A 56497-nucleotide genomic window follows, 5' to 3' on the forward strand; every position below is an offset into this window, starting at 1 on the left:
CCGCGCCGCGGCGACCCTGGGCGTGATGTGGGCCTCCGGACCCGGGAAGATCAACGTCGTGCGGTCGCTGTCGAGCCACCGCACCTCGTACGGCGGGCTGCCGTCCGGGTGGCCGACGGCGAGGATCTCGCCGATGCGGCGGCTGTCCCCCAGGTGGGTTCCCTCCAGGACGATCCGGTCGCCGACCTGCGCATTCATCTCTACCTCCCGCGGGCTGTCCGGGCCGGTGGACGTCACGGCCAGCATGGCGCGGGCCCGGCCGGGCGGGCAGGGCCATTGGTCCCGGTTCCCCGTGCCCCGCCCCGGGTTACGGTGGGCGGCGTGCGGGCGTGGCAGGTGTGCAACCCCGGGCCGGATGTCCGCGGCGCCCTGCGCCGTGTCGACTCTCCCGTGCCCCGCCCAGGTCCGGGCGACCTGCTGGTGGACGTGAGCGCGTGCGGGGTGTGCCGTACCGACCTGCACGTCGCCGCCGGTGACCTGCCGGTGCACCGGCCCTCGGTGGTGCCCGGGCACGAGGTGGTCGGGCACGTTACCGAGGTGGGTGAGGGGGTGACCCGGTTCGCGCCCGGGGACCGGGTGGGCATCGCCTGGCTGCGCGAGACCTGCGGGCGGTGCCGGTACTGCCGCGGCGGCCGGGAGAATCTGTGCCCGCACTCGCGCTACACCGGCTGGGACGCCGACGGCGGGTACGCCGACTACGCGACGGTCCGGGCGGACTTCGCGTACGAGCTGCCCGCGGGGTACTCGGACGCCGAGCTGGCTCCGCTGCTGTGTGCGGGGATCATCGGCTACCGGGCGCTGCGCCGCGCCGACCTGCCCCCCGGCGGGCGGCTGGGCATCTACGGCTTCGGCGCGTCCGCCCACCTGACCGCGCAGGTGGCGCTGGCCGAGGGGGCCCGGGTGCACGTGCTGACCCGCAGCGCGCGGGCGCGGGAACTGGCGCTCGCGCTGGGTGCCGCGTCCGCGGGTGACGGGTACGCCGAACCGCCGGAGCCGCTGGACGCGGCGGTGCTGTTCGCCCCGGCCGGCGACCTCGTGCCGGTGGCGCTGGCGGCGCTGGACCGGGGCGGGACCCTGGCGGTGGCGGGCATCCACCTCTCGGACGTGCCGGTGCTGGACTACCAGCGGCATCTGTTCCAGGAGCGCACGCTGCGCAGCGTCACGTCGAACACCCGCGCGGACGGGCGGGCTTTGCTCGAGTTCGCGGCCGGTCACCGGCTGGCGGTCACGGTCGCGCCGTACCCGATGGATGCGGCGGACGCGGCGCTGGCCGACCTGGCCGCCGACCGGGTCGTGGGCGCGGCGGTCCTCACGCCGTGAACCCCGGCGGGCCGGGGGCCGTTCGGCGCTGGTCGCCGTGACCTTCGGCCGTCCCGGCTGGCGGCGCACCGGGTCGACACTGACCGTGGGCCGAGACCGGCCTGAGGGAGGAGGCCCGCTGCGGCGAGAGGAGCCCGCGATGGCGCAGACCTGGAACGTCGAGATCATGATCAGCGAGAACGCGGACGAGCGGCGCACGTACGCCGAGGCCCGCCTGCACAGCGGTGTGCGGCCGCTGCTGCGCGGCGAGGGCGTGGCACGGCGCCGGGAGTCCGATCACGAGGTCCCGGAGATCGGCGACGAGCTGGCCGTGGCCCGGGCGCTGTCCGACCTGGGTCACCAGCTGCTGGATGCCGCCGCCGGCGACATCGAGCAGTACACCCACCGGCCGGTGCATCTGGTCGGCTGAGTCCTGGTCGGCTGAGTCCTGGTCGGTTGAGCCGGCCCGGCGAGGCGGGCCGCCGGGCCCGCCTCGCCGCTAGCGGATGTCCGCCGGCGAACCGTGGTCTCCCTCCGACGGTCTCACTCCGTGGCCGTTTCAGTCGATCTTCGTAACGGTTCGATTGCTTCGACGGCCCGATATGTGCGCTTCGTGGGAGTGTGACCACAGATTGTGGCCCTTCAGCTTCACCACAGCCGAAGAATCTGGTCTAGCCTAGGCGGCCTTGACCCGCAGTGCCGCGGAGGTGCCCCCCTCATGATCCGCCGTGAATCCTTCGTCGCCGTCCTGGCCCTGGTCGGGGCCATCGGCGCCGGCTGTGCCTCGCCCAATGGGCCGGAGACGCCCAGCGCCGCCGGTGCCGCCCCCGCCGCGACCCGTCCGGGCCCGGACGCCCTGTGCCGTACGGCGCTGGACGACTACAACAACACCAAGATCAGCGACGACCCCATCGTCGCCCAGCAGCTCGCCAGGGACGCCGCCATGCAGGCGGCGACCGATCTGGGGGCCCTGGACGACAAGAAGGTCGCCGGCCTCGTCAAGGCGCTCAACGACTACGGCCAGATCGCCGGGAAGATCGCCGAGGCCAGCAAGCGCGGCGACGCCGACGAGGCGATCAGGCTGCAGAGCGACAGCACCGCCGCCGGGCGCGCCATCGTCAAGGCGGCGAACGAGCTGCACGCGCCGAACTGCGCCGAGTTCGGCAGTCTCTGACCGGCCGGAGCCGGTCAGCGGCCCGGTGCCGGGACCGCCCGCCGCCGGGTGACCAGCCACACGAGCGCACCCACCGCGAAGACCGCCAGGCCGCGCAGCACTGAGGCGGTCGGCAGCGTCGCGGCCAGCACCAGGCAGCCGGCCAGCCCGAGTACGGGCACCGGCCGCCACGGCGCCCCCTCGTCGCGGCGCAACGTCAACGCCGCCGCGTTCGCGACCGCGTAGTAGCCCAGCACCCCGAACGACGAGAACCCGATCGCGCCGCGCAGATCCGTGGTGACGACCAGGGCCGCCACGGCCACGCCCACCGCGGCCTCGGCGCGGTGCGGTACCCCGTGCCGCCCGCTCACCGCGTCCAGCGCCGCAGGCAGGTGCCGGTCGCGGGCCATCGCGAAGACGGTGCGCGACACCCCCAGGATCAGGGCCAGCAGGGAGCCGAGCGCCGCGGCGGCGGCCCCGGCCCGGACCACGGGTGCCAGCCCGGGTGCCCCGGCCGCCGTGACCGCGTCCACCAGCGGGGCCGTGGCCGCGGCCAGCCGGGCGGGGCCGAGCACGTGCAGGACCGTGGCGGCCACGGCGGCGTACAGCAGGAGCGTGATCGTCAGCGACCACAGGATGGCGCGGGGGATGACGCGCTCCGGCTCGCGTACCTCCTCGCCCAGGGTGGCGATGCGGGCGTACCCGGCGAACGCGAAGAACAGCAGCCCGGCCGCCTGCAGCACGTCCCACCCGGACGCCGTCGCGCCGGGGCCCGCCGGGGCGGCGGCGTGCCCGGCCAGACCGGCCGCCACGACCGCCAGCAGCACGGCGATCACGGCCGCCGTCAGTGTCCGGGCCGCCAGCATCGACTTGTGCACCCCGACCAGGTTGAGTCCGGTCAGCGCCGCGACCGCGGCCAGGGCGAACAGCCGGGCATGCCCGGGCGCCAGGTACGCGCCGACGGTCAGCGCCATCGCCGCGCACGAGGCGGTCTTGCCGACGACGAAACCCCATCCGGCCAGGAAGCCCCACAGGTCGCCGAGGCGGCGCCGGCCGTACACATAGGTGCCGCCGGAGGCGGGGTAGCGGGCGGCGAGGCGAGCCGAGGAGATCGCGTTGCAGTACGCCACCACCGCCGCGATACCCAGCGCGGCGGGCAGGCGGCCCCCGGCCGCCGCCGCGGCGGGCGGGAACGCCGCGAACACTCCCGCGCCGATCATCGCGCTGAGCCCCACCACCACGGCATCGCCGGTGCCCAGACGGCGGGCCAGCCCGGCCGGCGTCACGGGCGGCCGTCCACGCGGAGGACCCCTGACCTCGCAGCACGGGACTTTCGCCCCTCCGGGTACCAGAACGGAGATCGCAGGATTCTGGGGGACGTCTTTGGAAGGATCCGCCGCATGGACGCGCTTGATCTCGCTCGATGGCAGTTCGGCATCATCACGGTCTACCACTTCCTCTTCGTGCCGATCACGATCGGTCTGTCCATGCTGGTCGCGGGACTGCAGACCGTATGGGTGCGGACCGGGCGGCCGGAGTATCTGCGGGCCACGAAGTTCTGGGGCAAGCTGTTTCTGATCAACTTCGCGATGGGGGTGGTCACCGGCATCGTGCAGGAGTTCCAGTTCGGCATGAACTGGAGTGACTACTCCCGCTTCGTCGGGGACATCTTCGGCGCGCCGCTGGCCATCGAGGGGCTGCTGGCGTTCTTCCTCGAGTCCACATTCCTGGGTCTGTGGATCTTCGGGTGGGATCGGCTGCCGAAGAAGGTCCATCTCGCCTGCATCTGGCTGGCCGCGATCGGCACCTGGCTCAGCGCGTATTTCATCCTGGCCGCCAACTCGTGGATGCAGCACCCCGTGGGATTCGAGGTCAACCCGGCCAGCGGCCGGGCCGAGCTGCACAGCATCGGGGCGGTCCTGACCAACTCCACCACGCTGGTGACGTTCCCGCACACCATCACCGCGGCCATGGTCACCGCGGGCGCCTTCATGCTCGGGATCAGCGCCTGGCACGTGCGGCGCCGCAACCAGCCGGAGGTGTTCCGCCCCAGCCTGCGCCTCGGCGCCTGGGTGGTACTCGTCGCGGGACTCGGCGTCGTGGTCACCGGCGACCTGCAGGCGCGCATCATGACCGAGCAGCAGCCGATGAAGATGGCCGCGGCCGAGGCGCTCTACAACACGTCCCAACCCGCAAGCTTCTCCATCCTCACCATCGGCTCGCTCGACGGCAGCGAGGAGATCGCCAGCATCCGGATCCCGCACCTGCTGTCGTTCATGGCCACCGGCGACCCGAACGGCCAGGTCGAGGGCATCAACAACCTGCAAGACGAGTACGAGCAGACGTACGGCCCGGGTGACTACACGCCGTCCATCCCGGTCACCTACTGGTCCTTCCGTCTCATGATCGGCTTCGGGGTCCTCGCCATGCTCGTCGCCGCCCTGGCACTGTGGCTCACCCGCGGCGACCGCACCCCCACCAGCCGCCTGCTGTGGATCGCCGCGCTGTGGACGTTCGCGATGCCGCTGCTGGCCAACTCGTTCGGCTGGATCTTCACAGAGATGGGCCGCCAGCCGTGGACCGTCTTCGGGGTGTTCAAGACCGCGCAGAGCGCCTCCCCGTCGGTTGGCGCCGCCTCGGTGGCCACCTCCCTGAGCGTGCTCAGCCTGCTCTACGGCGTACTCGCGGTCGTCGAGGTGGGGCTGCTGCTGCGCTACGCCCGCGCCGGAGCCCCCGAGCCGCCACCCGAGGACACCGGCTCCGACGCCGACCGCCCGCTCGCCTTCGCGTACTGAGGAACTGCGTACCCATGGAACTGACCACTGTCTGGTTCGCGCTCATCGCCATCCTGTGGGCGGGCTACTTCCTGCTCGAGGGCTTCGACTTCGGCGTCGGCATCCTGCTGCCCGTGCTGGGCCGCGACGACCGGGAACGCCGGCTGCTCATCAACACCATCGGCCCGGTCTGGGACGGCAACGAGGTGTGGCTGCTCGTCGCGGGCGGCGCCACGTTCGCCGCATTCCCGGAGTGGTACGCCACCCTGTTCTCCGGCTTCTACCTGCCGCTGCTGATCATCCTGGTGGCGCTGATCGTGCGCGGAGTCGCGTTCGAGTACCGCGGCAAGGTCGACGACGATCGGTGGCGGCGCCGCTGGGACTACTGCATCATCGGCGGCAGCTTCGTGCCCGCCCTGCTGTGGGGGGTGGCGTTCGGCAACATCGTGCGCGGGGTGCGCCTCGACGCCGACCACGAGTACGTGGGCGGCTTCCTCGACCTGCTCAACCCGTACGCGCTGCTGGGCGGCCTGACCACGCTGACCCTGTTCACCCTGCACGGGGCGGTGTTCCTGGCCCTGAAGACCGACGGCGACGTGCGGCACCGCGCCGGGCGGCTGGCCGCCACCCTGGGGATCCCCGCGGTCGTGGTCGCGGGCGCCTTCCTGCTGTGGACCGCCCTCGCCCACCACGACGCGGGCGGCTGGGCGCTGTCCGGGCTGGCCGCGCTCGCCCTGGTGGGTGCCGTGGTGGCGGCCCGGCTGCGCCGGGAGGGCTGGGCGTTCCTGGCCACCGGCGCCACCCTCGTGCTGGCCACGTTCGCGCTGTTCGTCACGCTGTTCCCGGACGTGATGCCGTCCACGATCGACCAGGCCAACAGCCTCACGGTGCACAATGCGTCGTCGACGCCGTACACGTTGCGGGTGATGACCTGGGTGGCGCTCGCGTTCACCCCGATCGTGCTGGGCTACCAGGGCTGGACGTACTGGGTGTTCCGCAAGCGGATCACGGTCGAGCACATCCCCCCGGCGGCGGTGCCCGCCCGGGAATCCGCGTGAGACCTCTCGATCCGCGGCTGCTGCGGCACGCGCGCACGACCCGGACGTACCTGGCCGTCACGGCCGGGATCGGGGCGGCGCTGGCCGTCCTGGTGGTGGCACAGGCGACCCTGCTGGCCGACGGGATCACGGCCGTGTTCCTGGACGGCGCCGGGCCCACCGAGCTGACCTCCACCCTCATCTGGCTGACCACGGTGGTCGGTGCCCGGGCCGTACTGTCATGGGCGCAGGAGGTCGCCTCGGCCCGGGCCGCGGCGGGGGTCAAGAGCGAGCTGCGCGGGCGCCTGCTGGCCCACCTCACCCGGCTCGGCCCGGCCGCGCGGCCCGGCGCTCCCGGCGCCGGCGGGTACGCCACCCTGGCCACGCGCGGCCTCGACGCGCTCGATGCGTACTTCGCCCGCTACCTGCCGCAACTCGTGCTGGCCGCGCTGGTTCCGGCGATCGTGCTGGCCCGGCTGCTGAGCGCCGACCTGATCGCCGCCGCCACGATCGCGCTGACCCTGCCGCTGATCCCGGTGTTCATGACGCTGGTCGGCTGGCACACAGAGGCCGCGAACCGGCGCCAGTTCCGGCTGCTCACCCGGCTCTCGCAGCACTTCCTCGACGTGGTCGCCGGGCTGCCGACGCTGCAACTGTTCGGCCGGGCCAGGGCGCAGGCCGCAACGATCCGGCGGATCAGCGACGAGCAGCGTCGCCTCACCATGCGTACGCTGCGCTCGGCGTTCCTCTCGTCGCTGGTGCTGGAACTGGTGGCCACCCTGTCCGTGGCGCTGGTCGCGGTCGGGGTCGGGTTGCGCCTGGTCTCCGGGCACCTGGACCTGTCCACCGCGCTGCTGGTGCTCATCCTCGCCCCGGAGGCGTACCTGCCGCTGCGGGCGGTCGGGGCGAACTATCACGCCAGCGCGGAGGGGCTGGCCGCCGCGGAGGAGGTGTTCGCCGCGCTGGAGACCCCGCTGCCACCGGCGGGCACCGGCCCCGTCCCGGATACGGGCGAGCTGGTCTTCGACGACGTCGAGGTGAGCTTTCCCGGGCGCGACGGGGCGGCGCTGCGGCTGGACGCCCGGATCGCGCCGGGGGAGGTCGTCGCGCTCACCGGCCCCAGCGGCTGCGGCAAGTCCACCGCACTGGCCGTCCTGCTCGGCTTCGTGGCACCGACCCGGGGCCGCGTCACGGTAGGCGGGGTCACATTGTCCGACGTGGATCCCGCGCGGTGGCGCCGCCGGATCGCGTGGGTGCCGCAGCGTCCGCACCTGTTCGCGGCCACGATCCGCGACAACGTCACCCTCGCCACCGCGACCGGTCATGAAGGTGCCCAGGCCGCTGAGGCTGCCGTCTTCGCCGACGGCCGGGTCTGGTGGGCGCTGGAACAGGCCGGGGTCGCCGAGGCCGTCGCCGCGCTGCCCGGCGGGCTGGACACCGTGCTCGGTGACGACGGCGCCGGGCTGTCGGCGGGGCAGCGGCAGCGGCTCGCGCTGGCCCGGGCGTTCCTGCGGGACGCTCCGATCGTGCTGCTCGACGAACCCACCGCGAACCTCGACGAGACCACCGCCGCCACGGTCACGGCCGCGATCCGGCGGCTCGCCCACGGCCGTACCGTCGTGCTGGCCGCACACCGGCCCGAGTTGATCGCCCTGGCCGACCGGGTCGTGCCGCTGGCACCCGCCCTGGCCGGTGCCCGATGAGCTGGTGGCGGCTGCTGCGCGAGGTCACCCGGCCCGCCGCGGGCCGCCTCACCGCGGCGGTGCTGGCGGGCGTGGCCGCGGCCGGGGCGGGTGTCGGCCTGATGGCCACCGCCGCGTGGCTCATCTCCCGCGCCGCCCTGCACCCCCCGGTGCTGCACCTGATGGTCGCGATCGTGGCGGTGCGCGCGTTCGGCCTCAGCCGGGGCGTGCTGCGCTACGCGGAACGGCTGGTCGGGCACGACGCCGCTCTGCGGGTGCTGGGCGCCCTGCGGGTCCGGCTCTACACCCGGATGGAACGCCTCGGCCCGGCAGGGTTGAGCGGCTACCGCCGCGCCGACCTGGTGCAGCGGATGGTCGGCGACGTCGACGCGGTGCTGGACCTGCTGACCCGGGTCGTGCTGCCGTACGCGGTCGCGGCCCTCGTGGGTGCCGGGTCGGTCGCGCTCGTCGGGACCCTGTGCCCGCCCGCGGGCGTCGCCCTCGCCGTCGGCCTGCTCACCGTCGGGCTGCTCGTCCCGCTGCTGCAGGCGGCCACGGCCCGCCGCGCCGACGGGCGGCTCGCCCCGCTGCGCGGCGAACTCGCCACCGACGTGGTCGACCTGCTGCACGGCCTGCCGGACCTCGTCGCGTACGGCGCCGCCGACGCCCAGTTGGCCCGCCTGGCCGCCACCGACGGGCGGCTGCGCGCCGCGCAACGCCGCTCCAGCGCGTCCGCGGGCACCTCCGCCGCCGTGCACGCGCTGGTCACCGGCCTGAGCGTGGTCGCCGGGCTGGCCGCCGGTGCGGTGGCCGTCCGGGCGGGCACACTGCCCGGTGAGCTGCTGGCCGTCGTGGTGCTCACCCCGCTCGCCGTGTTCGAGGCCGCCGCCGGGCTGCCCGCCGCTGCCCAGCGCTACGCGGGCGCCCGCAGCGCGTTGCGCCGCCTCGCCGACGTGTGCGCCGCCCCCGTTCCGGTGGCCGACCCGGACGGTCCGGCCGGGCTGCCCGAGGGCCCGCACACCCTGCGCATGACCGGGGTCAGCGCCGCTTGGGTCCCCGGCCGGCCCGTGGTGCACGGCGTCGACCTGGAGCTGAGCCCGGGACGGCGGGTCGCCCTGGTCGGGCCGAGCGGCAGCGGCAAGAGCACCGTCGCGGCGCTGCTGGTCCGCTGGCTGGACCCGTGCGCCGGACGGATCGCCCTCGACGGGGTGGACCTGCGCCGCCTCCCCGCGGACGAGGTCCGCCGCGTGGTCGGCTATCTGCCCGAGGACGCCTACCTGTTCGACACCACGATCGAGGAGAACCTCCGGATCGGGCGGCGCGACGCCACCGCGGCAGACCTGCGGGCCGCGCTCGCCGACGCCCGGCTGCTCGACTGGGTGGACACCCTGCCGCTCGGCCTGGCCACCGGAGTGGGGGAACACGGCGTGACCCTGTCCGGCGGCCAGCGCCGCCGCCTCGCCCTGGCCCGGGCGCTGCTGGCCGACTTCCGCATCCTCGTCCTCGACGAGCCGACCGAACACCTCGACGAGGCGACCGCGGCGGCACTCACCCGCGACCTGCTGGCCGCGGCCGGAGACCGCGCGGTGCTGCTCATCACCCACCGCACCGAGGAGCTGTCCGAGGTGGACGAGGTGGTCCGGCTGGACGCGACGCCCACGCCACTGACCGCGGCCGCGTAGGGCCCGCCGAGGTCAATCCGACGGGTCGCAGTTGCGGGGGTCGATGCTCCGGGAGCCCGGCAGCACTCGGGACATCCACGCCCACTCCTGGTCGATGTCCGCGCCGGTGAACCCGTCGACCACCCCGGCCTTCGGCTCGTGCACCACCACCAGGGTGCGTTGACCGGTCTGCCACCCGTCCGGTGCCGGGCCGGCGTTCGCCGCGGTGACGGTCAGCGTCTGCGGCCCGCGCTCCGGCTTCAGGTAGCGCTGCACGCCGAGGGTGACCTGCCATCGGCCGTCCTGCTGGTGAACTCTGGTCACCGTTCCGATCGCGATCGTGTCCGCGCAGGCGACCACACCCGGCAGGCTCCGGCTGGCGGTCCCCGCATCGTCGCTGTCTGGTGGCGATGCACGCAGCACGCCCACACCGACGGCCAGCGCGGCCACGACGAGCACCCCCGCCGCCACCGGCATCGGTCGCGCCCACCACCGGCGTCCTGCGTCCGGCACCCGCGGGCGAGCCACTGCCGGAGACGGCGACGGCGTTTCCGCCAGGTCATCGCCCAGCTGCGTCAAACCCCGCCGCAACGCCGTCACCGTCGCCTCGGCACGCGCATGCTCGCGCGCGAACTCCGGCTCCCGCGCCCGCGCCGCCGGGACCGGCTCCCCGCTGATGGCGTACATCAACGCATCCGGCTGATCGTCGGCCTTCGGCTCATCCATTCCAGCTCACCTCCTGCGCTTCCATCCGCACCCGCATCCGGCTGACCGCGGCGTGCAGCCGGCTCTTGACCGTTCCGACCGCGATACCCAGCTGTTCCGCGATCTGTGGCACGGAAAGGTCCGCGAAGAACCGCAGCACCACCAGCTGGCGTTGCGCCGCGGGAAGCTCATCCAGCAGCTGCGCCACCATCACCGCCAGGTCCCGGTCCGTTCCGGTGGCCGCACCGGATCCGTCGTCGGCCCGGGCGGCCAGCCGCTGTGCCAGCCGCTGCTGCCGCTGCGCGCCGCGATGCCAGTCGACCGCCACCCGCGAGGCCACCACCGCCGCGAACGCATCCGGATCCCGCACCGGCTCGCCGCTGGCCGCCTGCCGCTCCAGTACCTTCAACCGCACCTGCTGCAGTGCGTCGTCCAGGTCCTGCCACGGCACACCACCCAGACACAGCACTGCCCGGATCCGTCCGGTGTTCTCCACCCAGGGCGGAAGTCCCTCGCGCCGTCGGCGCACCCGCTGCCACATCGGCGCTTCCTCTCACTGACCACCACCCCTGGACGCCGCACCGCCCGGAAACGTTCACCAGGACCCCGTGCCTCCTCGTAATACCGGACATACACCGGAGAACATACCGAAACCGGCCGTAGCCGAATGGCCGAATGCGATGCGGATCGTGGCGTCGGTGCCGAGGTCACCGGCGGCTGGCTGAGGGCCGTGCCGGCGCGGCGTCCCGCGTCGCCTCGTGGACCGCGTGCAGCAGCTCGACGGCGGTGAACGGCTTGTAGATGATCGGGACACCCTGGGTGAGCTGGCGTTTCAGCTCGGCGCTGTCCGCGCTGTAGCCCGACACCAGCAGCACCGCGACGCCGGGATGCTCCCGGCGCACGGCCTCGGCGAGCTGGACGCCCGACATCCCCGGCATGACGACGTCGGTGAGCAGCAGGTCGACCGGCTGTTCGGCCAGCTCGTCGAGCGCGGCGCGCCCGTGCGGGGCCGTGGTGACCCGGTAGCCGTGGGTCTGAAGGATGCGGGCCGCGACCTCGCACACCTCGCTGTCGTCCTCGACCAGCAGGATGTGGCGGCCCTCCCCGCGGACGACGTCCGGCCTTGCGGCCCCGCGGGCCGGCGCGCTGTCCGTGCAGATGGGCAGCAGGATGTGGAACGTCGTTCCGGCGTGGGGTTCGGAGCTGACCGTGATGCTGCCACCGGCCGCGGTGATGATGCCGTACACGGTGGCCAGGCCGAGCCCGGTGCCGTGCTGCGCGTCCTTGGTGGTGAAGAACGGTTCGAAGATGTGCGCGGCCACCTCGGCGGGCACCCCGGTGCCGGTGTCGCTGACGGTCAGCTGGGCGTACGGGCCGGGCGGCAGCGGCGGCTGCCGGGCGGGATCCTTGGCGAGGTGGGTGGCCCCGGCCTCGACGATGAGGACACCGCCGTCGGGCATGGCGTCGCGGGCGTTGATGACGAGGTTGAGCAGGACCTGCTCCAGGCGCCCAGGGTCGGCGCGGATGGTCAGGGGATGGGCCGCGGTGCGGGTGACGAGCTGGATATGGGCGCCGATCGTGCGGTCGAGCAGGGCCCGGGTCTCGTCGATGACCGCATTGAGGTCGATGTGCTCGGTGGCGGCGGGTTCCTGGCGGGCGAACAGCAGCAGTTGCCGGGTCAGGTCGCGGGCGCGCTCGGCGCCGGCGCGAGCCCGGGTGAGGTCCTCGCGGGTGTCGGGGTCGGCGGTGTCCAGGGCGAAATCGACATAGTTGATGATGATGGCCAGCAGGTTGTTGAAGTCGTGGGCGATGCCGCCGGCGAGCTGGCCGAGGCTTTCCATCCGTTCCGCGCGGGCGGAGCGTTCGACGAACTGCTGCCGTTGCTGTTCGGCGCGTTTGCGATCGGTGATGTCGCGTTCGGTACCGGCGACGCCGACGACCGTTCCGTGCCGGTCGCGTACGGGCGAGATGCTGATGGAGACGTCGAAAAGGGTGCCGTCCTTGCGGACGCGCCGGGTCTCGAAGGTGGCGACCCGGCCGCCTTCGCCGATGTCGGTCAGGATCCGGGGGAGCATTGCCGCCCGCTCGGGGACCATCAACCTGGTGACGTTTTCGCCGACCATCTCCGCGGCGCGGTAGCCGTACATCCGTTCGGCGCTGGGGTTCCAGGACGTGATCGTGCCGCGCAGGTCGGAGCAGATGATCGCGTCCTCCGATGACTGGACGAACGCGGCCAGCCGCGACTCGTCCTCGGCCGCCCGGTATACGCGCCGCTCCATCCTGCGCTGATAAAGGGCGACCATGACGCCGAGGACGAGCATCCCGGCGATCACTCCCAGGCGCAGCACCTGGTCCGATGTCCCTCTCAGCCCCTGCCAGGTCGACGTGCCCCACGCCACGAGCAGAGCGAACAGCCCGACCGCGGCCACCGCACCCGGGCGGGCCGAGACTGTCGCCAGCACAGGACCGATCGCGGCGAGGCCGAACAGCATCAGCTGCGGTGGCGTCGCGAGATCAGCCACGCCCGTGGCCACGACGAGCAGCACAGCCGCGGTCAGCACCACGATGCGCCACCGGTCGTGCCCTGCCACGGCGCCGTGACGCCGCGGCTGCCCATCTCCCATGCGCAGCCTCCGTCGACCGGATCATCTCAGGATGACACGCCGGGGCACCGCAGCCGCCGGATTCCGTCCTGCTCAGCCGCCGCGCAGCGCGGGCTCCCGCGTCGGCTCGGGCCGCTCGGCCGGTACCGGGATCACCACCACCGGGCACCTCGCCTTGCGGATGCATTCCTCGCTGACCGAGCCGAGCACGGTGTGGCGGACCCGGCTGTGCCCGTGGCTGCCCAGCACCAGCAGGTCGGCGGACGCGGCGGCGGCGGACAGCACGTCGGCCGGCCGTCCCTCGATCACCTCGGCGGCGACGGGCTGGGCGGTGCCGCGCTGGACGGCCAGGGCCTTCACCTCCCGGTCGAGCAGCTCGGCGGCCCGCTGCGCCTCCTCGTCCGGGCTGGTGGCCGTCATCGGGCCGTACTCGATGCCGTCCCACGACCAGGCGGTGACGGCCTGGACCGCGCCCCCGCGGGTGGCGGCCTCGCGGGCGGCCCACTCCAGGGCACGCCGGCTGCCCACCGAGCCGTCCACGCCCACGACGATCAGGTAGTTGTCGGTCATCGTTCCCACGTCCTTCCGGTTCGCGCGGCCACACCTCATGTCAGCCCGTCGGCGCCCCGGGACCGGGCACCAGGTGTCCCGGTCGCCGGTCAGTCGACGATGACCTCCGCCACGTCCCGGCGCAGCGTCGGCTGGCCGGGCTGGCCGTAGCCGATGCGCAGCGCCATCTGTGGGGTTCCGAAGCGCCCCAGCGAGCGGCGCAGCTGCTCGCGGGCGGCGGGCACCTCGATGGGCTGGGAGATCATGGAGCTGGCCAGACCCGCGTCCGTGGCGGTCAGCAGTACCCGCTGCAGCGCCTGCCCGGCCTGGAGCTGGTCGACGGCGCGGTCGCCGGCCGTGCCGAGGATCGCCACCAGCGGCTCGGGTTCGAAGTCGCGGCCCGGGGCACGCCGGTGCTCCGCGAACGACCGGGTCGGCAGCAGGTCCTGCGGCTCCGGGCTCGGTGCCCCCGCGGTCACCGGTACGCCGTCCAGCGCAGTGTCCGAATGCGCCCAGCTGAACAGCTCCGCCTGGTAACGGGGGTTGCGCCGGAGCACCCGGTCGGCGCTCTGCGCGATCTCCGCGAAGCCGCTGAGCGCGGTCATCCCGACCAGCAGGTCGAGCCAGCCCGCCTCCGCCCGGGCGGCCTCGATGAGCAGCGCCCGGAGCTCCGAGGGCACCGGATTCGGCCAGAACGGGCGCCGGTTGCTGAACCGGTGCGGAATGGCCGCACACAGGTCCTGCTCCCGGTAGGTGGCCGGGCGCTGCTCGGCCGGGGTCAGCCGAGCCATCACCTCGGGCGCGGAGTCCGGCGGGCGCAGGGTCACCTCGGCCGGGGTGCCCGCCACCGCGAGGGCGAGCCGGGCGTTGAACGTGGCCGCACCGCAGGCGACCCGCAGCGCCCAGCCGGCCCGGTCGGCCACGGCGAGCTGGCGCGACGTGTCGGCCAGCACCTCGATGCCCCCGTCGTGCAGCCGGAACAGCCACGGCTGGCTGTTGTGCAACGACGGCGCGCGGATCCCCGCGGCGGCGGCCCGTCGCAGGTCGGCTTCGGTGTAGCGGGCCGTCACGGCAACTCTCCCTCGCTTCGGTCGAACGGGACCACGGCGACCGGGCAGCCGGCGCGCCGCGCGACCGTCACGGGCACGTCGCCGGTCCGGGTACGGGCCAGCAGGCCCCGGTGTTTGTCGCCCACGACCAGCAGGTGCGCGCCGAGGCCGGCGCGGCGCAGGCCGTCGGCGACCCGCCCGTTGAGCACGGCACGGCGGACCCGGGACCGGGGGTAGCGCAGCATCCACGGTGTCACCTCGGCGCCCAGCAGCTCCAGGGCGGCCGGTTCCGTGGCGACGTGGGTGGACGGGGTTTCGTCGGAGAAGTAGTCGTCGCCGGTCCGCGCGGAGACGTGCGCCGCGGCGACCGGCAACCGGTGCTCGTTCGCGTACGCGAAGCCGAACTCCAGGGCGGCCCGGCCGGCGTCGCTGCCGTCCACCCCGACCACCACGTGCCCGGCCAGCGGTGCCCCGCGCCCGGCGCAGACCGGGCGGACCACGACCACGGGGCACCGTGCCTGGTGCACGATGCGCCGTACCGTGGCGCCGGACCCGCCGGAGCCGATGACGAGCAGGTCCGCGCCGGATGACGCGGCGGCCAGCGCGGTGCCGGGGTCGCCGACGAGGATCCGCAGGTGCACCCGCTGCCCGCCCAGCTGGGTACGGGTCGCCGACAGTGCCCGCGACAGCGGGGGATCGGCCAGCTCCAGCAGGGCGGGGGCGGGTTCGCCGGCCAGCCCGGCCAGCCGCGATTCCGGCTCGGCCACGCGCAGCAGCTCCAGCCGCAGGCCGGTCTGGCTCGTGGCCTGTTCGGCCGCCCAGGCCAGGGTCTGCCATCCGCCCGCCCCGCCGACGCCGGCAGCCACCGTGGCGACCATGGAAACCACCTACTCCACGATTTCGATCACGTCGCCGGGGGTACGCCGGGGCGCGGCCGGCAGCGGCTCCGCCGGATCCAGGTAGCCGAGGCGCACCACCAGATACGGTTCGCCGACCCCGGCCAGCAGCTCGCTGAGCAGGTGCCGGGGCCAGTCGACCTCGATCGTGTCGCTCAGCGGTGCCGTGGCCAGGCCGGCGGCGGTGGCGGACAGCAGCAGCGCGGACAGCGCCTCCCCGCCGCGCAGCAGGTCGGCCGGGCGGTCGGTGAGGCCGAACAGCACCACGAACGCGGCGCCCAGGTCGAAGCCCTCACCCGGGTCCAGGCCCGCGTTGCCGTCCGGGGCGTAGTCGCGCACCGGCACCCGGCGGGCCGAGGGCCGGACCGCGGTGGCGGCGGGGACGCCGTCGCCGCTGCCCTCCGGCCGGTGCGTCCACTGCTCCAGCTCGGCCCGATACGCCGGATCCTGCTGTTCCGCGTCGGCGGCCCGGCCGGAGGAGGTGGCCAGCAGCGGCATCTGGTCGCGCCGGACGACGTGCAGGTAGGCGCCCTGCGCCTCGACGGCCCCCCGCAGCTGCGCCAGGACCTCGTCCGGCACCGGGCGCTCGCCGTACGCCCGCCGGTCGGTGCGCCGGCGCGGGATCGCGTCGGCGAGGCGTTGCGCCTCGGGGTCCGGGCGGCCCGGCTCTCCGATGGTGAGCAGCGCCAGCAGGTGCGGGTCGCTGTCGGGCTGGCGGACCACCTGGGGCTGGTAGCCCTCGGCGGCGAGGGCGACGCGGGCGTGGTGCAGGGCGGTGCCGCAGCTGAGCAGCAGCAGCCGGCCGTCCGGGTCGGTGGCGTCCAGCTTGCGGGCCGGGTCCGCGTACAGCGCGGCCGTGTCGCCGGTGATGCGCCAGCGCCACGGCTGGGTGTTGAACACCGACGGGGCGTGCAGCGACGCGCGGGCGGCGTCGGCGAGGACCTCGGTCGCGCGCTGGCGCGTGCCGTGCTCGGACGGTGCGGTCATGATGGGAAACCTCCTGCCGGTTCTCCCCTCACGATCGTTGCTGCGCCGGGTGTCCGTTCAGGGCCGAAAGACCCCTGTCATCCGGTCATTCGGGGAGTGGAACCCGCCAGGTCACGACCGTGCCGCCGGTGCTGCCACGGCCCATCTCGAAGCTGCCGCCGAGGTCCGTGGCGCGCTCGCCCATGTTCAGCAGCCCGCCGCGGGCCTGCTCCGGGTCGGCGCCGACGCCATCGTCCTCAATGGTCAGGGACAGATGGTCGCCGGTGGCCCGGACGGACACCCGGGCGGCGGTGGCCCGGGCGTGCCGGGCGACGTTCGACAGCGCCTCGCGCAGCACCGCCATCAGTTCGGGTACGACGTCGTCGGGCACCACGGTGTCCACCGGCCCGGAGACGTCCAGGTCGGGCCGGAAGCCCAGTGCGTCCGCGGCGGCCTGCACGGCCTCGCTGAGTTCGGTCCGCAGCGTCGCCTCCGCCGGTGCGCGCAGCTCGAAGATCGAGCGGCGGATGTCGCGGATGGTCGCGTCCAGGTCGTCCACGGCGGCGTTGATGCGTTTGGCGGCCTCGGGGCGCAGTGCGTGCGGAGCCACCCCTTGCAGGTGCATGCCGGTGGCGAACAGCCGCTGGATCACCACGTCGTGCAGGTCCCGGGCGATGCGTTCGCGGTCCTCCAGCACGACGAGCAGTTCGCGTTCGTCCTGGGCGCGGGCGCGTTCCAGGGCGAGCGCGGCCTGTCCGGCGAAGCTGGACAGCAGGGCCGCGTCGTCGCCGTCGCCCGGGCCGCTGCCGGGGCGCTGGGCGACGATCAGCACGCCGCGGACGGTGTCCGAGCCGGTCAGCGGGGCCACCATGGCCGGTCCGTCCGGCACCGGGGCCGGCCAGTCCGCGGCCGCCCGCAGGTTGTCCACGACGCGGTACTTCTCGTGGCCGAGCGCGTCGAGCGCGTCGCCGTCCGCGGCGAGCTGGCGCCCGAGCAGAGCCACCGGGTACGGGTCGGGGCCGTCGGCCACCTCGATGGTGTAGCGGGCGTCGTTCTCGTCGTACAGCAGCACCAGCACGAGGTCGGCGTCGGCGACCTCGCGGGCGCGGCGGGCGATCAGCCGCAGGGCCTCGGTGCGGCGCACCGTACCGAGCAGCACGGAGGTGATCTCGGCGGTGGCGGCCAGCCAGCGTTCCCGGCGCTGGGCGAGGGTGAACAGCCGGGCGTTGTCGATGGCGATGCTGGCCGCGGCGGCCAGCGCCACGACGATCTCCTCGTCGTCCTCGCTGAACTCGTCCGCGCCGATCTTCTCGGCCAGGTACAGGTTGCCGAAGATCTGGTCGCGGGCGCGTACCGGCACGCCGAGGAAGCTGTGCATCGGCGGGTGGTGCGGCGGGAAGCCGTACGAGCGCGGGTGGGTGGTGATGTCGGGCATCCGCACGGCCTTGGGATCGGTGATGAGCAGGCCGAGCACGCCCCGGCCCCGGGGCAGGTCCCCGATGGCGGCGTGGGTCTTCTCGTCGATGCCGTGGGTGATGAAGTCCGACAGCTCGCGTCCGCCCGGGGCGAGCACGCCCAGCGCGCCGTAGCGGGCGCCGACCAGCGCGCAGGCCGCCTGCACGATGCGTTGCAGGGTCATCCGCAGGTCGAGGTCGGTGCCGATGCCGACCACCGCGTCGAGCAGGGCGCGCAGCCGTTCCCGGCTGGCGACGATCTCGCCGACCCGGTCGAGGGTCTCCTGGAGCAGCTCGTCGAGGCGTACCCGGGACAGCGGGGACAGGCCCAGCGAGGGCGGTTCGTGCGGGGGCTTACCCATGTCCGGGGGTCCGACCATGAGCCGATGCTAGCGATTCGCCCGGGTGGCGTGCAGAGTGCGTCCGTCGTTCAGACGTGCGCGAGGTCATGGACCACCGCCACCGGGCACCGCGAGTGATGCAGCAGATGCTGGCTGACGGAGCCGCGCAGCAGGCCGTGCCACGCGCCGTGGCCGTGGGTGCCGAGCACGACGAGCTGCGCCGCTTCACTGCTGTGCGCCAGTGCGTGCGCGGGATCGCCCGTGACCACCTCGGGGGTGACCGGCACCTGTGGATAGGCGTCGCGCCACGCGTCCACCAGCGCGGCCAGGTGCCGGTTCTGCTCCGCCTCGCTCACCCGCGGGCTGGGCGGTTCGCCGTTGTCCGGCGGGGTCCAGGCGTGGACGGCGTGCAGCCCGGTGCCGCGCGCGGCGGCCTGCGTGAACGCGAACGCCAGCGCGGGCGGGGTGCAGTTGGAGTCGTCGACCCCGACCACGACGGGTGCGGCCGGGTCGCTGTCGCCGCGCACCACGACGACCGGGCAGTGCGCGTGGGCGCTGACCCCGACGCTGACCGAGCCGAGCAGGCTGCCGACCGCGGTGTGCCCGCGGCTGCCCAGGACCACCAGGCTGGCGTGGGCGGAGCGCTCGATGAGGGTGAGCACGGCACCGGAGTGGGCGACCGAGGTGGACACGTCGACGCGGGGGTGGCTGAGCCGGGCCGTAGCGGCGGCACGCTCGAGCATGCCCGCGATGGCGCGTTCCGTCTCGGGGTCCGGCCACGGTGCGGGGACCGGGACGGTCGCGGCGGCGGGGGACCAGGTCGGCCACTCGTACGCGCAGCACAGCTGCACCGGTGCGCCGGTGCGCTCGGCCTCGTCCAGGGCCCACCGGCTGGCGGCCCGGGCGTCCGGCGAGCCGTCGTACCCGACTATGATCATCTTTTCGGGCATGACCGGGCCCCTTTCCACGTCTGTTCCCTGATCCTCGGCCGCCGGGTGCCCGCCGGTCAGGGCGCCTGGTCCCGTCCGGACGGGCCGTCCGGCCCGCCCGGGACCTTCGTCCCTTGGTCATCGGAACATCGGCAGGGTAGGAAAGAGCAATGATCCGAGTTTTCTTGCTCGACGACCACGAGGTCGTTCGGCGTGGCCTGGCCGACCTGTTGCACGCGGCGGGCGATATCGAGGTGGTCGGCGAGTCCGGTTCGGCCCAGGAGGCCGCGCGCCGCATTCCCGCCCTGCGCCCGGACGTGGCGGTCCTCGATGCGCGCCTGCCCGACGGCAACGGCATCGACGTGTGCCGCGACGTGCGCGCGATCGATTCGTCGATCAAGGGGCTCATCCTCACGTCCTACGAGGATGATGAGGCGCTGTTCGCCGCCATCATGGCCGGTGCGTCGGGGTACGTGCTCAAGCAGATCCGCGGCACCGACCTGGTGGACGCGGTGCGCCGGGTCGCCGCGGGGCAGTCGCTGCTCGACCCGGCGGTCACCCAGCGGGTGCTGGAACGCATCCGCAACGGGGTGGAGCAGCCGCGGGAGCTGGCCTCGCTGACCGAGCAGGAACGCCGGATCCTGGAGTACGTGGCCGAGGGCCTGACCAACCGGGAGATCGCCGGGCGGATGTTCCTGGCGGAGAAGACGGTGAAGAACTACGTCTCCAGCCTGCTGGCCAAGCTGGGCCTGGAGCGCCGCACCCAGGCGGCGGTGCTGGCCACCCGGCTGCTGGGGGAGCACCCGCACACACTCTGACTGGACGTTTGATTCGCTTTGGCGGTGACGCGAGCGGTTTCATATATCGACGCAGTCCGCTTGGCCTGCCCGAACGAACCCAAATGCCCGCTTGCAGGCGATCGGCGTCTGACCTGGTATGACGCCCTTTCATCCCTCAATCGTGTCTGGTTCATGTTCATCATGGAATCGACGGACACCTCGTGCGCACCACCGGCCGACCGGCGTCGTATGTCAGCGTCATGCCTGAACGACGAACCTATCCGTCCGACCTGTCCGACGCCCGCTGGGCCTTGATCGAACCCCGGCTCGCCGCCTGGCGCCGGGCCCGCACCGACGCCGGCGTCGGCGGCCGTAAAGCCGAACACGAGCTGCGGGAGATCTTCAATGCGATCCTGTACGTCAACCGCACCGGCATCCCGTGGCGCTACCTGCCCCACGACTTCCCGCCGTACCGCAGCGTCTACGGCTACTTCGCCGCCTGGAGCAGAGAAGGCATCTTCACCGAACTCAACTACAACCTCACCGGCCTGGTCCGCGACCACCACGGACGAACCGTCACACCCACCGCATCCATCATGGACACCCAAAGTGTCAAGACCTCCACCAACGTCCCCGCCGCCACCCAGGGCACCGACGCCGGCAAGAAGATCGTGGGCCGCAAACGCGGCATCATCACCGACACTCTCGGCCTGCTGCTGGCTGTTCTCGTCACCGCGGCCAGCATCAGCGACAACGCCATCGGCATCGACCTGCTCAACCAAGCCGCCACCACCCACCCCACCCTGACCAAGACCTGGGTCGACGCCGGTTTCAAGAACCGCGTTGTCGAGCACGGCGCAGCACTCGGCGTCGACGTCGAGATCGTCACCAAGGATCCCCAGGTCAAGGGATTCAGTGTGGTCAAACGGCGATGGGTCATCGAACGCACCCTGGGCTGGATCATGCAGCACCGCCGACTCGTGCGCGACTACGAAGCCCGACCCGACAACTCAGCCAGCATGATCACCATCGCGATGATCGACAACCTCGCCAAACGCCTCACCGCCGAAACCACCCCAACCTGGCGATACGGCTAAAACCACATAACGCTCAAACTACGTGAATCAGACGTCCTCTGAGACCGCCGGCGGTGATCGGTGCGAGGCGGCCCGGGGCCGGTGGTCGAACCACCGGTCCCGGGCCTCTGCCGCGGTGGGCGGCAGATCGGATCAGCCTTTCGCGGGATCAGGACGCGGGCGGCCCGGTCCGGTTGAGGTAGATGCTGTTGTTGGTGCCGCGGACGAACAGGTCCAGCGAGCCCTGGTACACGCCGGGGCCGGGGGCGGACGGGGTCGCGCCACCACCGGGCACCTGGGACCATCCGCTCCACGCGCCGTTCGTCAGCGCGTTGACGTAGATCGCGTTGTCCGTGCCGCGGACGAACAGGCCCAGCGAACCGCGGTAGGCCACGGGAGCCGGCGACGACGGGGTGGCGCCGTTGCCGGGCACCGGGTACCAGCCGCTCCATACGCCGTTGGAGGACAGCCAGTTGCCGTAGAGGCGGCCGTCCGAGCTGCGGGCGAACAGGTACAGCGTGTTCTGGTAGACGGCCGCGCCGGGGCCCGACGGGGTCGCGCCGCCGCCGGGCACCTGGTACCAGCCGCTCCAGGTGCCGTTGTTGTCGCGGTTGACATAGACCCGGTTGTCCGTGCCCTGGACGAACAGGTACAGCGTGTTCTGGTAGACCACCGCGGACGGCGTGCCGCGGGTCCCGCCGCCGGGCACCTGCGACCATCCGGACCAGGTACTGCCGTTGAGTCGGTTGAGGTAGATCCGGTCGTCGGTGCCGCGGGTGAACAGGTGCAGCTGCGACTGGTACACCGTGGCCGCGGGAGCGGACGGGGTGGCGCCGCCACCGGCCACCTCACGCCAGCCGTACCAGAACACGCCATCGGCGGCCTGGGTGTAGATCTTGTTGTCCGTCCCCCTGACGAACAGGTACTGGATGTCGTTGTAGACGGCGGTGGCGGGCTGGTCGGCCGTCGTCCCGCCGCCCGGCACCGGCACCCAGCCGGTCCAGGCCGCGGTGGGCGGCGCGGCACTGGCGGCGACGGGTTGCGCCACCGCGAGCGCCGTGATCGTGATCATCGCGGCGAGGCCCGCGACGATCGCGCGGACGATGCGCCGGCCCCCACCGGCGTGCGCCTGATGAACCATGAGTCGTTCCCCCTTCGAGAATCTCCGCACCTCGGTGTGCAGAGCCATCGATATGGATCGATCGATGGGACCGTACTGAGCGTGCGTTCAGGGGAACTAGAGGCTTTGGACCCTTGCCGGTCCGCCGGCATCCGAGGTGCGGTACGAGGCGCTGGCCGGTGCCAGGTCAGTGGCCGCCGGAGTCGCGTCGGCGCTGCTGCTCCGCGAGCTGCTCACGCAGGTCCCCGAACTGCCGCTCGCCCTCGGCGGCCAGCTCGGCGCGTTCCTGAGCGGAGAGCTGGTCATAGCGCTCGGCGAACTCGTCCACGCGCGGATCGAGAACGCGCGCCAGAGCGGGCGAGGCGATAGCCTCGCGAAGACCACGCCGACCCGCCAGGATGTCGTCCGCCAGCTGACGGAACTCCGCATCGTCGGCGCGGTCCCGCAACAGGCGCAGCGAGTTGCGCAGGTGCTGGGACAGGGCAGGATCCCCCTGCGCCACGTCAAGCAGTGGTTCGGCCTCGTCGTGCGACATCTCAGACTCCCGGATGGTCGTAGTCCCCGGCCGGCAACGGCACCGTGTCGAGTCCGTGCAGGCCGCCGAGGTAGCCGGCGACCAGGCCGGTGAAGGCCTGCACGGCGTTCCACACGTGGTTGTGCACCTCCATCACCTGACCCCAGACCCCGATCGCCTTGGTGATCGTGGCGGCCGCCGCGGCGCCGGCAAGCACCGGACCGACCAGCGTCCAACTGGACGCCGCGGCTGCGGCCGCCTCCAGGCCTATCGCGATCAGCAGGTCCGTCAGCGTCTCCATCAGTCCCTTGATGGAGTTGGCGGCCTCATACATGCCGGTGGACATCGTGATGAACTCCTGGCCCAATGCCTTGAGATCTGGTGCCTGCTGATCAAGGACACTCGCCAGCCCGGTGAAGTATCCCGCGGCCGCCGTGGCGGCGTTGCCGCTCCAGTCGTACGCCACGGTCTGCACGCCGGATTTCACGCTGCCCGCGAAGGCCGCGTTGAACTCGGCGAGGTTCTGGATGGCCAGCCCGGCCTCCTGGATCGCTTTCCAGTCGCCGGCGTACTGGTCGGCCACCCACTGCCACGGGTTGAGGCCGAGGGTGTGCTCCGCCGCCCACCCCAACCAGTATGAAACGCTGATGTATTGGGTAAAACCAACGATGTTTTCGGCCAGGTCGGGCACGGGGTCGTGCCCCTTGGGCTGGGTCAGCTCGTCGCTGGGATTTACCACCATCGCCGTCCGCTCCTCCTTGGCTCAGTAGGTCCTGTCGAGCCGCTCGGCGGCAGCGCGGTCGGTCGTCTCGTAGTGGCGGGCCGCCTTGTCCAGCTCGGTCGCGGAGGCGGTCGTCAGCGCGCCCAGCCGCTGGTAGTTGGCGGTCAGCTTCTCCCGGGCGTTCGTGGCCGCCTCGACCACGGTGGCGAACATCCGCCCCTCCGCATAGCCGATGCCCAGCCAACTATGGACGTACGTCACTGCGGCGCCACTGTCGTCGGTCAGCCCGCCGATCTGTGCCCCGAATTCGCGGATCCCCTGCGGGTTCGCCTTGAAAGACATCCCGCCCCCTTTCCCAGCTGCGAGCGTGGCAGGATACCCCACCGTGAGTGCTGCTCGAGAAGACCTGGTCATCCCCGCCCCGCGGCTGGCGGCCGTCACCGGTGGGCTGAATCACTGCGTGCGGCACGGCGAGCCGGCGGTGAAGCGGGTGCGGTTCGCGCTGCAGTCGCGGCCCCAGGTGACCGGCAACCGGGCAAACCTGGGCAATGTGCTTGCAACCGCCGGCCGGGTGGCCGAGCACGCGGGCGCCGCGCGGGTGACCCGGCTCACGGACTGGCCGCTGTGCCGGCGCTGTGCCCGGACCCGGGGGTGGGGTCTGGGCGTCGCATCCGTCATGTTCTTCGGCGGTGTGCTGGCTGTGCTCGCCGCGTTCGGGATACGCGCGACGATGGACGGGCCGAGCTTGGCACTCGCACCACTGCTGCTCGGCGGGTTCGTCGCGGTAGTGGCCGCACCGTGGCCGTTCGTGTTGGGCAGCATTCCCCGGATCATCCAGGCCCGTACCTCGACCGACGGTGGCTCGGTCTTGATCACCGCTGCGCATCCGGCGTTCGCCGCCGAGATCCGCGCCCTGCTTGGCTGATCACGTGACCACCAGGCCACGATCGCGGAACTGCCCACGTACCCGGTCGAGCAGTTCAGGGCTGGGGCTCGGGGTGTCCTTGAGCGGGTAGTCCAGCCCGAGTGCCGCGTATTTCGGCGCACCGAGGGTGTGGAACGGCAGCACCTCGACGCGTTCGACCGTGCTCACCGCGGCCACGATGTCGGCGACCGCGGCCACGTTGTCCTCGGCGTCCGTGAGCCCGGGCACCAGGACGAAGCGCACCCAGATCGGGATGCCACGGTCAGCCAGCCGGTGCGCGAAGCGGACCGTCGGCGCCAGGCGCCCGGTCTTGGTCACCTTCTGGTACGTCTTCTGGTCACCGGACTTCACGTCCAGCAGCACCAGATCGGTGGCGGCCAGCAGGGCGTCGTCCGCCCTTTCGTCGAGGAAGCCGCTGGTGTCCAGCGCGGTGTGCAGATCCAGGTCCTTGCAGGCCTGGAACACCGCGCGCACGAAGTCGGGCTGCTGCAGCGGATCGCCGCCGGACAGGGTGACACCCCCGCGCGCGATCTTGACGAAGCGCTCGTACCTGTGGACCTTCTCCATCAGCTCGTCCACGGTGGTGGCGGTGCCGCTGCGCCGGTACCAGGTGTCCGGGCTGTGGCAGTACAGACAGCGCAGCGGACAACCGGCGAGGAACGCCACGAACCGGGTGCCGGGACCGTCCACCCCCACGGACACGTCGTAGGAGTGGACGGCGCCGACGATCTGTTTCAGTGCTGGCGTCACAGAGCACCGTGGAAGGTGCGCGAGATGACGTCGCGCTGCTGTTCCGCGGTGAGCCGTACGAAGTTCACGGCGTATCCGGAGACCCTGATGGTCAGTTGCGGGTACTGGTCGGGGTGCACCATCGCGTCCTCGAGGGTGGCCCGGTCCAGGACGTTGACGTTGAGGTGGAAGCCTCCCGCGTCGGTGTAGCCGTCGAGCACCCCGACCAGGTTGTCGATCCGTTCCTCGCGGGTGTGGCCCAGCCCGTCCGGCGTGACGGTCGCGGTCAGCGAGATGCCGTCGCGGGCACTGCGGTACGGCAGCTTCGCCACCGACAGCGCCGCGGCGATCAGGCCGTGCTTGTCGCGCCCGTTCATCGGGTTGGCCCCGGGCGCGAACGGCTCCCCGGCCCGCCGGCCGTCCGGCGTGTTGCCGGTGTGCTTGCCGTACACCACGTTCGAGGTGATGGTGAGCACGGACAGGCTGGGCTCGGCACCCCGGTACGTCGGCTGGCGGCGCACCTTGTCCATGAACCGCTCGACCAGATCCACGGCGATCGAGTCGACCCGGTCGTCGTTGTTGCCGAACGTCGGGTACTCGCCGTCCACCTGGTAGTCGACCGCGTGGCCCTCCGCGTCGCGCAGCACCTTGACCTGCGCGTGCTTGATCGCCGACAGGCTGTCCGTGGCGACGGACAGACCCGCGATGCCGGTGGCCAGGAAGCGGTGCACGGGGTGGTCGTGCAGGGCCATCTCGATCCGCTCGTACGCGTACTTGTCGTGCATGTAGTGGATCACGTTGAGCGCGTCGACGTACGTCTCGACCAGCCAGTCCAGGGTCTTGTCGTAGGCCGCCATCACCTCCTCGTAGTCCAGCACGTCGCTTTCCAGCGGCGGGCTCGGCGGGGCCACCTGCGCGCCGGTGATCTCGTCGCGGCCGCCGTTGATCGCGTACAGCAGCGCCTTGGCGAGGTTGGCCCGGGCCCCGAAGAACTGCATGTCCTTGCCCACCCGCATCGCCGACACGCAGCACGCGATCGCGGTGTCGTCGCTGTACGCGGGCCGCAGCAGGTCGTCGTTCTCGTACTGGATGGAGCTGGTGTCCAGCGACACCTGGGAGCAGAACTTCTTGAACCCCTCGGGCAGCAGCGGCGACCACAGCACGGTCAGGTTGGGTTCCGGGGCGGGCCCGAGGTTGTACAGCGTCTGCAGGTAGCGGAAGCTGGTCCGGGTGACCAGCGGGCGCCCGTCGGTGCCGATGCCGCCGATCGCCTCGGTGACCCAGGTGGGGTCGCCGGAGAACAGCTCGTCGTACTCGGGTGTGCGCAGGAACCGGATGATCCGCAGCTTGATCACGAAGTCGTCGATCAGCTCCTGGGCGGCGGTCTCGTCCAGGGTGCCCTCGGCCATGTCGCGCTGCAGGTAGATGTCGATGAAGGTGGAGGTGCGGCCCAGCGACATGGCCGCGCCGTTCTGCTCCTTGGTCGCGGCCAGATAGCCGAAGTACAGCCACTGGATCGCCTCGCGGGCGGTGGTGGCCGGTCCGGACAGGTCGAATCCGTACGACGAGGCCATCTCCTTCAGCTCGCCCAGGGCGCGGATCTGCTCGGCCAGCTCCTCGCGTTCGCGGATCACGTCCTCGCTGGAGAGGCGGTCGTCGGCGGCCTTGAGCGCGCGGCGCTCGGCGATCAGGGTGTCGACGCCGTACAGGGCGATGCGGCGGTAGTCGCCGATGATACGGCCGCGGCCGTACGCGTCGGGCAGGCCGGTGACGATGTGCGAGCGGCGGGCCGCCATCACGTCGGCCGGGTACGCGTCGAAGACCCCGTCGTTGTGGGTCTTGCGGTACGTGGAGAAGATCTTCTTCACGTCCGGGTCGATGGTGAAGCCGTACGCTTTGAGCCCGCCCTCGACCATGCGCAGCCCTCCGGCGGGCATGATCGCCCGGCGCAGCGGGGCGCTGGTCTGCAGCCCGACGATCAGTTCGTTCTCGCGGTCCAGGTAGCCCGGGGCGTGCGAGGTGATGGTCGACGGGGTGTGCGCGTCGACGTCGTAGATCCCCCGCTCGCGCTCCTCCACGAACATCTGCTGCAACGTCGTCCAGATCCGCTGGGTGCGCTCGGTGGGGCCGGCCAGGAACTCCGCCCCGCCGGTGTACGGCGTCACGTTGTCTCGGATGAATGCGGCGACGTCGATCGCCGGACGCCAGCTCTGGCCTTCGAACCCCCGCCAGGCTTCGTGCGTTTCAGCCTGCATTGCCCCTCCTCGTGTCCATCTCCAGCATCTCCACCGGCCGCCCGCGCGGGACACGGCCGAAGGTCCCGTCCCCTGGATCTGCGGACCTGATCGCGCATGTCCGGGGGCCTGGGAAGGCGGCGGCGCCAGGACCCCGGGCTGCGCGGCCCGGGATCCTGGCGCCGGGTGGCGGGTCAGGAGGGGTCATCCATCGGCCAGGTCCACTCCGCGATCTTCGGGTCGTCCTCGCCGTGGGTCCGGGTGTACGCCCGGGCCTGCTGGCGCGCGTCCACCATCGCCTGGCGCAGGTGCGCGGCCCGCGAGCCCAGCCCGGGCACCCGGTCGATCACGTCGATGACCAGGTGGAAGCGGTCCAGGTCGTTGAGCATCACCATGTCGAACGGCGTGGTGGTGGTGCCCTCCTCCTTGTATCCGCGCACGTGCAGGTTGTCGTGGTTGGTCCGCCGGTAGGTGAGCCGGTGGATCAACCACGGGTACCCGTGGTACGCGAAGACGATCGGCTGCTCCGTGGTGAAGATCGTGTCGAACTCCTGGTCGGACAGGCCGTGCGGGTGCTCGCTCTCGGGCTGTAGCCGCATGAGGTCGACGACGTTGACCACCCGTACCTTGAGGTCGGGCAGGTGGGTGCGCAGCAGGTCGGCCGCGGCGAGGGTCTCCAGGGTCGGCACGTCGCCGGCGCAGGCCAGCACCACGTCCGGCTCGCTGCCCGCGTCCGTGCTGGCCCACTCCCAGATGCCCAGGCCGCGGCGGCAGTGCAGGGCGGCCTGCTCCATCGTCAGCCAGTTCGGTGCGGGCTGCTTGCCCGCGACGATCACGTTGACGTACTGGCGGCTGCGCAGGCAGTGGTCCATGGTGGACAGCAGCGTGTTGGCGTCCGGCGGCAGGTAGACCCGGACCACTTCGGACTTCTTGTTGACCACATGGTCGATGAAGCCCGGGTCCTGGTGCGAGAAGCCGTTGTGGTCCTGGCGCCACACGTGGCTGGACAGCAGGTAGTTGAGCGAGGCGATCGGGCGCCGCCACGGGATCTCGTTGGTGGTCTTGAGCCACTTGGCGTGCTGGTTGAGCATCGAGTCCACGACGTGGATGAACGCCTCGTAGCTGGTGAACACGCCGTGCCGGCCGGTCAGCAGGTAGCCCTCCAGCCAGCCCTGGCACAGGTGCTCCGAGAGCACCTCCATGACCCGACCGTCGGGGGAGAGGAACTCGTCGTACTCCGTGGTGCGCGCCGTGAAGGCCCGGTCGCTGACCTCGAACGCGGCGCCCAGCCGGTTGGAGGCCACCTCGTCGGGACCGAACAGCCGGAACCGGTCGGGGTTCGCCCGGGCCACGTCGCGCAGCCACTCGCCCAGCACCCGGCACGCCTCCCGGGTCGGGTGGACGGGGTGGTGCACCTCGACCGCGTAGTCGCGGTAGTCCGGCAGCACCAGGTCGCGCAGCAGCTCGCCGCCGTTGGCGTGCGGGTTGCCGCTCATCCGCCGGATGCCCTTCGGGGGCATGGCGGTCAGCTCGGCCACCGGCGCGCCGATCGGGTCGAACAGCTCCTCCGGCTTGTACGAGCGCAGCCAGCGTTCCAGCTGGGCCAGGTGCTCCGGGTTTTCGCGGGTGCCGGGCAGCGGCACCTGGTGCGAGCGGTAGGTGCCCTCCACCCGGATGCCGTCGACCTCGCGCGGGCCGGTCCAGCCCTTCGGCGTCCGCAAAATGATCATCGGCCAGCGGGGCCGGGTGCCGTCACCGGTGCTGCGGGCGTGCCGCTGGATCGCCGCGATCGTGTCCAGCGCCTGATCCATCGCGGCGGCCAGGCTCTGGTGCACGAGCGCGGGCTCGTCGCCGCTGACCATGATCGGCTCGTAGCCCGAGCCGGTGAACAGGGCCATCAGGTCGGACTCGTCGATGCGGTCCAGCACGGTCGGGTTGGCGATCTTCCAGCCGTTGAGGTGCAGGATCGGTAGCACCGCGCCGTCGCGGGCCGGGTTGAGGAAGACGTTGGACAGCCAGCTGGCCGACAGCGGGCCGGTCTCGGCCTCGCCGTCGCCGACCACGCAGACCACGGTCAGGTCCGGGTTGTCGAACGCGGCACCGTACGCGTGCATCAGCGAGTAGCCGAGCTCGCCGCCCTCGTGGATCGAGCCGGGCACCTCGGGTGCCACGTGGCTGGGGATGCCGCCGGGGAAGGAGAACTGCCGGAACAGCCGGGCCATGCCGGCCTCGTCCTGGCTGACCGACGGGTACAGCTCGCTGTACGTACCCTCCAGCCAGGTGTTCGCGACGATGGCCGGGCCGCCGTGGCCGGGACCGATGATGTAGATCGCGTTGAGGTCCCGGTTGACGATCTGCCGGTTGGTGTGCGCGTAGATCATGTTCAGGCCGGGGCTGGTGCCCCAGTGCCCGAGCAGCCGGGGCTTGATGTGGTCCGGCTTGAGCGGCTCGCGCAGCAGCGGGTTGTCGAGCAGGTAGATCTGGCCGACCGTGAGGTAGTTCGCCGCACGCCAGTACGCGTCGAGCCGGCGTAGCTCGTCGTCGGTCAGCGGCCCTTGCAGGGCTTGCGTCGAGGTCATGCTCGTGATCCTCCCGTATGCGCCGCGGTGCGGTGCCCCGTTCGGGGGAACCGCCACCATGCTTTCGGCCGGTGTTCACCGCGATCAGGGCCGGAGGTCCCGCCGCGCTGGTCCGGACGGTCACACCGTTGCGCCCTCAGGAAATACCGGCTTTATCCGTACCTTTGTGGTATCTGGCGCGAACGGGGCGCCGCGCCTGGAAGGTTCCGCCTTGCTGCTCTCCTCTCGCCTGCTGGCCGCCGGTGCCGCGGGCATGATCATCGCTGGCGGCCTCGCCGCCCCGCTCACCGCCGCTGCCGCCGCTCCCGCGGCCCCGCCGGAGCCCACGGCCGCGGCCGGCGCGGCACCCTCCGCGAAGACCAGCCCCGCCGAGGCGCGCCGGGTCGACCGGGTGCCCGCCCCCAAGCTGGACTGGTACTCCTGCTACCAGTGGGCCCAGTGCGCGACCGCGCAGGTGCCGCTGGACTACGACAACCCTCGGGGACGCCAGGTCACCCTCGGGCTGGTGCGCGTGCGCGCGAAGGACCAGGACCGCAAGATCGGCAGCCTGTTCGTGAACCCCGGCGGCCCGGGCGCGTCGGCCACCTCCATGGCCCTGGCCGCGCCGCAGTTCCTCAGCGACACGCTGCTGGAGCGCTTCGACATCGTCGGCGTGGACCCGCGCGGCATCGGCACCAGCGACCAGGTCCAGTGCTTCGACTCCGCCGCCCCGCAGACGCGCGCCCTCAAGACGCTGAACACCCTGCCGTTCCCGATGGGTGCCAAGCAGGTGAAGTCCTACGTCAGGTCGGCCGGCAAGCTCGCCCGCGGCTGCTCCACCACCGGCCGCGAACTGGCCGGGGCGATGAGCACCGCCGAGGTCGCCCGCGACATGGACGTCATGCGCCGCGCGGTCGGCGACGACAAGCTCACCTACCTCGGCTTCAGCTACGGCTCCGCGCTCGGCCAGTACTACGCCAACATGTTCCCGGACCGGTTCCGGGCGCTCGCGGTCGACGGCACGATCAACCCGCGTGCCTGGGTCGGCACGAAGAAGACCGGCAACGCCAACCAGGACGAGCGGCTGCGCTCGGCCGACGGCGCGTACCGGGCGCTGATCGAGGTGCTGCACCGCTGTGAGCGCGCCGGCAGCACGAAGTGCGCCTTCGCAGGCCCGGACACGGTGCGCAGGTTCGCCACCCTCGCCGGCCGGCTCAAGGCCGAGCCGTTGCGCATCGGCGGCATGCGTCTCACTTACGCCGCGTTCGTCAGCATCGCCCTGGAGAGCCTGTACGACCCCCAGGGTGCGGACGTCCTGGCGCAGATTGCGGCCGAGTTGTGGACGCTGACCGGGCATCGCTCCACGTTGCCGGGCGACAACATCGAGGTGGCCCGGGACTCGCTGCGCCAGCGGCTGGTCGCGCGGCGTGCCGGCCGGGGATTCCCGTACGACAACTCGCTCGAGGCGTACGCCGCCGTCATGTGCACCGACGGGCGGCACCCGGCGTCGGCGAAGGGCTGGGCCCGCAAGGCGGCCGCGGCCGACCGGCGCGCCCCCTACTTCGGGCGGGCCTGGGCCTGGGCCAGCGTGCCGTGCGCCCGCAACGCCTGGACCGTGCGCGACGAGGACGCCTACACCGGGCCGTTCAACCGGCGCACCGCCCGCCCCGTGCTGATCGTGGGTAGCTACTGGGACCCCGCGACCAACTACCGCGACGCGGTCAAGGCCGCCGAGCTGCTGCCCAACAGCCGCCTGCTGCGCAGCGACAACTGGGGCCACACCGCGTACGGCACGTCGTCGTGCGCGACCAGCGCCGTCGACCGGTACCTGCTGTACCGGGAGCTGCCGAAGGCGTCGACGGTGTGCAAGGGCGACGCCCAGCCGTTCACCAGGGTGATCGACCAGGGTGAGAAGGACGACGCCGGGACGCCGTTCGACCTGAGCACCGCCACCCCCGAGGAGATCGTCGCCCACGGCCTGCCCGCGCCGGGCGAGGCCAAGCTGCTGCCGCCGGTGGACCGTACGCCGTTCGCCGGCTGACCGGGACCGGGTGCCCCGCCCTCGTGCCTCCGGGCGGGGCACCCACCTTCGGCGCTCAGCGCTTCCAGAACGCCGACCGGCCTCCCCGTGCGGGCCGGTCCGCCTTGTCGTGCCCGGCGAGGAACGCGTCCAGGACCTCCCGTGCCGCGCGCCACCGGGTGTCGAGGTCCTCGCCGGAGTTGAGCCGGGCGACCAGGGCCCGCAGCGGCTCCACCGCCGGATCGTTGATCTCCGCCAGCAGCACGCCGAGCCGGCTGGCCAGGTCGGAGAGCAGATCCCGACGCTCGACCGCGGACAGGTCCCCGGCATCGCGCAGCCGGCGGGCCTCCACCGCGAGGATGTCGTGCAGCGCCTCGGTGCGCGACGCCGCGGTCTCGCGCCGGGCGCCCCCGCCGTGGCCGCGGGGCAGCCGCAGCACCGACGGCACGGCCGCGAAGGTCCGCGCCGGACCGGACGGCGGGGGAGGCCCCGGCGACGCCGGTGCCGCATCGGCCGCGAAAGGCGCCGGGGCCGCATCGGCGGCGAAAGGCTCTGCCGGACCGGCCGCGCGCGCCGAGCCCCGGGCGGGGGCGAACCCCGGTGCCATCGGCGCCGCGGGCGCGACGGGCGGCGCGGCGCCGAGGCGCAGCACCGGCACCATCGCGTCGGCGACGGCGGGCGACGCCCACCCGGACGGCAGCTCGACCGGCTGGGTGACCCGCCGCGGGGTGCCGTCGGCGGTCACCACCCGGGCGTCCACCGCCACGTACGCGGTGAACCGGCACAGCACGCCGAAGCGCAGTGAGGTCGACACGATCTGCGGCTCCAGGTCGTGCTCGCCGGCGGCGTACCGGTCCTCCAGATCGCGCAGCCGGGCCCGGGCCCACTGCGCGGTCACCGCGGACTCGGCGCGGCGCTGCACCGGCACCGTGGCCGTGAACGGGCGGTCGTCGCGGGTACGCCCGCTGACCGTCAAGGAGCCCGCGGCGGCGCCGGTGTACCGGCCCGTGATCACCAGCGGCACTCCGGGGTAGAGACCCGGCAGCCGGTACGGGCTGCGGGTGTCCTCCACGGTCGCCAGCCCGTCGGCGTGGACGCTCAGGTCGGTCACCACGGGCGAGCCGATCCGGCGGTGGATGTGTTCCATCGCCTCGTCGAGGCGGTCCTCGCTCTCGACCAGCTCGCAGCGGCCTGCGCCGAGCGCGGCCAGCCGTCCGAGGAAGCCCGCGTTGACCGCCCGGTCGATCCCCACCGCGTGCACCCGGGTGGTCCCGACCAGCCCGGCGATCTCCGCGAGGATCTGGTCCTCGTTGCCGACCTGACCGTCGGTGACCAGCACGAGCACCCGGTCGCGGCCCTCGTCCGCCGTGTGCAGCAGGGTGAGCCCCTGGTCCAGCGGCGTCAGCAGCTCCGTGCCGCCGCGGGCGGTCGCCCGGGCCAGATGTTCGACCGCGCGGAACCGGTTGCGGTCACTGGCCTGGACCAGCCCGGTGCCCAGTTCGCCGACGTGCTCCACCTGATTGTCGAAGGTCAGCACCGCGAACCGGTCCGCGCTGGTCAGCGTGTCGACCACCCGCGCGGCGGCCCGCCGGGCGGCGACCATCTTCCAGCCCTCCATGCTGAAGGAGCGGTCCAGCAGCAGCACCACGTCCTTGGGCCGGGCGGGCGCGGCGGCGTCCGCCGGGGGCAGCAGGGTCAGCTGGTACGATCCCTGCTCCCCGTCGGCGTCGGGCACCGCGATCGCCGCCTGCGTGGCGCCCGCGTAGGCCAGGCGCAGGACGAAGTCGCGGTCGGCGCGCTCGCCGGGCTGGATCTCCAGGCGGCCCTCGGTGCCGGTGACGGTGTGCAGGCTGGAGCGCACCTCGCCGAGCGTGAGCCCGGCCGGATCGATGTCGACGCCGATCGAGAGTTGCAGCGGGTTGGGGAAGCCGGGCAGCAGCACCGGTGGGGTGATGCGGGACGCGTCCGGCACCGCGTCGGTGTCGTCGGCGTGCCCGTCGCCCACCGCCGGTCCCGGCAGCGGCGCCCCGGGGATGTAGCGCGGCGCCACCACCAGCGGGAACCGGAAGGTCGCCGCCCCGTCCTCGTACGGCAGCGGCCCGGCCAGCCGCAGCCGCACGGTCACCCGTTCGCCGGGGGCGATGTTGCCGACCCGCATGGTGAACACGTCGGGGCGTTCCTCCTCGGCGATCGAGGCGCGCTGCCCGGCCGCGACGGCCCGGTCGTACTGCTGGCGGGCCGCCCCGCGTTCCTGCAACTCCGCCTCGACCGTGCGGCCGTCGGCCGTCATGGTCATGCCGGTGACCGCGGCCCGGTCCGGCAGCGGGAAGACGTACGTGGCCTCCAGGGCGGTGTCGTGCACGTTGACGAACTCGGTGGTCACCACGGTGTGGGCGACCAGCCCCGTGATCGCCGCCTGGACGTCGAGCCGGTCCAGGGGCAGGTTGCCGCGCTCGGTGAGCAGGATGCCCACGCCGCCGTCGATCCTCGGGCGGACCGCCCGGTCGAGGTCGGCCTGGCTCAGCGGAAGGACGGAGAAGGTCATCGGGGACTCCCATCGTTGGTGGCGAGCAGGCCGCGAGCGGCAAGCAGGTCGATCAGGGGTTGGGCGGCGGCGGCGATGTCGGGGTAGTCGGTGTCGCGCGGGCTGCCGGGCACGAGCAGGACCACCCCGCTGCCGAGCGCCACCCCGGCCAGCGGCGTCGCTGCGGGCAGCGCCGTCACGTCCGGTGTGGGCAGACCTTGAAATGCGGGAACCGGCCGGGTCTGAGACCGAGCCGGTCTGGCTTCGGGCTGGACCCTGCCGGGCGGCGCCGGCGCTTCCCGGCCCGGTGCCGGTGCCGCCAGCGCTGATGCCGATACCGCGGTGGGTGCCTGCGCCCAGAACCGGGTCCGCGGCGGATCGGCGCCGGCGGATGGGTCGGCGCTGGCGGGGTCGGCCGTCGTCAGCAGCTCCGGCGGAACCTGGGCGATCTCGGCGAGCTGTGTGTCACCGGCCCCGGCCAGCTCGGCCTGGATCTCGGCGAGGCTGCACCCCGCCGCCTGGCGGCGCTTGAGTGCCACGAGCTGCAGCAGGTGGCGGGGCCCGTACAGCGCGGTGCGGCCGCGCATCGCGGCGGGGCGGTCGACCAGCCCGGTGGTGGCGTACCACCGGATCGCGCGGCGGTCGGGCAGGTCCCGGATGCGGCCGTTGGGTGCGCCGGGGTACTGCGCGGCCAGGGCCAGGCGTACGCGCTCCACCAGCTCGTCCATCGTCCACATGCCCACCACAATGACACTGTCATATGTCACTGTCAAATACGGGCCGCCAGTGTTCCGTCCCTCCCGGCGCCGATCCGGGTCCCGTACGGTCCGCAGATCTCGTCGAGGGTGTCCCGCAGCCAGGCCGTCTCCCCGGCCGTGGCGTGCTCCAACCGCAGCCGCCGGGCCCGCAGCGGCACCATCCGCAGCCCGCTCAACGTGCCGTCGGCAAGCTCCGCCAGGTACACCAGCCGCAGGTCGGCGCGGTACCGCTCGTGCCCGCCGATGCCCTCGTAGTCGTTGATCAGGTCGCCGCAGCCGTACAGGATCAGCCGTCCGCGGTGCACCTCGACCGGCCGCGGGTGGTGTGACGAGTGCCCGTGCACGACGTCGGCCCCGCCCTCGATCAGGGCGTGCGCGAAGCGCCGCTCCTCGGGTCCCACCTGGTAGCCCCAGTTGCCTGCCCAGTGGAGGCTGACCACGACGAGATCCCCGGGGCGGCGCACCGCGTCGAGCTCCGCCCCGATCCGCCGCACCCAGGCGTCGGACGCCTCCGGCACGTACGCGACACCCGGCCCGTCCGTGGCCGCCCACCCGGCCGGGATGCCGCTGGAGGGCAGCCCCGCGGCCAGCACCACCACCCGGGTCGTGGCCGATGCGACCGGTGCGGGGCGCCACGCGGCGGCGGCGTCCGCGCCCGCCCCGGCCGTGCGCAGGCCGCTCGCCCGCAGCGCGTCGAGCGTGTCCGCGAGCCCGTCGGCGCCGAAGTCCAGCACGTGGTTGTTGGCCAGCACGCACACGTCGGGACGGGCCGCGTCCAGGCAGTCCAGGTTCGCCGGGTGCAACCGGTAGTGGATGCCCTTGCCCGGGTCCGGCGTGCCGCCTGCGGTCACCGCCGTCTCCAGGTTGAGCACCCGCACGTCGGCGTCCAGCAGGTGGGGCAGCGCGTCACCCCAGGGCCACCGCGGGTCCGCGCCGCGCGGCACGGGCCCGTTCGCCCGTTCGGCCAGGCGGACGTAGTCGCGCGCGTCGTGCACGTACGCCTCCCACAGGGTGGGCGTGCCCGGATGCCGGAGGATCTGATCGATCCCGCGCCCGAGCATCACGTCGCCGCAGAGGGCGAGACTCGCCACCTCCCCACGCTAGGCCGGATCCGCGCCTCGGTACTGTCTCGAATATGGGATAGGATCCCCGATATGAGAGCAGAGACGGTGGACGACCGGCTGGCCGTGCGGCTGGGCGCTTTGCGCGCCGAGCGCGGCTGGTCCCTCGACGATCTCGCCGCCCGCACCGGCATCAGCCGCTCCACCCTCTCCCGGCTGGAGCGCGGCGAGATCAGCCCCACCGCCGCGCTGCTCGGGCGGCTGTGCACCGCGTACGAGCGCACCATGTCGGCCCTGCTGGCGGAGGTGGAGGCGGCCCCGGCCGAGCTGGTCCGCGGCGGCGACCAGCCGGTGTGGCACGACGAGACGTCCGGGTTCACCCGCCGGCTGATCTCACCGCCGCGCCCGGGCCTGCGCGGTGAGGTCGTCGAGGGGCGGTTGCGTCCGGGCGCGGACATCGCGTACGAGGCGCCGCCGGTGCCCGGCCTCGAACAGCACGTGTGGGTGCTCGACGGGACGCTGGAGCTCACCGACGACGGCCGCCGCCACGAGATCGGGGCGGGGGAGTGCCTGCGCTTCCGGCTCTGGGGCGGCACCCGGTTCCGCAACCCGGGCGTCGCGTCGGTGCGCTACGCGGTCTTCGTGGTCCTGCCGTGACGACCCGCGCGCCGGAGACCACCGTGCCGCACGTGATCGAACGCCTGAGCCCCGAACGCTTCGACGCCGCGGTTCCCGAGCTGGCCGAGGTGCTGGCCGACGCGGTCGCCGGGGGCGCCTCGGTCGGGTTCGTCGCCCCGTTCAGCCGGGCCGAAGCCGCCGCGTGGTGGCGAACCCAGCGGGGCGCGCTCGCCGACGGCAGCCTCGCCGTCTGGGTGTCGCGCGGTCCCGCGGGGATCAGCGGCACGATCAGCCTCGCGTACGCGGCCAAGGCGAACGCCCGGCACCGCGCCGAGGTGGTCAAACTCGCCGTGCATCGGCGGCACCGCGGCCACGGGCTCGGCCGTCGGCTGCTGTCCGCCGCCGAGGACGCGGCCGTCCGCGCCGGCATCACCCTGCTGCTGCTGGACACCGAGACCGCCAGCCCCGCCGAGCGGCTGTACCTGGCCGCGGGCTGGCGGCGCTACGGCATCGTGCCGGACTACGCCCGTGAGCCGGCCGGGTCCCTGCGGGACTGCAGCTTCTTCTTCAAGCCGGTCGGGGCGGCCTGACCGGCGGTCACAGTCCGGCCAGGATCCGCGCCCGGGCGAGGTCGGCCGCCCCGCCCGGCACATCGCCGTGCGCGGCGCTCCACAGTGCCGACTCCACCCGGCGCGCCAGCCCCCACGCCACGATCCGTTCCGGCGGGAGGTCCAGCTCGCCGGCCAGCAGGGCCAGCCGTTCGCGCAGCACCCCGGCGGGCCTCAGCCGCTGCCCCGCCGGGGTGTGCATGGCACCCAGCGCGGTGCCCGGCATGCCCCGTTGCAACAGCAGGGCGTGCCGGTCCGGGTCGTGGGCCAGCAGTTCGACCGCGCCGCGCCCCGCCCAATGCCGCAGGGCGACGGGTTCGCCGTACATTTCGCGGTGTGGCCAGCCGATCTTGACGACGGCGGGTGTGCCGTCGGACAGCTCGGCCGGTGCCACCCAGCTGCAGCTGCCCGCATGCCAGGGCGGGCCCAGCCGCACCCCGAACCGCTCGCGGACCTGCACGATCAATGTCGGCAGTGCGGCCAGCCAGGGCCGGGCCGCGGCGATCCGGCCCAGCGTCGTCCCGACCGGCAGGGTGTCCGGCACCATCTGGTCCAAGTGCAGCACCTTACGACGCCCGGGTACGCCGCGGCGAACGAACTAAGGTTCCTCTCGCGATCATGGACAGGGAGGGCGGATGGGCCACCACGAGGACGGCAGCGGTCCGTGGGCTCCACTGGAGGGGATCACGCTGGTCAACCTGTCACACGTCCACGATCCCGCGACCACCTGCCTGTTCCCCGGTGATCCACCGTTCACGTTGGAGACGGTCGCGACCATCCCCGACGACGGCTATCACCTGCAGTACGTCCGGATGGGCGAGCACACCGGCACCCACTGGGGTGCCCCGGGGCATTTCACCGCGGGCGAGGCACTCGCCGACGAGCTGGATCCGAACGACCTCTTCCTGCCCGCCGTCAAGATCGACATGCGGGACCGGTGCGCCGGCGATCCCGACTACGCGCTGACGGTGGCGGACCTGCGCGACTTCGAACGCGCGCACGGCCGCATCCCCGACGGCGCCGCCGTCATCATGTGGACCGGCTGGGAGACGCGCTGGGGCACGGACGCCTTCCACCAGTACGACGCCGGCGGGGCCCGGCACCAGCCCGGCTTCTCGATGGCGGCGCTCCGGTGGCTGGTGGACACCGGGCGGCTCGGGCGTAACGGCGCGCTGGGCACGGACACGTTCGGGCCCGACCTGGGCACCGACACCTCGTACGCGGTCTCCCGGCTGCTCTACCGGCGGCGCCGGATCAGCCTGGAGATCCTCGCCAATCTCGCGTCCCTGCCCGCCACCGGCGCGTACGTCCTGTGCGGAGGGCAGATCAACCGCAACGGGTCCGGCTCCACCGCGATCATCTACGGGGTCCTGCCGCCGCCCGGCTGAGCTCGCCGTCAACCGGCGAGCGGTGCCGGCACCGCGAGTCAGCCGGTGACAGGCTCGCCGCGGTAGGTGCCGAACGACCAGCGGTTGCCCTCCGGGTCGCAGACGATGAACTCTCGCGACCCGTAGTCGGTGTCGTGCAGGTCCTGGACCAGGCGGGCACCGGCGGCGATCGCCCGGGCGTACAGGGCGTCCGGGTCGTCGGTGACGGTGTAGGCGCCGAAGCTGCCCGGCGGCAGCGGCCACGGATCGTCGGGGGCGTCCCGGACGCTGCCGAGCATGATCCCGCCGCCGAGCGGCCAGGACAGTTGAGCGTGGTCCACCCGGTCGCCGTCGCCGTAGACGGCGGCCTGCTCGAAGCCGAAGGCGTCGACGAGGAATCGGATCAGTTCCCGGGCGTTGCGGGCGCGCAGCGTGGGCCAGACCTGCGGGGCAGGCGTCTTGTCAGTCATGACGGCGAGCCTGGCACGGCCGCTGCAGTGGTGTCTTGGACGTTTCGGAACTCCTCGGCCAGCCACCGGCTCGGTGAGCAGCCGGCGAACCCGCCGAACCGGCCTCGCGTGGTGAAGACGGCTACCGCGCGCCCGCTACTCGAAGAGGGAGTGGTGGCGGTCGCCCTCGGCGCGCCGCCGGGCGCGGCGGCGCAACTGCACCACCACGGCGTCGACCGCGGCCACCAGCGCCCAGGCGGCCAGCAGCCAGGCGGGCAGGGTCCAGCCGCCGCGCCACAGCAGCACGGCCAGCACCGAGCAGACGACGACGCCGAACAGCGCCAGCACCAGACGCAGATTCAGCGCACTGTACGGGTGGCCCACCGTCCCGCGCCGGCCCGGAGGTTGCGCTCCGATCGGCATACCCGGCGCCTACCCGCCCGGCCGGGGGCGTGAAACGTTCGGGGGCACGAGGCCCCCGAAGGGGTGCCGCGGCGTCAGTTCGATGTCGGGATCGAAGGTCGGGCGTACGGTGCGCGGGACCGGGTCACGTGGTGGCCGAAGGCTCAAGGTCACGGTCGGTTCCGGCTCCGGCTCCGTGGTCGGGGTCGCGGTCGGTGGCCCGGTACCGGCGGTGGGCGTGGGCGCCACCGTGGGCTGCGTGGACGTCGCGGCGTCCGGCCCCGGCGCGGCCGAGCCGGGCACGGTCCCGTTCCGGTCACCGGCCCCGGCCTCGGTGCCGTTTCCGGTTCCATCGCCGGTTCCGCTTCCGGTCGCCCCGGCCGGGCCCGGCGGCGTCGCCTGATTCACGAGGGTTCCGGTGGAGCCGGACGGACCGGCCGAGGTCCCGGCAGCGGTCGGCGGATAGGCCGCCGGGGCCGTGGCGGGCGGGCGCACGGCGTAGAGCGTTCCCGTCGCGCTGGCCGCGAACAGCCCGGCCGCGTCGCCGGACGGCGCGTCGCCGAACCTGTCCGCGACCGTCAGCTCCCAGCGCGGGGACCCGGTGTCCGCGTCGACGCCGAGCAGCCGCCCGTCCGGGTAGGCGATGTTCAGTTCGTCCGCCCGCACGGCCGGGAACCCGGAGGAGCTCGACCGCTGCGGGTGCGGCAGCCGCCAGCGGGCGGCCCCGGTGTGTGCGTCCCAGGACCCGACACTCCCGTCGGCGCTCGCGGCGAACACCACGCCGTCGCCGCCGACCGGCCGGGCCAGTCGGGAGCCGGGCAACTCGATGCGGGTGGACGGCACCCCGTCGGTGGCACGTACACAGCGCAGGGAGCCGTCGGCCACCGGCACGCAGGCGGTGTCGCCCGCCAGCTGCGGCGCCCCGGCGATCGGGCCGACGCGGGTCCGCCAGCGCTGCCGTCCGCTCGGGTCGACCCCGTACAACCGCCCGTCGGCGGAGGCGACGACCGTGGCCGTGCCCCGGGCCGCGGCGGCGGTGCGGATCTGGCCCCCGGTCTGCATCCGCGTGCGGTGCTGACCGGCGGCCACCTCGTACCGGTAGAGGACGCCGTCGCGGCCACCCGCGTAGCCGTGGTCTCCCCCGACGGTCGGCGCGGCGTCGATGGTGGTGCCCGTGGTGCGGCTCCACCGCCGCGCGCCGGACCCGGCGTCGAGCGCGAGGATCTCACCGGCCGACGTGGTCGCCAGGACCGTGTCCCCGGCGGCCCGGGCCGCGACCGCGACCCGGGCGGCGGCCCGGTAGGTCCATGCCGGCCGCCCGTCGGTGCGGCGGAACGCGCGGATCACCCCGTCGGCGCCGCCCAGCACGACGCGCTCCGCGGTGAGCGTGGGCGGCCCGGTCGGCGCGCTGCCGGTGGTGTGACGCCACAGCACGGTGGCCGCCGCGAACGCGCTCGCGGCGGATCCGCCCGAGGCGGACCCGCTGTCGTCGCGGACCCAGACCACGGCCGCGGTGACCCCCAGGACCAGGGCGACCACGCCACCGGCCAGGGTCCACCGGTACGTGCGCCGACGCGCCCCCGGGCGGGTACCGGTGCGGCGCCCCCTGCCGGTGGTGCCGGTACGGCCGGGTGGCCGCGCAGCATCCTCGGCGGCCGGCCGGTCGTCTGTGGCAGACGCGCTCGGCTCGGGCCCCGCCGATTCGGGCTGCGGCAGGGCGGCCAGGCTGAGGTCCGGCGCCGGGGCCGCCGGGGTAGGCGCCGCGTGGAGTTCCGCCGGTGGGGTTGTCGGTTTCCCGCCGGGCGCGGACGCGGCGGCCCGGTCGCGGCCGGGCTCCCGGCCGAGGCCGCTGAGCCGGGCGGCGCCCAGGGCGATGCCGAGTTCCGGCTGCTCGTCCAGGCTGAGGGGCCGCTCGAACTGCTCTGCCAGCAGTTCGGTGACCAGGGGGATCCGCGCGGAGCCGCCGGCCAGCACGATGCACCGCAGGTGTTCGGGCCGGGTCCCGGCCGACCGCAGTGCCCGCCGCAGCGCCGCCACGGTGTCACCGAGCGCCGGGCCGATCATCGTCTCGAACTCCGCCCGGTTGATGCGGACCCGGGTGTGCAGCTGCGGCAGCGCCACCCCGAGGACAGCCTCGGTGTCGTACGACAGGTTCTCCTTGGCCTCGACGCAGTCGCGGCGCAGCCGCACCAGCGCCTCGGTCACGCGGTCGTCGGCGAGGTCGAGGCGGTCGAGTGCGGTGCCGAGCGTGTTCCGTACGTGTTCGACGATCGCCTCGTCGAAGTCGATCCCGCCGAGTTGTTCGATGCCTTCCGGCTCCCCGAGCAGCGCGAAGCCGTCCGAGGTCTTGCGCAGCACCGCCGCGTCGAAGGTGCCGCCGCCCAGGTCGTACACGGCCACGATCTCGCCGGGTGTGACGCGGGTGGTGGCCGCGAAGCGCACGGCCGCCGCCTCGGGTTCCGGGCGCAGTGTCACGGCGCCGACGTCGGTGAGCTGGGCGGCCTGGGTCAGCAGCTCCCGCTTGTACGGCCCCCAGTTCGCCGGGTGGGTCACGACGATCCGTTCGGGTGGCCCCTCCTGGCTGCGGCTGACGGTCTCGACGACGTGGGTGAGCAGCCGGGCGGTCAGCGCGTGCGCGGAGAAGGGCGAGCCGCCGAGCAGGACCGGCACGGGGTCGCCGAGGCGCCGCTTGAACTCGCGGGCCAGCCGGGGTGGGTCCACGTCACCGCGCCGCTGGGCGACCTCGCCGACGAGCATGTCGCCGTCGTCGCGCAGGTAGAGGACGGACGGGATTTCGGGTCGGCGGCTGCCCAGGTGGACGGGTTCGATGTGCCCGTCCACCTCGATCGCCGCTGCCGTGTGCGTGGTGCCGAGATCCACGCCGAGCCCGTAGCCCATTTCTGGATTGTCAGCGCGATGATCCGCAGCCGGAACGGACCAGGTGAAAAGCTGACACTTCGGATCAAAAGCAGAGGCGGTGTCCGCGGAACGGGGGGAAGCCCGCGGACACCGCCCCTGGTCGGTGGGGGAACCGACGGTCAGGCCGCCAGGGCCAGGTCCTTGCGAACGACCGGCGCGTACTCGTTGCGGCGCAGCCGGGCGTAGATGGTGAAGGTGTCGCGGATGGTGCGGAGGATGGCGCTGCGGCCGACGGTGGAGCCGGCGGTGCGCGCTTCGAGGCGGACCGGGGCGCCGATGAAGTTGCGGATGCCGGCGGCCTTGGCGGCGACGAAGAATTCGAGGTCGAAGGCGAAGCGGCGCTCGCGCAGGCTGGGGAGCAGGCCGGCGAGGACGTCGCGGCGGAAGATCTTGCAGCCGGTCTGGCTGTCGCGGATGCCCAGGAGGAACAGCAGCGTCACCAGCGTGGAGTACACGATCGAGACGATCTTGCGGAAGCCGGTGGCGCCGCTGGTGGACAGGGCGTGGCGCTTGTCGGCGTAGACGCCGGCGGGGTTGCTGGTGCGGGCGACCTGCAGGTACTGCAGCAGGTGGGCGGGGTCGATGTCGCCGTCGGCGTCGATGAAGCCGACCCAGGTGCCGCGGGCGGCGGCGAAGCCGGTGTGCAGCGCGGCGCCCTTGCCCTGGTTGACGGGGTTGGCGATGACCCGGACGCCGGGGATGCCGGTCAGGGTCTGCTCGGAGCCGTCGGTGCTGCCGTCGGAGACCGCGACGATCTCGTAGCCCACGCCGGCGTCCTGCAGGCTGGCGGCGATGCGCTTGACCGTGGGGCGCAGGGCCATCCCCGGGTTGTAGAAGGGGACCACGACGGTCAGCTCGACGCCCGCCTCGGCGGGGCTCCACAGCCGGGCGACGTCGGCGGGCTTCGGCGCGGCGGCGGGGTGAGCGATCAGCGTGGCGGTCATGCCCCTGTAGTTCGGAGCCGAACCTCAAGCCAACCTCAAGCGGCGTTAAAGCCAACGGCAAGCTTTGCCGGATCCGCCCCTCAGCGCGCGGGCGAGCCCGGCCAGAGCGTCTCCTGCGCCGCCTCCTGAGTCGCCCGCAGCACCCGCAGCACGTTGCGCCCCGTCAGTTTCTCCAGTTCCGCCTCGGACCACCCGCGCTGCACCAGCTCGGCCAGCAGACGCGGATATCCCGAGACGTCCGCCAGCCCCACCGGCAGCCGGTCCGTGCCGTCGTAGTCGCCGCCCAGCCCGATGTGCTCCAGCCCGGCGACCTCGCGGGCGTGTTCGACATGGTCGGCGACCTGGGCGAGGGTCGCCTCAGGCCGGGGATGGGCGGCCAGCCAGTCCCGCAGGCGCGGGTCATCGCCGGGTTCGGGGGGCGCCTGGGCGGCGGCGAGCGCGGCGGCGGACTCGCCGGGCCGGGGCGCCCGCGGCCAGGGGGCCTCGTCGGCGGTCGGGCCGAGCCGTTCCCGCTGCGCCGAGTACGCCGCGGTCCACTCCGCCACCGCCGGGGACACGAACGACGGCACGAACGTCACCTGCACCACCCCGCCGTTGTCCGCCAGCCGGGCCAGCACGGCGTCCGGGACGTTGCGGACATGGTCGGTCAGGGCCCGGCACGACGAGTGGCTGAACAGTACGGGCGCCTGCGCGACGTCGAGGGCGGCATGCATGGTGACCGGGGCGACATGGGACAGGTCGACGATGACGCCGATGCGCTGCATCTCCCGCACAACGGCCCGCCCGACGTCGTTGAGGCCACCCACCACGGGCTCGGCGGCGGCCGCGTCCGCCCAGGACGTGTGCTGGTTGTGGGTGAGGGTCACGTATCGCACGCCCAGCCGGGCGAACCCGCGCAGCACCCCCAGCGAGGTGGCCAGGCTGTGCCCGCCCTCGATCCCGATGAGTGAGGCGATCCGCCCGGCGGCGATCGCCGCCTCGACGCCGTCGGCGTCGTAGGCGATCTCAAGGTCACGCGGGTACGCCCCGACGAGCCGGTACACGGCGTCGACCTGCTCCATGGTGGCCGCCACCGCCTCGGATTCCGGCAGGTCGCCGGGCACGAAGACGGACCAGAACTGGGCGCCGACCCCGCCCGCGCGCAGCCGGGGCAGGTCGGTCTGGAACTCGGGCCGGTGCCGGTCCAGGCCGGACACGTCGTACCCGGCGCGCGCCCGCAGCGCCATGGGCAGGTCGTTGTGCCCGTCTATTACCGGCATGGCGCGCAGGACCCGCGCGACGGTGTCAGTCACCCGGCAAGCCTGTCAGATGTGACGCGGACCACGACAAGGTGGTCGCCACTGTCCACCATGGGCGGTCACGATCGCCCGTTCAGCGCTCGCGGAAGACCTACCGGCGTGGCGTTGCGGCCCGGGCAGCGACGTGCTCCGGCCGAAAGTACGAGGTGCAACCGGCGGGCAACCTTCCGGGACCGGGAGGCGCACCGCACGACCCCGAATCTCATTCACGTGACCGGCTGACATGGGCCGGAACGATCGGGGGAGAGATTCAATTGGGTCGCAAGGTCCGCAAGTCAGTGACCATGGTCGGCGCGATGCTGGCCGGCACGGGCACCGCACTTCTGGCGCCGTTGGCCGCACACGCCGCGCCAGCCGCCGCGCCGGCGGGTCAGCAGGTGAAGCTGGCGGCCTCGGACGACTCCTACACCTCCAGCACCCGCCGCACCACGGCGTTCGGCAAGGAGGACAAGCTCGCCGCCGGTAAGGCCGGCAAGGAGGTCAAGACCGGGTACGTGGAGTTCACCGTCCCGGCCGGCACCAAGGTCACCGGCGCCCGGCTGGATCTGCCGCTGGAGAGCGCCCCGGGCGGAACCGTCAAGGTGAACCAGCTCAGTGGCGGGTTCAACGAGAAGACCCTGACCGCGGCGAACGCCCCCGCGCTCGGTGCCGGCCTCGGCACGGCCAAGGCGGCCGGTACCCAGCTGAGCATCGACCTGAGCAAGGTCGTCACCAAGCCCGGCGTGTACGCGTTCGCGCTGCGCTCCGACGCCGCGGTGACCCGGATCCGCTCGGCGGAGAACCCGGACGGCGGCCCGCAGCTGACCGTCACGACGCCGGCTCCCAAGCCCACGACGCCGCCGAAGCCGACGACGCCTCCCACGACGCCGCCGAAGCCGACCACGCCTCCGACGACGCCGCCGAAGCCGACGACGCCTCCCACGACGCCTCCGACCACGCCTCCCACGACGCCTCCGACGACGCCGCCGGCAGCGCAGGAGTGCGTCACGGGCGACCTGCTCGTCCCGTCGTGTGGCGTGCTGTGGGGTGCCGCGGCCGGTGGCTTCACCTCGGCCCCGCGGGATGCGGAGCTGAAGAAGTGGGAGCAGCTGTCCGGCCGGGACGCGTCGATCTTCCACACCTACCACAAGGGTGACGAGGTCTTCCCGACCAAGAGCGAGATCGCGATGACCCAGGACCCGGCGCACCCCCGCGTGCTGCTGGTGAACTGGAAGGTCGCCTACGGGTCCACCTGGGCGAAGGTCGCCGCCGGTGAGCAGGACAAGCGGATCGACGCGTTCGCGCAGCGGATCAAGACCACGTACCCGCAGGAGTTCTTCCTGGTGCTCAACCACGAGCCGGAGAACGACGTGATCGCCAAGAAGGGCTCCGGCATGGAGGCCAAGGACTTCGCCGCCATGTACCGCCACGTCATCCAGCGGCTGGACAGCAAGGGCGTGGACAACGCGGTCAACGTGATGGCGTACATGGGTAACGAGAAGTGGATGGCGCAGTCCTGGTGGAAGGACCTCTACCCCGGCGACGACGTCGTGGACTGGGTCGGCCTGGACTCGTACGTCTCGGCGGAGAAGGGCTACTACCACTACGGCAAGTTCGGTGACCTGCTCGACCGTCAGCCGTCCGGCGGTGGCCAGGGCTGGTACGACTGGGCCACCACCCAGCACGCGTCGAAGCCGATCATGATCGCGGAGTGGGGCGTCTACCACCGCATCGGCAAGACCACCGACAAGACCGAGGGCTACAACAGCGTCCTGCCGGAGCTGGCCAAGCGCCCGAACATCAAGGCGATCGTGTACTTCGACACCAAGCACGACGACGAGGGCGACCGGGACATCAGCATCGACAGCACCCCGGCCAACCTGGCCGCCTTCAAGACCCTCGCCGCCAACCCGATCTTCAATGTCAAGATCGCCTGACCGGCACCCAGCCACACCACGAGCCGCCCGGCCTTCGCCGGGCGGCTCGTGCCATGACCGCACCCGGACCTGGCGATGAGCCGCGGCGGCGCCGGGTCAGGGATGCGCGTCCAGATACGCCTGGGCCATCCGCTTGGGCACGCGGGCCAGCCAGGCATCCACCAGTAGCTGCCGCAGCTCGTCCGGCTCGATCACGCCGAGTCGGACCAGCACCGCCGGATACCCCGCGAAGTGGGGGGTGCGGAAGTACACCACCGGGTCGTCGGCGCACAGGGCCTCGGCCACGCCCACGTCCGCCACCCGTACCCCGAGGATGTCGCCGTCGGGTGCCGCATCGCCCAGGGCCGCGTAGTCGGCCTTGCGCAGGGGTCGTTCCCAGGCGAGATTCTTGTCCCGGGCCCGCCACTCGCGCGGTGCGCGCTCCACCGTCTCCGGCAGCGCCGCCGTGATCGTGCGCACATCCTCCCAGGTCGCCATGGCGCCTCCTGATCGATTGGGGGCTGGTTGCCGTAGTGGTACCGCGCGGGTGCGACAAAACCGTCTCACGCTGCGGTGAACCCCTCAGATCCGCGCTCGACTGCCCGATCTCGACGAGGACAGCGTGCCATCGGGCACGCGTGCCCCACCGACTCGGGAGGTGCCGGCGATGACCCTCAGGCGCGTGTACGCGGCCGTGAGTGGCATGCGCCCCGGCACCGCCGTCGTGCTCGGTGTGGTCGCCGTCTTCGCGGCGTGGATGATCACCGGGTTGGGCGGCGAGACCCTGACCCGGGACGTCTCCAACGTCGGGACCTTCGCGCTGACCGCGGTCACCTCGGGCGCCTGCCTGCTGCGTGGGGCCCGCTCCCGGGGCCGGGTGCGGGGCTTCTGGTTCGGCACCGGGGCCGGCCTGCTCTCCTGGGCGACCGGGCAGGGCATCTGGACCTGGCAGGAGACCGTGCTGCGCGGCGAGGTGCCGTTCCCCTCGGTGGCGGACGTGGGCTACCTGGCGATGCTTCCGTTCATCGCGGCCGGGCTGCTGCTGGCGCCCGTCGCCCGGCAGACCCTCGCGCACCGGCTGCGCAGCGTCGTCGACGGCCTGATGATCGGCACCTCGCTGCTTCTCGTGGCCTGGCTCATGGTGGTCGCGCCGTTGATCGGGTCGTCCGGCAGTTCCACCGCCGAACTGTCGGTCACCCTCGCGTACCCGCTGGGCGACGTCGTGCTCATCACGGTCGTGCTGCACGTGCTGGCGCTGCTGCGCCGCCGCGGTGCGCAGGCCGGGATGACGCTACTGGTCGGCGCGGCCATGGTGGTCATCTGCGTCACGGACTCGATGTACGTCCTGGTCTCGCTCCAGGGCGACTACCGCAGCGGCGGTGTGCTCGACGTCGGCTGGTTCGCGGGCTTCGCGCTGGTGCTGCTGGCGGCGCGGCTGCGTGGCCAGCAGGTGCCGGAGGACCTGGAGCAGGACGATGCCGCGGTGGTCGAGCGGCCGTTCGCGATCGCCCTGCCGTACGCGGCCGTGGTCGGCGCCGTCCTGGTCAGCATCGTCTGGTTCGCGCGCACGGGCCATGCGGACTCGTTCTTCGCCTGGTCGCGGACCGTGCTGATCGTGCTGATCCTGGTCCGCCAGCTGATCACGCTGCGCGAGAACCGGCACCTGACCCGGCATCTGGAGTCCCGCGTCGCGGTCCGCACCGCCGAGTTGCACGCCAGCGAGCAGCGGTTCCGCGCCCTGGTGCAGCAGAGCTCCGACTCCGTCGCGATCATCTCGGCGGATTCGACGATCCGCTACCAGAGCGACTCCGTCGAACGCATCTTCGGCTATCCCGCGACGATGCTCCTGGGCCACCGGCTCGTGGAGGTCTCGGGGAAGGCGGCAGGCCCGCACATCGCCGCCGCCATCGCCGCCGTGCGCGACGAGCTGTACGCCTCGACCGTGATCGAGGTGCCGATCCGGCACTTCGACGGGCGGGTGCGGCTGGCGGAGATGACCGTCACGAACCTGCTCGACGATCCCGCGGTCGGCGGCTTCGTGCTCAACACCCGCGACATCCACGACGCCAAGGAGCTGCAGGACCAGCTGCTGCACACGGCGTACCACGACGGGCTGACCGGGCTGGCCAGCCGGGCGCTGTTCCGGGAGCGGCTGGAGGAGGCGCTGGCGGCGGCCGGTGCGCGTGCCGAGGTCGCGATCCTGTTCCTGGACCTCGACGGGTTCAAGGAGGTCAACGACAGCCTGGGGCACGCCGCCGGCGACGAGCTGCTGGTGCGGGTGGCCGCCCGGATCCGGGAGACCGTCCGGGAACACGACACCGTGGCCCGCTTCGGCGGCGACGAGTTCGCCGTACTCGTGCAGTCCATCGCCGCCACCCGCGACGCCGAGGCGGTGGCCCGGCGCATCGTGGCCGCCATCGGCGAGCCGGTCACGGTCGACGGCCGGGAGCTGCACGTCGGCGCCAGCATCGGCCTGGCCTCCGGCGCGGACGCCGACGACACCGACCAGCTGCTGCGCAACGCCGACCTGGCGATGTACAAGGCCAAGTCGGGTGGTGGCGGCGGCGTCGCCAGCTACGACCCGAAGATGCACAACGTGCTCGTGGAGCGGCTGCAGCTGGAGGCCGACCTGCGGGTCGCGCTGGAGCAGGGCCAGCTCGCGCTGCACTACCAGCCGACCGTGGACCTGCAGTCCAGCCTGATCGTCGGTTTCGAGGCGCTGGTGCGCTGGCACCACCCGACCCGCGGGATGGTGTCGCCGCTGGAGTTCATCGGCATCGCGGAGGCGACCGGGCTGATCGTGCCGCTGGGGCGCTGGGTGCTGGCCGAGGCGTGCCGCCAGGCGGTGGCCTGGGGTGCCGACGGCGACCGCGACCTCACCATGGCGGTGAACGTCTCGGTACGCCAGTTCGACCACGGCGATCTCGCCGAGATGGTCGCCGAGGTGCTGGCGGAGACCGGGATGCCCGCCGAGCGGCTGCGCCTGGAGATGACCGAGAGCGTGCTGCTCACCGACACCGACGAGAACCTCGCCCAGCTGCAGCGCATCCGGGCGCTCGGGGTCACCCTCGCGATGGACGATTTCGGTACGGGCTATTCGTCGCTGGCGTACCTGCGCCGCTTCCCCATGGAGATCCTCAAGATCGACCGGTCCTTCGTGGACCGGCTCGGTGGCGGCGACCGCGAGGACGTCGCGCTGGTGCGCACGATCGTGCAGCTGGGGCAGAGCCTCGGGATGGCGACCGTCGCCGAGGGCATCGAGGACGAGGTTCAGCTCACCGTGCTGCGGGAGATGGGTTGCCCGTTCGCGCAGGGCTACTACCTGTCCCGTCCGCTGCCGGCCCCGGAGGCCGGAAAGCTGCTGGTGAACGGGCTGCCGACCCCCGCAGTCGCGGCCTGAGGCCCGCGCCGGACCGGCCGCCGCGGATCGACGGCGGCCCGTTTCGGTCCCGCCGCCCGCCTCACATCCGGCGGGCCGCGGTGGCCTCCGCGGCCTGCGCGGTTTCCCGGATGCCCACCTCCAGCGGGGTGGGGCGCAGGCCGAAGGTGCGCTGGGTGAGGTCGCTGTCCATCACGAACGGCCGGTAGAACTGGTAGTCCATCTCGGCCAGCTCGCGCGCCATCGGCACGACCAGACCGGCGGCACGCATCACGAAGCGGGGCAGCCGCCGCAGGGTGACCGGGGCGTCGCCGGTCACCTCGCAGTATCGCCGGGCCAGCTCCCGTACGGTGACCGGCTCGGCGGAGGGCACGTGCCAGGCGTGGCCGTGCGCCCGCTCGTCGCGGGCGAGCCTCACCAGTGCCCGGGCCATGTCGCCGGTGTACGTGAACGTGTGCGGCAGATCCGGGTCGCCCGGCATCCAGGCGGTGCGACCAGAGCGCACCGCGGGCAGGATCACCGCGGAGAAGACGCCGTTCGCGCCGCCGCCGAGGTACTCCGAGCCGCGCGCCTCGACGGTGGGTACGCCGCTGGCCAGCGCGTCGCGCCACATCCGGATGCGGACCCGGCCCTTGCGGCCGGTAGCGGCCGGCGGCGTGTGCTCGGTCATCCGGCCGTCGGGCTGCGGGCCGTACCCGTAGAGGTTTCCGGTGATCGCGTAGACCGCCCCGGCCGCCTTCGCCGCGGTGATCATGGCGTCGTTCATCGGGATCCAGAGCTTCTCCCACTCGGTGTATCGGGGGTTGGCGCAGTTGTAGAGCACCTCGGCGCCCGCGGTGAGCGCGGTCAGCCGGTCGGTCGAAGCGTCCGCGGCGACCCGCTCGATCAGCGGATGCGCAGGGCCGGAGCCGCTGCGGGTGACCATCCGGACGCTGTCCCCGCGCTCGGCCAGCAGCTGGGCGACCGTGGTGCCGATCGGTCCGGATCCGACGACGACGTGCTGAGCCATGGCGTTCTCCCTTGTGAGCACTGCTCTCTGTCGAGAACAACGGTCGCACGCGGTGGACCGAAAAGCAAGAGCACCGCTCTCGCTGTGGCACACTGTTCGCATGAGCGCCTCAGGAGTTCGCGCCCGGATCCGGGCCGAGATGACCGAAGAGATCAAGGCGGTGGCCCTGCGTCACCTGGCCAGCGAGGGCGCGAACCTGTCGCTGCGGGCCGTCGCCCGGGACCTGGGCATGGCGTCCTCCGCGGTCTACCGCTACTTCGCCAGCCGCGACGAGCTGCTCACGGCGCTGATCATCGACGCGTACGACGCGGTGGGCGAGGCCGCGGAACAGGCTGGGGCCGCCGCCGGCCCACCCCTGGACCGCCTGCTGGCGGTGGCCTCGGCGATCCGCGATTGGGCCCTGGCACAGCCGCACCGGTGGGCGCTGATCTACGGCACCCCGGTCCCTGGGTACGCCGCGCCAAAGGACACCGTCGGCCCGGGCATCCGGGTGCCGCTGCTGATCGGGCACCTCCTGATGGAGGCTTACCAGGCCGGGGAGCTTGACCTCGGCGCGCCGCTGACCGGGCGCTTCGCCGAGGAACTCACCCCCGTGGCCGCGGATCTCGGCCCCGGCATCCCCGTACGCGTGCTGGCCAGCACGTTCGCGCTGTACTTCCAGCTCTGCGGCGCCATCAGCGGCGAACTGTTCGGCCAGCTCGCCAACTCCATCGAAGACGACCGCCGCGGCTTCTTCGAGTTCCAGATCCGCGGCGCCGCCTCGGCGGCCGGCCTCGCGGTCCCCCCGCCCTGACCGCGGCGCCGCGGCCGCAGTGGACCGGCCAGGGCTGACGGGGCCGGGGCTGACGGGGCCGGGGCTGACGGGGCCAGGGCTGACGGGGGAAGTGCGGCAGGGCGGTGGGGGTTCGTGCCAGGATGGCGACGAGAGTCCGGGTTCAGGCGGGAGACAGGCATGAGTGAGCACGTGTCCGACAGCGTGGAGTGGCAGGCGTTGCAGTCCTACGCCGAGAAGTTCTCGGCGGTGCATCTGCGTGAGCTGTTCGACGCCGACCCCCGGCGCGGCGAGACGCTCACCGCCGAGGTCGGCGACCTGTACGTCGACTACAGCAAGAACCTGGTCACCGACGAGGTGATGAACGCGCTGTTCGCGCTCGCCGAGCGGGCCCGGCTGCGCGAGCGGATCGCCGCGATGTTCGCCGGTGAGCACATCAACTCCACCGAGGACCGGGCCGTGTTGCACACCGCTCTGCGGCTGCCCCGCGACGCGTCGCTGGTGGTCGACGGGCAGGACGTGGTGGCGGACGTGCACGCGGTACTGGACCGGATGGCCGCGTTCAGCGAGCGGGTGCGCTCGGGTCAGTGGGTGGGGCACACCGGCCAGCGGATCCGCACCGTGGTCAACATCGGCATCGGCGGTTCCGACCTCGGCCCGGTGATGGCGTACGAGGCGCTGAAGGCATACAAGGACCCGCAGCTGGAATGCCGGTTCGTGTCCAACATCGACCCGACCGACCTGTGGCAGAAGACCCACGACCTGGACCCGGCCAGCACCCTGTTCATCGTGGTGTCCAAGACGTTCACCACGCAGGAGACCCTGACCAACGCGCGCCAGGCCCGGGACTGGCTGCTGGCGGGCCTGGGCGGTGACCAGGCGGCGGTGGCCAAGCACTTCGTGGCGGTCAGCACCAACGCGCAGCGGGTGGCCGACTTCGGCATCGACACGCAGAACATGTTCGGCTTCTGGGACTGGGTGGGCGGCCGGTACTCGCTGCCCTCCGCGGTCGGGCTCGCCGTGATGGTGGCGGTCGGGCCGGAGCAGTTCCGCGCGATGCTGGCGGGCTATCACACCATGGACGAGCATTTCCGTACGGCGCCGCTTGAGCGCAACGTGCCGGTCCTGCTGGGCCTGCTCAACGTCTGGTACGACTCGTTCCTGGGCGCCCAGTCGCACGCGGTGCTGCCGTACGCGCAGTATCTGCACCGGTTCGCCGCCTACCTGCAGCAGCTCACCATGGAGAGCAACGGCAAGTCGGTGCGGCTGGACGGCAGCGAGGTGGAGTTCCAGACCGGGGAGATCTTCTGGGGCGAGCCCGGCACGAACGGCCAGCACGCGTTCTACCAGCTGATCCACCAGGGCACGAAGCTGATCCCGGCCGATTTCATCGGCTTCAGCCGGCCGAACCACGATCTCGGCGAGATGCACGACCTGTTCATGTCGAACTTCCTCGCCCAGACCGGCGCGCTGGCCTTCGGCCGCACGGCCGAGCAGGTGCGGGCCGAGGGGGTGCCCGAGGCGCTGGTGCCGCACAAGGTGATGCGGGGCAACCACCCCACCACCACGATCCTCGGCCGCGAGCTCACCCCGGCCGCGCTGGGCCAGCTGATCGCCCTGTACGAGCACATCGTGTTCACCCAGGGCACCATCTGGGAGATCAACCCGTTCGACCAGTGGGGCGTGGAGCTGGGCAAGGTCATGGCGAACCAGCTGGCCCCGAAGCTGACCGCGTCCGCGGCACCGCCCGCCACCGACGACTCGTCGACCAACGGGCTGATCGCGCGCTACCGCGCCCAGCGCGGCCGGTAAGGCTTTGAGAAAGGGCGGCCCCCGCCGGGCCGCCCTTTTCTGTCGGTGCCCCGTCGTAGGCTGCCGCCGTGAAGATCTCCGCTGCCGACGCCCTCGATCTGCGTACGCGCAGCCTGCTGCTGAGCACGCACCCCGCCGGGGCGCCCGGTGACGTCGCCGGGATCGTGGAGTGGTTCGGCGCGATGCAGGCGCAGGATCTGGCCAGCGGGCAGTGGTCGCTGGGCGCCCGGCTGCCGGGCAGCACGCTCGCCGACGTCACCGCGGCCCTGGAGCGGCGCGAGGCGATCCGTACCTGGCCGATGCGCGGCACCGTCCACCTCGTTCCGCCCGCCGACGCGCACTGGATGCTCGACCTCATGGGGGTGCGCGCCCTCGCCGGGGCCGCCAAGCGCCGGGCGTTCCTCGGGCTCGACGAGCAGACCGCCGAGCGCAGCGTGGAGGTGCTGGGTGCCGCGCTGGCCGGGGGCAAGCGGCTGACCCGGTCGCAGTGCATGGCCGCGCTGGCCGACGCGGGTGTCGAGGTCGCCGGCCAGCTGGGCTACCACCTGCTGTGGTATGCCAGCCAACGCGGCGTCACCTGCATCGCGCCGAACATCGGCAAGGAACAGAGCTTCGTCCTGCTCGACGAGTGGGCGCCCAAGCCGAACCGGCCCGGCCGCGAGGAGGCGCTCGGCATCATCGCGCTGCGCTACTTCCGCAGCCACGGCCCCGCCCCCCGCAAGGACTTCGTCGGCTGGACGGGCCTGACCGCGACGGACGCCAAAGCGGGCGTCGCGGCCGCCGGCGCCGCCCTCGCCACGGTCGACGTGGACGGCGTCGAGATGATCGCCGACGCCGCCCTGCTCGACGCGGCCCTGCTCGATGCGGACACCACCGCGGCCGCGCCCGGCGACGACTGGTGGGCGCTGTCCGGCTTCGACGAGTTCCTGCTGGGTTACAAGGACCGTTCGCTGATGGTGGACGACGAGCACAAACAGGCGATCATCCCGGGCGGCAACGGGGTCTTCCGGGCGACGATCGTGCGCGCGGGCCGGGTGGTCGCCACCTGGACCCGCACCATGGGCCGCGCGGCGGTCTCTGTCGACGTGCTGCCGCTGGTCCCGCTACGGGCGGGGGAGCGGCGCCGGGCCGAGCAGGCCCTGGAACCGTACGCCGCGTTTCACGGCCTGCCGCTGCGGGTGCGCTGGCCGGAGTCCTGAGTGTGCAGAGCAGGAGCCCGACCGTGGAGATGACCACGTCCGCCGACGGCACGGCGATCGCGTACGAGGCCGTCGGTTCCGGCTCGCCGCTGATCGTGGTGGCCGGGGCGTTCAACGACCACACCGTCGGTGATCCGCTGGCCGCGGCCCTGGCCGCCGACCACACGGTCATCGGCTACGACCGCCGGGCCCGCGGCCGCAGCGGCGACACCCGTCCGTACGCGATCGAGCGCGAACTGGAGGACCTGGCCGCCCTGATCAACGTGGCGGGCGGCCGGGCCGCGCTGTTCGGGTACTCCTCGGGCGGCGTGCTGGCGCTGAGGGCCGCGGCCGTCGGGCCCGCCCGGGCGGGCATCACCCATCTCGCGTTGTACGAGCCGCCGTTCCTGCTCGGCCCGGCGCCGCGGCGGCCCGCCGATCTGCCGCAACGGATGGATGCGCTGGTGCAGCAGGGTCGCCGGGGCGACGCGGTCGCGTTGTTCCAGACCGAGGGGGTGGGGCTGGCGCCCGAGGCGGTGGCGCAGATGCGGCGGTCCCCGATCTGGCCGGACCTGGAGGCGGTGGCGCAGAGCGTGGTCTACGACGCCACGATCACCACTGAGGTGGCCGTGCCGACCTCCGCAATGACCGCGGTGACCGTGCCGACCCTGGTGCTCAACGGAGCCGCGACGTGGCCCTGGCTGGCCCAGGTCGCGCGGGACCTCGTCGCCACGATCCCCGCGGCCCGGCACGCGGAGGTCGCCGGCGGCGAGAATCATGCCATCCCCGCGCAGGCCACGGCCGAGGTACTACGCCCCTTCCTGGCGGCCTGACCAGCCCCGAAGACATCGCCGCACCCGAATCTGTTAACAACCCTTGTAAATACTGTTCACAAACGTCAATATGTTTGGCACCAGCCTGGACCGCTGACTTCAGGGAGTGCCGTGAGAACTCGACGTCGGGCGTTCGCCCTGATAACCGGTGCGGCGATGACCATCGCGGTGGCGGTGGCGGTCGCGCCCGACGGCATGGCCGCCGTCTCCACTGCGGACGCCGCGGCGATCGCATGCAGCGCCACCGTGTGGGCGGAGGGCAACACCTACACGGCGGGCACCCAGGTGACCTATCAAGGTCACCTCTACCAGGCCCTGGTGACGCACACCGCGTACGTGGGCGCGGGCTGGAACCCGGCCTCGACCCCGTCACTCTGGACGGATCTCGGCGCCTGCACCGGCGGCCCCACCACCCCGCCGACCACGACCCCGCCCACTACCACGCCGCCGACGACCACCCCGCCCACGACCACGCCACCCACGACGACCCCGCCCACCGGCGGGACCTGCGCTGTGAAGTCCCGCCCGGCGGGCAAGGTCCTCGTCGGGTACTGGGAGAACTGGGACGGCGCCAGCAACGGGGTGCACCCCGGACTCGGCTGGGTCCCCGTCACCGACAGCCGCCTCGGGCAGCACGGCTACAACGTCATCAACGCCGCGTTCCCGGTGATCCGCTCCGACGGCACGGTGCTGTGGGAGGACGGCATGGACGCGGGCGTCAAGATCGCCACCCCGGCGGAGATGTGTCAGGCCAAGGCGTCCGGCGCGACCATCCTCATGTCGATCGGCGGCGCGGCGGCCGGCATCGACCTGAGCTCCAGCGCGGTCGCCGACCGGTTCGTGGCCACCATCGTGCCGATCCTGAAGAAGTACAACTTCGACGGCATCGACATCGAC

Annotated in this window: 50 protein-coding genes (2 of these 50 only partly in view); 21 read left to right on the forward strand and 29 right to left on the reverse strand. The window is 72.8% G+C overall.

The features are described 5' to 3' along the window. Positions 1–198, reverse strand: the 5' portion of a protein-coding gene (locus tag ACMCNO_RS17315) for a DUF1918 domain-containing protein (protein WP_412750471.1). It extends 6 nt beyond the left edge of the window; the window shows 198 of its 204 coding nt (coding positions 1–198); it begins with the start codon at positions 196–198; the stop codon falls past the left edge of the window. 123 nt (positions 199–321) lie between these two features. Here ACMCNO_RS17315 and ACMCNO_RS17320 point away from each other — a divergent pair, with 123 nt between their 5' ends. The 3 genes from ACMCNO_RS17320 to ACMCNO_RS17330 all read left to right on the forward strand — a co-directional run bounded on the left by ACMCNO_RS17320 (position 322) and on the right by ACMCNO_RS17330 (position 2473). Next, positions 322–1320, forward strand: coding sequence for a zinc-binding alcohol dehydrogenase family protein (locus ACMCNO_RS17320; protein ID WP_412750472.1), 999 nt, complete (start codon positions 322–324; stop codon positions 1318–1320). A 139-nt stretch (positions 1321–1459) separates the two neighbouring features. Beyond that, the gene (locus ACMCNO_RS17325; protein WP_412750473.1) at positions 1460–1729 is read left to right on the forward strand and encodes a DUF1876 domain-containing protein; all 270 of its coding nucleotides are present in this window, start codon (positions 1460–1462) and stop codon (positions 1727–1729) included. Positions 1730–2017: 288 nt separating this feature from the next. Beyond that, positions 2018–2473: a hypothetical protein gene (locus tag ACMCNO_RS17330; protein WP_412750474.1), complete on the forward strand. Its 456-nt coding sequence runs from the start codon at positions 2018–2020 to the stop codon at positions 2471–2473. A gap of 14 nt (positions 2474–2487) precedes the next feature. Here the strand turns inward: ACMCNO_RS17330 and ACMCNO_RS17335 are convergent, their stop codons facing one another. Beyond that, the gene (locus ACMCNO_RS17335) at positions 2488–3738 is read right to left on the reverse strand and encodes an APC family permease (RefSeq protein WP_412750475.1); all 1251 of its coding nucleotides are present in this window, start codon (positions 3736–3738) and stop codon (positions 2488–2490) included. Between the two features lie 114 nt (positions 3739–3852). On the opposite strand from ACMCNO_RS17335, the gene ACMCNO_RS17340 reads away from it, so the two are divergent. Genes ACMCNO_RS17340 through cydC form a run of 4 tightly spaced genes read left to right on the forward strand, consistent with a single transcriptional unit; the run spans position 3853 to position 9627 of the window. After that, on the forward strand, positions 3853–5247 hold the full coding sequence (locus ACMCNO_RS17340) for a cytochrome ubiquinol oxidase subunit I (protein ID WP_412750476.1): 1395 nt from the start codon (positions 3853–3855) through the stop codon (positions 5245–5247). Positions 5248–5261: 14 nt separating this feature from the next. Further along, positions 5262–6284 (forward strand): cytochrome d ubiquinol oxidase subunit II, encoded by a 1023-nt coding sequence (gene cydB / locus ACMCNO_RS17345; protein ID WP_412750477.1) that lies wholly within the window; start codon positions 5262–5264, stop codon positions 6282–6284. After that, the gene (gene cydD / locus ACMCNO_RS17350; protein ID WP_412750478.1) at positions 6281–7966 is read left to right on the forward strand and encodes a thiol reductant ABC exporter subunit CydD; all 1686 of its coding nucleotides are present in this window, start codon (positions 6281–6283) and stop codon (positions 7964–7966) included. The genes cydB and cydD overlap by 4 nt, the downstream gene beginning before the upstream one ends. Continuing rightward, complete coding sequence (cydC, locus tag ACMCNO_RS17355) at positions 7963–9627, forward strand: thiol reductant ABC exporter subunit CydC (protein WP_412750479.1); 1665 nt, start codon at positions 7963–7965, stop codon at positions 9625–9627. The genes cydD and cydC overlap by 4 nt, the downstream gene beginning before the upstream one ends. 12 nt (positions 9628–9639) lie before the next feature. Here cydC and ACMCNO_RS17360 read toward each other — a convergent pair whose 3' ends face one another. The 9 genes from ACMCNO_RS17360 to ACMCNO_RS17400 all read right to left on the reverse strand — a co-directional run bounded on the left by ACMCNO_RS17360 (position 9640) and on the right by ACMCNO_RS17400 (position 19119). Continuing rightward, entirely contained in the window at positions 9640–10332 is a 693-nt protein-coding gene (locus tag ACMCNO_RS17360) for a hypothetical protein (protein ID WP_412750480.1), read from the reverse strand. Continuing rightward, entirely contained in the window at positions 10325–10852 is a 528-nt protein-coding gene (locus ACMCNO_RS17365) for an RNA polymerase sigma factor (protein ID WP_412750481.1), read from the reverse strand. The genes ACMCNO_RS17360 and ACMCNO_RS17365 overlap by 8 nt, the downstream gene beginning before the upstream one ends. Before the next feature lie 166 nt (positions 10853–11018). Then, positions 11019–12935, reverse strand: a complete 1917-nt coding sequence (locus ACMCNO_RS17370; RefSeq protein ID WP_412750482.1) for a PAS domain S-box protein — start codon at positions 12933–12935, stop codon at positions 11019–11021. A 72-nt stretch (positions 12936–13007) separates the two neighbouring features. After that, the gene (locus ACMCNO_RS17375; protein WP_412750483.1) at positions 13008–13484 is read right to left on the reverse strand and encodes a universal stress protein; all 477 of its coding nucleotides are present in this window, start codon (positions 13482–13484) and stop codon (positions 13008–13010) included. Positions 13485–13573: 89 nt separating this feature from the next. Then, positions 13574–14533 (reverse strand): Acg family FMN-binding oxidoreductase, encoded by a 960-nt coding sequence (locus ACMCNO_RS17380; protein WP_412750484.1) that lies wholly within the window; start codon positions 14531–14533, stop codon positions 13574–13576. Next, the gene (locus tag ACMCNO_RS17385) at positions 14530–15390 is read right to left on the reverse strand and encodes a universal stress protein (protein ID WP_412750485.1); all 861 of its coding nucleotides are present in this window, start codon (positions 15388–15390) and stop codon (positions 14530–14532) included. Before ACMCNO_RS17385 ends, ACMCNO_RS17380 begins: the two co-directional genes overlap by 4 nt. 9 nt (positions 15391–15399) lie before the next feature. After that, a complete protein-coding gene (locus tag ACMCNO_RS17390) occupies positions 15400–16395 on the reverse strand; it encodes an Acg family FMN-binding oxidoreductase (protein WP_412750486.1) in 996 nt (331 codons plus the stop codon). An 85-nt stretch (positions 16396–16480) separates the two neighbouring features. Then, positions 16481–18208, reverse strand: a complete 1728-nt coding sequence (locus ACMCNO_RS17395; protein ID WP_412750487.1) for a GAF domain-containing protein — start codon at positions 18206–18208, stop codon at positions 16481–16483. Between the two features lie 50 nt (positions 18209–18258). Beyond that, positions 18259–19119, reverse strand: a complete 861-nt coding sequence (locus ACMCNO_RS17400) for a universal stress protein (RefSeq protein ID WP_412750488.1) — start codon at positions 19117–19119, stop codon at positions 18259–18261. Between the two features lie 149 nt (positions 19120–19268). On the opposite strand from ACMCNO_RS17400, the gene ACMCNO_RS17405 reads away from it, so the two are divergent. Together ACMCNO_RS17405 and ACMCNO_RS17410 are read left to right on the forward strand one after the other, a co-directional pair. Continuing rightward, complete coding sequence (locus ACMCNO_RS17405) at positions 19269–19916, forward strand: response regulator (RefSeq protein WP_130512921.1); 648 nt, start codon at positions 19269–19271, stop codon at positions 19914–19916. A 221-nt stretch (positions 19917–20137) separates the two neighbouring features. Beyond that, positions 20138–20974 carry an IS5 family transposase gene (locus ACMCNO_RS17410; protein ID WP_412750489.1) on the forward strand — a complete coding sequence of 279 codons (837 nt, stop codon included), beginning with the start codon at positions 20138–20140 and terminating at the stop codon, positions 20972–20974. 148 nt (positions 20975–21122) lie between these two features. Here ACMCNO_RS17410 and ACMCNO_RS17415 read toward each other — a convergent pair whose 3' ends face one another. The 4 genes from ACMCNO_RS17415 to ACMCNO_RS17430 all read right to left on the reverse strand — a co-directional run bounded on the left by ACMCNO_RS17415 (position 21123) and on the right by ACMCNO_RS17430 (position 23650). Then, positions 21123–22094, reverse strand: coding sequence for a hypothetical protein (locus tag ACMCNO_RS17415; RefSeq protein WP_412750490.1), 972 nt, complete (start codon positions 22092–22094; stop codon positions 21123–21125). 166 nt (positions 22095–22260) lie between these two features. Beyond that, positions 22261–22608 (reverse strand): hypothetical protein, encoded by a 348-nt coding sequence (locus tag ACMCNO_RS17420; protein ID WP_412750491.1) that lies wholly within the window; start codon positions 22606–22608, stop codon positions 22261–22263. Position 22609: 1 nt separating this feature from the next. After that, positions 22610–23329: a hypothetical protein gene (locus tag ACMCNO_RS17425; RefSeq protein ID WP_412750492.1), complete on the reverse strand. Its 720-nt coding sequence runs from the start codon at positions 23327–23329 to the stop codon at positions 22610–22612. 21 nt (positions 23330–23350) lie between these two features. After that, a complete protein-coding gene (locus ACMCNO_RS17430; protein WP_412750493.1) occupies positions 23351–23650 on the reverse strand; it encodes a type VII secretion target in 300 nt (99 codons plus the stop codon). Positions 23651–23693: 43 nt separating this feature from the next. On the opposite strand from ACMCNO_RS17430, the gene ACMCNO_RS17435 reads away from it, so the two are divergent. Beyond that, a complete protein-coding gene (locus ACMCNO_RS17435; protein ID WP_412750494.1) occupies positions 23694–24233 on the forward strand; it encodes a hypothetical protein in 540 nt (179 codons plus the stop codon). Here ACMCNO_RS17435 and pflA read toward each other — a convergent pair whose 3' ends face one another. The 3 genes from pflA to ACMCNO_RS17450 form a co-directional block, all read right to left on the reverse strand. After that, a complete protein-coding gene (gene pflA / locus ACMCNO_RS17440; RefSeq protein WP_412750495.1) occupies positions 24234–24983 on the reverse strand; it encodes a pyruvate formate-lyase-activating protein in 750 nt (249 codons plus the stop codon). It lies immediately after the preceding gene. Continuing rightward, positions 24980–27217 (reverse strand): formate C-acetyltransferase, encoded by a 2238-nt coding sequence (gene pflB, locus ACMCNO_RS17445; RefSeq protein WP_412750496.1) that lies wholly within the window; start codon positions 27215–27217, stop codon positions 24980–24982. The genes pflA and pflB overlap by 4 nt, the downstream gene beginning before the upstream one ends. Positions 27218–27390: 173 nt before the next feature. After that, positions 27391–29775 carry a phosphoketolase gene (locus tag ACMCNO_RS17450; protein WP_412750497.1) on the reverse strand — a complete coding sequence of 795 codons (2385 nt, stop codon included), beginning with the start codon at positions 29773–29775 and terminating at the stop codon, positions 27391–27393. Between the two features lie 211 nt (positions 29776–29986). On the opposite strand from ACMCNO_RS17450, the gene ACMCNO_RS17455 reads away from it, so the two are divergent. After that, positions 29987–31795, forward strand: a complete 1809-nt coding sequence (locus ACMCNO_RS17455; protein WP_412750498.1) for an alpha/beta hydrolase — start codon at positions 29987–29989, stop codon at positions 31793–31795. A 55-nt stretch (positions 31796–31850) separates the two neighbouring features. Here the strand turns inward: ACMCNO_RS17455 and ACMCNO_RS17460 are convergent, their stop codons facing one another. From ACMCNO_RS17460 to ACMCNO_RS17470, 3 genes are read right to left on the reverse strand one after another with little or no spacing between them, the layout of a single operon-like run. Next, positions 31851–34319 carry a VIT domain-containing protein gene (locus ACMCNO_RS17460; RefSeq protein ID WP_412750499.1) on the reverse strand — a complete coding sequence of 823 codons (2469 nt, stop codon included), beginning with the start codon at positions 34317–34319 and terminating at the stop codon, positions 31851–31853. Continuing rightward, the gene (locus ACMCNO_RS17465; RefSeq protein WP_412750500.1) at positions 34316–35035 is read right to left on the reverse strand and encodes a MerR family transcriptional regulator; all 720 of its coding nucleotides are present in this window, start codon (positions 35033–35035) and stop codon (positions 34316–34318) included. The genes ACMCNO_RS17460 and ACMCNO_RS17465 overlap by 4 nt, the downstream gene beginning before the upstream one ends. Positions 35036–35067: 32 nt before the next feature. Continuing rightward, on the reverse strand, positions 35068–36147 hold the full coding sequence (locus ACMCNO_RS17470; protein WP_412750501.1) for a CapA family protein: 1080 nt from the start codon (positions 36145–36147) through the stop codon (positions 35068–35070). A gap of 63 nt (positions 36148–36210) precedes the next feature. Here ACMCNO_RS17470 and ACMCNO_RS17475 point away from each other — a divergent pair, with 63 nt between their 5' ends. Beyond that, positions 36211–36774: a helix-turn-helix domain-containing protein gene (locus tag ACMCNO_RS17475; RefSeq protein ID WP_412750502.1), complete on the forward strand. Its 564-nt coding sequence runs from the start codon at positions 36211–36213 to the stop codon at positions 36772–36774. Next, positions 36771–37325: a GNAT family N-acetyltransferase gene (locus ACMCNO_RS17480; RefSeq protein ID WP_412750503.1), complete on the forward strand. Its 555-nt coding sequence runs from the start codon at positions 36771–36773 to the stop codon at positions 37323–37325. The genes ACMCNO_RS17475 and ACMCNO_RS17480 overlap by 4 nt, the downstream gene beginning before the upstream one ends. Positions 37326–37332: 7 nt before the next feature. Here ACMCNO_RS17480 and ACMCNO_RS17485 read toward each other — a convergent pair whose 3' ends face one another. Then, a complete protein-coding gene (locus ACMCNO_RS17485) occupies positions 37333–37890 on the reverse strand; it encodes an aminoglycoside phosphotransferase family protein (protein WP_412753734.1) in 558 nt (185 codons plus the stop codon). An 88-nt stretch (positions 37891–37978) separates the two neighbouring features. Here ACMCNO_RS17485 and ACMCNO_RS17490 point away from each other — a divergent pair, with 88 nt between their 5' ends. Next, on the forward strand, positions 37979–38731 hold the full coding sequence (locus ACMCNO_RS17490) for a cyclase family protein (protein WP_412750504.1): 753 nt from the start codon (positions 37979–37981) through the stop codon (positions 38729–38731). Between the two features lie 38 nt (positions 38732–38769). Here ACMCNO_RS17490 and ACMCNO_RS17495 read toward each other — a convergent pair whose 3' ends face one another. The 5 genes from ACMCNO_RS17495 to ACMCNO_RS17515 form a co-directional block, all read right to left on the reverse strand. Beyond that, the gene (locus tag ACMCNO_RS17495) at positions 38770–39180 is read right to left on the reverse strand and encodes a VOC family protein (RefSeq protein WP_412750505.1); all 411 of its coding nucleotides are present in this window, start codon (positions 39178–39180) and stop codon (positions 38770–38772) included. A gap of 135 nt (positions 39181–39315) precedes the next feature. Continuing rightward, the gene (locus ACMCNO_RS17500) at positions 39316–39582 is read right to left on the reverse strand and encodes a hypothetical protein (RefSeq protein WP_412750506.1); all 267 of its coding nucleotides are present in this window, start codon (positions 39580–39582) and stop codon (positions 39316–39318) included. Positions 39583–39591: 9 nt separating this feature from the next. Then, complete coding sequence (locus tag ACMCNO_RS17505) at positions 39592–42459, reverse strand: Hsp70 family protein (RefSeq protein ID WP_412750507.1); 2868 nt, start codon at positions 42457–42459, stop codon at positions 39592–39594. A gap of 140 nt (positions 42460–42599) precedes the next feature. Then, a complete protein-coding gene (locus tag ACMCNO_RS17510; protein WP_412750508.1) occupies positions 42600–43424 on the reverse strand; it encodes a glycosyltransferase family 2 protein in 825 nt (274 codons plus the stop codon). 80 nt (positions 43425–43504) lie between these two features. Next, complete coding sequence (locus tag ACMCNO_RS17515; protein WP_412750509.1) at positions 43505–44716, reverse strand: dipeptidase; 1212 nt, start codon at positions 44714–44716, stop codon at positions 43505–43507. Positions 44717–45006: 290 nt separating this feature from the next. On the opposite strand from ACMCNO_RS17515, the gene ACMCNO_RS17520 reads away from it, so the two are divergent. Beyond that, entirely contained in the window at positions 45007–46638 is a 1632-nt protein-coding gene (locus tag ACMCNO_RS17520) for a DNRLRE domain-containing protein (protein ID WP_412753735.1), read from the forward strand. Between the two features lie 96 nt (positions 46639–46734). Here ACMCNO_RS17520 and ACMCNO_RS17525 read toward each other — a convergent pair whose 3' ends face one another. Next, on the reverse strand, positions 46735–47115 hold the full coding sequence (locus tag ACMCNO_RS17525; RefSeq protein ID WP_412750510.1) for an MmcQ/YjbR family DNA-binding protein: 381 nt from the start codon (positions 47113–47115) through the stop codon (positions 46735–46737). A gap of 169 nt (positions 47116–47284) precedes the next feature. On the opposite strand from ACMCNO_RS17525, the gene ACMCNO_RS17530 reads away from it, so the two are divergent. Next, on the forward strand, positions 47285–50017 hold the full coding sequence (locus tag ACMCNO_RS17530) for a putative bifunctional diguanylate cyclase/phosphodiesterase (protein WP_412750511.1): 2733 nt from the start codon (positions 47285–47287) through the stop codon (positions 50015–50017). A gap of 61 nt (positions 50018–50078) precedes the next feature. Here ACMCNO_RS17530 and ACMCNO_RS17535 read toward each other — a convergent pair whose 3' ends face one another. Continuing rightward, positions 50079–51005, reverse strand: a complete 927-nt coding sequence (locus ACMCNO_RS17535; RefSeq protein WP_412750512.1) for an NAD-dependent epimerase/dehydratase family protein — start codon at positions 51003–51005, stop codon at positions 50079–50081. Between the two features lie 100 nt (positions 51006–51105). On the opposite strand from ACMCNO_RS17535, the gene ACMCNO_RS17540 reads away from it, so the two are divergent. The 5 genes from ACMCNO_RS17540 to ACMCNO_RS17560 all read left to right on the forward strand — a co-directional run. Beyond that, complete coding sequence (locus tag ACMCNO_RS17540) at positions 51106–51798, forward strand: TetR/AcrR family transcriptional regulator (protein ID WP_412750513.1); 693 nt, start codon at positions 51106–51108, stop codon at positions 51796–51798. Between the two features lie 159 nt (positions 51799–51957). Further along, the gene (pgi, locus tag ACMCNO_RS17545; protein WP_412750514.1) at positions 51958–53589 is read left to right on the forward strand and encodes a glucose-6-phosphate isomerase; all 1632 of its coding nucleotides are present in this window, start codon (positions 51958–51960) and stop codon (positions 53587–53589) included. A 74-nt stretch (positions 53590–53663) separates the two neighbouring features. After that, a complete protein-coding gene (locus ACMCNO_RS17550) occupies positions 53664–54788 on the forward strand; it encodes a winged helix DNA-binding domain-containing protein (RefSeq protein WP_412753736.1) in 1125 nt (374 codons plus the stop codon). A gap of 29 nt (positions 54789–54817) precedes the next feature. Further along, the gene (locus ACMCNO_RS17555) at positions 54818–55600 is read left to right on the forward strand and encodes an alpha/beta fold hydrolase (RefSeq protein WP_412753737.1); all 783 of its coding nucleotides are present in this window, start codon (positions 54818–54820) and stop codon (positions 55598–55600) included. Positions 55601–55711: 111 nt separating this feature from the next. Then, positions 55712–56497, forward strand: partial view of a carbohydrate-binding protein gene (locus ACMCNO_RS17560; RefSeq protein WP_412750515.1) — the 5' portion only. Its footprint extends 558 nt past the window's final position; only the first 786 of its 1344 coding nucleotides appear in the window; it begins with the start codon at positions 55712–55714; the stop codon falls past the right edge of the window.

The organism is Krasilnikovia sp. M28-CT-15 (assembly GCF_047159595.1).
Classification (GTDB): Bacteria; Actinomycetota; Actinomycetes; order Mycobacteriales; family Micromonosporaceae; genus Actinoplanes.

What these genes read in the sequence shown, in the direction of transcription:
- ACMCNO_RS17325 (WP_412750473.1), top strand. Translation starts at nt 1,460, where the DNA reads ATGGCGCAGACCTGGAACGTCGAGATCATGATCAGCGAGAACGCGGAC.
- ACMCNO_RS17330 (WP_412750474.1), top strand. Translation starts at nt 2,018, where the DNA reads ATGATCCGCCGTGAATCCTTCGTCGCCGTCCTGGCCCTGGTCGGGGCC.
- ACMCNO_RS17340 (WP_412750476.1), top strand. Translation starts at nt 3,853, where the DNA reads ATGGACGCGCTTGATCTCGCTCGATGGCAGTTCGGCATCATCACGGTC.
- cydB (WP_412750477.1), top strand. Translation starts at nt 5,262, where the DNA reads ATGGAACTGACCACTGTCTGGTTCGCGCTCATCGCCATCCTGTGGGCG.
- cydC (WP_412750479.1), top strand. Translation starts at nt 7,963, where the DNA reads ATGAGCTGGTGGCGGCTGCTGCGCGAGGTCACCCGGCCCGCCGCGGGC.
- ACMCNO_RS17360 (WP_412750480.1), bottom strand. Translation starts at nt 10,332, where the DNA reads ATGGATGAGCCGAAGGCCGACGATCAGCCGGATGCGTTGATGTACGCC.
- ACMCNO_RS17365 (WP_412750481.1), bottom strand. Translation starts at nt 10,852, where the DNA reads ATGTGGCAGCGGGTGCGCCGACGGCGCGAGGGACTTCCGCCCTGGGTG.
- ACMCNO_RS17370 (WP_412750482.1), bottom strand. Translation starts at nt 12,935, where the DNA reads ATGGGAGATGGGCAGCCGCGGCGTCACGGCGCCGTGGCAGGGCACGAC.
- ACMCNO_RS17375 (WP_412750483.1), bottom strand. Translation starts at nt 13,484, where the DNA reads ATGACCGACAACTACCTGATCGTCGTGGGCGTGGACGGCTCGGTGGGC.
- ACMCNO_RS17385 (WP_412750485.1), bottom strand. Translation starts at nt 15,390, where the DNA reads ATGGTCGCCACGGTGGCTGCCGGCGTCGGCGGGGCGGGCGGATGGCAG.
- ACMCNO_RS17390 (WP_412750486.1), bottom strand. Translation starts at nt 16,395, where the DNA reads ATGACCGCACCGTCCGAGCACGGCACGCGCCAGCGCGCGACCGAGGTC.
- ACMCNO_RS17395 (WP_412750487.1), bottom strand. Translation starts at nt 18,208, where the DNA reads ATGGTCGGACCCCCGGACATGGGTAAGCCCCCGCACGAACCGCCCTCG.
- ACMCNO_RS17400 (WP_412750488.1), bottom strand. Translation starts at nt 19,119, where the DNA reads ATGCCCGAAAAGATGATCATAGTCGGGTACGACGGCTCGCCGGACGCC.
- ACMCNO_RS17405 (WP_130512921.1), top strand. Translation starts at nt 19,269, where the DNA reads ATGATCCGAGTTTTCTTGCTCGACGACCACGAGGTCGTTCGGCGTGGC.
- ACMCNO_RS17410 (WP_412750489.1), top strand. Translation starts at nt 20,138, where the DNA reads ATGCCTGAACGACGAACCTATCCGTCCGACCTGTCCGACGCCCGCTGG.
- ACMCNO_RS17415 (WP_412750490.1), bottom strand. Translation starts at nt 22,094, where the DNA reads ATGGTTCATCAGGCGCACGCCGGTGGGGGCCGGCGCATCGTCCGCGCG.
- ACMCNO_RS17420 (WP_412750491.1), bottom strand. Translation starts at nt 22,608, where the DNA reads ATGTCGCACGACGAGGCCGAACCACTGCTTGACGTGGCGCAGGGGGAT.
- ACMCNO_RS17425 (WP_412750492.1), bottom strand. Translation starts at nt 23,329, where the DNA reads ATGGTGGTAAATCCCAGCGACGAGCTGACCCAGCCCAAGGGGCACGAC.
- ACMCNO_RS17430 (WP_412750493.1), bottom strand. Translation starts at nt 23,650, where the DNA reads ATGTCTTTCAAGGCGAACCCGCAGGGGATCCGCGAATTCGGGGCACAG.
- pflB (WP_412750496.1), bottom strand. Translation starts at nt 27,217, where the DNA reads ATGCAGGCTGAAACGCACGAAGCCTGGCGGGGGTTCGAAGGCCAGAGC.
- ACMCNO_RS17450 (WP_412750497.1), bottom strand. Translation starts at nt 29,775, where the DNA reads ATGACCTCGACGCAAGCCCTGCAAGGGCCGCTGACCGACGACGAGCTA.
- ACMCNO_RS17460 (WP_412750499.1), bottom strand. Translation starts at nt 34,319, where the DNA reads ATGACCTTCTCCGTCCTTCCGCTGAGCCAGGCCGACCTCGACCGGGCG.
- ACMCNO_RS17465 (WP_412750500.1), bottom strand. Translation starts at nt 35,035, where the DNA reads ATGTGGACGATGGACGAGCTGGTGGAGCGCGTACGCCTGGCCCTGGCC.
- ACMCNO_RS17475 (WP_412750502.1), top strand. Translation starts at nt 36,211, where the DNA reads ATGAGAGCAGAGACGGTGGACGACCGGCTGGCCGTGCGGCTGGGCGCT.
- ACMCNO_RS17485 (WP_412753734.1), bottom strand. Translation starts at nt 37,890, where the DNA reads ATGGTGCCGGACACCCTGCCGGTCGGGACGACGCTGGGCCGGATCGCC.
- ACMCNO_RS17490 (WP_412750504.1), top strand. Translation starts at nt 37,979, where the DNA reads ATGGGCCACCACGAGGACGGCAGCGGTCCGTGGGCTCCACTGGAGGGG.
- ACMCNO_RS17495 (WP_412750505.1), bottom strand. Translation starts at nt 39,180, where the DNA reads ATGACTGACAAGACGCCTGCCCCGCAGGTCTGGCCCACGCTGCGCGCC.
- ACMCNO_RS17500 (WP_412750506.1), bottom strand. Translation starts at nt 39,582, where the DNA reads ATGCCGATCGGAGCGCAACCTCCGGGCCGGCGCGGGACGGTGGGCCAC.
- ACMCNO_RS17505 (WP_412750507.1), bottom strand. Translation starts at nt 42,459, where the DNA reads ATGGGCTACGGGCTCGGCGTGGATCTCGGCACCACGCACACGGCAGCG.
- ACMCNO_RS17510 (WP_412750508.1), bottom strand. Translation starts at nt 43,424, where the DNA reads ATGACCGCCACGCTGATCGCTCACCCCGCCGCCGCGCCGAAGCCCGCC.
- ACMCNO_RS17520 (WP_412753735.1), top strand. Translation starts at nt 45,007, where the DNA reads ATGGTCGGCGCGATGCTGGCCGGCACGGGCACCGCACTTCTGGCGCCG.
- ACMCNO_RS17525 (WP_412750510.1), bottom strand. Translation starts at nt 47,115, where the DNA reads ATGGCGACCTGGGAGGATGTGCGCACGATCACGGCGGCGCTGCCGGAG.
- ACMCNO_RS17530 (WP_412750511.1), top strand. Translation starts at nt 47,285, where the DNA reads ATGACCCTCAGGCGCGTGTACGCGGCCGTGAGTGGCATGCGCCCCGGC.
- ACMCNO_RS17535 (WP_412750512.1), bottom strand. Translation starts at nt 51,005, where the DNA reads ATGGCTCAGCACGTCGTCGTCGGATCCGGACCGATCGGCACCACGGTC.
- ACMCNO_RS17540 (WP_412750513.1), top strand. Translation starts at nt 51,106, where the DNA reads ATGAGCGCCTCAGGAGTTCGCGCCCGGATCCGGGCCGAGATGACCGAA.
- pgi (WP_412750514.1), top strand. Translation starts at nt 51,958, where the DNA reads ATGAGTGAGCACGTGTCCGACAGCGTGGAGTGGCAGGCGTTGCAGTCC.
- ACMCNO_RS17555 (WP_412753737.1), top strand. Translation starts at nt 54,818, where the DNA reads ATGACCACGTCCGCCGACGGCACGGCGATCGCGTACGAGGCCGTCGGT.